The organism is Nocardia sp. NPDC003693 (genome assembly GCF_053981095.1).
Genome location: NZ_JBSFNO010000026.1, coordinates 57,309 through 112,535, shown reverse-complemented (window position 1 = coordinate 112,535; position 55,227 = coordinate 57,309). Strand labels below are relative to the sequence as shown.

Below are 55,227 nucleotides of genomic sequence, written 5' to 3'. Positions count from 1 at the left end.
GTCGCACCCCGGCGGGATCGCGAATTCGTCGGTGACCCAGCGCCGTTCGTCGCACCGTATCTGCCCGCGCAGTATCGCGACGACGCCGGGGACGTCCCGGTCGAGGCGATCGTGCACATCGAGGTGGAGTGGTCCGGTAAGGGGCCGCTGGCGCAGGCCGCCGAAACCCGCTGGGTGGCGAGCCTGCCGTTCGGGGTGGACACCCCGGTGCTGGGCGCCATCATCGGGGCGGGTGATCCGGCCGCGCCGGATTTCGCCGAGCTGCTCGACGCGCACCGATCCGCGTCCCCGCTGTTCCGCGGGATTCGCACCCGGGTGGAGTACCACCCGGATCCCGCCGTGCGCGCGCACAACAAAGCGCCCGGCAAGCTGACCGATCCCCGGTTCCTGGACGGTTTCGCGGCGCTGGCCGAACGCGGGCTGTCCTTCGAGGCGTGGGTGTACTCGGGGCAGCTGCCCGAGGTGACCGCGCTGGCCTCGCGCTATCCGGACGCCACCATCGTGCTGAACCACCTCGCCACGCCCGCCGGGATTTTCGGGCCGGTCGGCAAGCACACCGGCCGCAATCCCGGGCAGCGCCGGGAGTTGTTGCTGCGCTGGCGCGACGACATCGCCGAGCTGGCCACGCACGCCAACGTGGTGGCCAAGGTCAGCGGGCTCATGATGCCGATCCTCGGCCATCCGGTGCCACCGCGCGGGCAGGCCACCCCGGTACCGGTACTGCTGGAACGCATTTCGCCGATGCTGACGCACGCGCTCGACGTGTTCGGCGCGGATCGGCTGCTGTGGGGCTCGAATTTCCCGGTGGACAAGCCGATCACGAGCATCGGCAACGCCGCCGAGGCGGTGGCGACCGCGCTCGCCGGGCACGGGGCCGACGACAAGGCGCTGGAGCAGGTGTTCCGGCTCAATGCCCAACGGGTGTACGGGATCACCGACTTCTAGCCCGGTGTGCCGGTGTCGCTCCGCTGTTCTCGCGGCGCGGGCCCGCGAGGGTCGCGCACGAGCAGGGCGACACCGGCGCCGAGCACGACCGCGCCCACGATCAGCACGATGACGAAGGCGGCCGCGGTGCCGCCGGTCCAGTCCCACACGGCCGTCGACGCGCCGATGGCCAGCGCCAGCGCGCCGCCGATCACCAGCACCGAATGGCGGCGCAGGCCGTACAGGCCGAAGCACACGGCCGCGACCAGCACGGTGAGTCCGTAGGCCCAGGGCCGTCCGGCGTCGCCCGCGGTCTGCGCCCCGGCGAGGCCCGTGAGCACCGCGGCGGTGTATCCCGCCCAGGTCGGCTCGGCGTAGCCGAAAAAGCTGACGGCGAACCAGATTCCGGCCAGCACGAGCAGCGCGAGACCGAACACGACGTCGTGCGATCCATCGAACCGATCGAGCACCCCCGCCACCGCGGCGGGCGCGAACCCCGCGCAGGCGAACAGTCCCACGAACGACGGCAACGCCGCGTACCCGGCGACGGCCGCGATCAGTCCGGCCGCGACCGGCCACACCCAGTCCTCCCCCGACGAGCCGTCCAGCGCCATCCCCACGAAGATGGCCACGCACACCGCCGCCAGCGCGAACAGCGCCGACCCGAGCCGCGCACGCGCCGACCCCGGCGGAGCCACCGGGGTCCGCCCGCGGTCGATGGACCCGGCCCCGGAATCCGGTCCGGCCGGAACGGAATCCGGCACGCCAGGTCCGTGTTCCGCTGCCGCCGAACCCCCCGCCGCCCCCGCGCGCAGTGCCGGCGCACGTCCCCGGAACAGCGCGGCCCGCCCGCCGGCCACCGCGTACCCACCCGCCACCAGTCCCACGATCACCACGGCCATCACCCCCAGCTGCGCAACCTTGCCCAGGTCGTCCCACGCCGAGTCCAGCAGCAGCACCACCCCGCCCAGCACCAGCCCGGCCCCCGCGTAGGCGGCGACCTCGGCAAGCCACCGGCCACCCGACGCCCGGGCGGCCCGCTCCCGCGCCACCTCCGCCACGACCGCGTCCCGCTGCGCCCCGGTCAGAACGCCCTGTTCGACCAACCGCGCCAACGCGACCCCCACCGCACGATCACCGCTCATTCCCCCAGTATGCGCGCGCCTATCCTCCACCCCGAGCTCCCGCGACACGGCCACCGCGCGCCGGCGTAGGCGTGCTCATGCACGGCATCCCCGGCGACGTGCTGCTCTCCCGCCCCAATGTGTATCGCCTGGTTCTGCATCCGCGCGGGCTGACCGCCCGGCTGGCGAACGGCGCAGGTGCACGCGTTGTTCCTGGAACGGCTGACCCGGCAGGCCGCGGCCACCGGCGATCCGGAGCTGCGGGCGTTGTACGACGAAGTCACGCGCTATCCGGTTCCCGCCGAAGAGTATTCGGGCGCACACGCCGAGTCCGGGCCGTTCCAGGTGCCGGTGCGGATCCGCACCCCGGCCGGGGAACTCGCGATGTTCAGTGTCATGGCGACCTTCGGCGCGCCCGCCGATGTCACGCTCTCCGAACTCGCCATCGAACTCTTCTATCCCCTGGACGAATTCACCGCCGCGGTGCTGCGCGGGCTCGCCGGCTCAGGAGGGCAGGGCCAGGTATCGAACACCGAGCAGGTGGGCGGTGCCCGAGACGTGCTCGATGATGCGGGCGGTGTCGGCCTCGATGGCGCCGGTGCGCCAGGCGGTCAGTAGCTCCACGAAGCCGCCGATGCCCATCACGGTGCCCATGCGCAGGTCGGATTCGTCGCAGCCGGGCCGCAGGTACGGGCGGGCGGTGGCGATGAGCAGATCGGTGGCCTCGGTGAGCATGGCCTTGCGGCGCTCCTCGAGGACCCGGCTGCCCGCGTGGTCGCCGAAGAGAATGCGTGCGGGACTGTCGATCTGGAGGCCGACCGCGCGGGCGATGGCCAGGTCCAGGATGTCCAGCGGCGCGCGGCCGAGGTTTTCGGCGACCACGGCCGAGAGCTCGCCGAAGACCTCGGAGCACACCTCGTCCCACACCGTCGCGAGCAGTTCGTCGCGGTCGGTGAAGTGCTCGTAGAAATAGCGGTCGTTGAGCCCGGCCCGGGTGCAGACCCCGCGCATGGTGACTGCGGCCCAGCCACTTTCGAGCCAGATGTCCAGCGCCGCCGCCACGATCCGCCCGCGGCGTTCGGCACGGCGTTCGTCCCGGGTTCGGCCGCCCCAGGTCCCGGCCGGTGCGCGCACGTTCATGGTTGACATTTTGCCCCATCGCGCGCCTAATTGGTGGCAGGCGCGGCCAGTGGTGGCAGATGCCACCACTTGACTGCCCGGATCACACTCTCGGGGAGTTCCCATGCGACTCAATCCCTTCGGCGGCACCCACCGCACCCGGCAGGCGGACGCCGTGGTCACCGGCGCGGGCAGCGGCATCGGCCGCGCGTTCGCGATCGAGCTCGGACGCCGCGGCGGGCGCGTCATCTGCTCCGATATCGACGCGGATCGGGCGCGCGAGACCGCCGAAGCGGTCACCGCGACCGGTGGCAAGGCCTTCGACGCGGTCTGCGATGTCCGCGACCTGGACCGGGTCACCGCACTCGCCGACACCGCCGAACAGTGGTTCGGCAAACCCGCCGACGTGGTCGTCAACAACGCCGGAATCGGGCGCGGCGGCACGGTGGTCGGCGAAACTCCCCTGGACGACTGGCATCGGGTCCTGGACATCAACCTGTGGGGCGTCGTGCACGGCTGCCACGTCTTCGCACCGCGGCTGCGCGCCGCCGGGCACGGCGCCATCGTGAACGTGGCCTCGGCTGCCGCGTTCGGCGCCGCCCCGCGCATGGCCGCCTACAACGTGAGCAAGGCCGGGGTGCTGGCGCTCTCGGAGACCCTGGCCGCGGAACTGGCCGGCACCGGCGTCGTGGTCACCGCCCTGTGCCCGACCGCGGTGAGAACCCGCATCCTCGAGGGCGTTTCGATCGGCGACCCCACCGTGCAGCTGTGGGGCGACCGGCTGCTGCGCTGGACCGGCCGCCCGCCCGCCGCCATCGCCCGCACCACCCTCGACGCCGTGGACCGCGGCGAGCTGTACGTGGTCCCGCAGGTCGAGGCCAAAGTCATCTGGCAGTCCAAACGTCTGCTGCCCGAGTCGTACACCCGCGCCGCCGGATTACTGGAGCGGCTGGTGCGGTAGCACTTTTCGAACAGGAGCTGAACAATGGCGTTCACGTATTCCGACATGCTCACGGTGATCCAGGAGAAACAGTGGGCCCTGGCCGATATCGACTGGGACGCACCGGGAGCCGAGCTCATCACCGACGAGCAGCGCCCGCGACTGGCGGCGTTCATGGCGGATCTGGTGTGGATCGAGCACGTGGGCGCGCGCGGTTTCGCCGCGCTCACCCGGTGCGCGCCCGAGGGCCCGCTCAAGGAGATCTACCGCTACTTCCACGCCGAGGAGCAGAAGCACGCCAACGCCGAGCTGGCGCTCATGCGGCGCTGGGGCATGCTCGACGGCGACTCGATGCCCGTGCCCAACAAGAACATCCGGCTCGTCATCGAGTGGCTCGACCGGTACGGCGACGAGCTGTCACTGCCGGTGCTCGGCACGGTCATTCCCTCGCTGGAATGCGCCCTCGACGGCGCCCTGGTGAAGTTCCTGCTCGACGAGGTCCGGGATCCGCTGTGCCATAGCGTCTTCCGGCACATCAACAGCGACGAATCCCGGCACCTGGCGGTGGGTTTCCAGGTGCTCGAACAGCTCGGCGCCGGTCCCCTGCGCCGGATCGCGATCGAGACCGCCGGTTTCGCGCTGCGGCCCACCCTGCTGCTCGGCGCACTGCTCTACACCCCGCTGCTCTCGCGCATGTCCGCGAACATCATGGCGATGGGGCTGGACGAGGAGAAGCTCTGGAACGCGGTGCGGCGCTACGAGAAAGCGGGCGAGCGCAGTCCGAGCATCCAGCGGGTGCCGCTGTTCCACGTCGTCCGGCTGCACGGACGCGCGACGATCAACGGTCTCCAGCCGATCCAGGGCATCAATACCGCGCTGAACCGGGCCATCGATCACTTCCCGGTCCGCCTGCTCGGTAAGCCGCCGACCTGGTCGAAGAGCCTGACCTACGATCCGGTGGCGAAATGAGTTCCGTACCGCGGCCGCGTGATCCGCACGCCGGCTACGACGGACCCCGCGTGCGGTGCACCCGCTGGCGCGACGACCACGATCTCGACGGCCTGCACGTCGCGGTGATCGGCGGCGGTGCGGCCGTGGCCCGGGTGCTCCCCGCCGTCGCCGCGCGGGCGCGCCGGGTGACGGTGTTCCAGCACGATCCGGTCTGGGTGCTGCCCACCCCGCGGCTGCCCGGCGTCCGGCTGCTGCGCGGGCTGCCGGCGGATCTGCTCGGCGCGCTGCCCGCGCACACCTCCGCCCCGCTCACCGGGGAACCCGCCGGTCCCGGCCCGGCCTCGCCGGCACGCCGTATCGCCGGGGAAGCGCTGCGCCTGGCGGCCCTGGCGAATCTCCGGGTGCGGGTGCGTGATCCGTGGCAGCGGCGGCAACTGACGCCCGACACCACCGCCGGCGTCCGGCTGCACACCCGCTACTACGCGGCCCTGCAGGCCCCGAACACCACCCTCGTCACCTGGCCCATCGCCCGCCTCGCGCCCCTCGGTGTCCGCACCGTGGACGGCGTCGAGCATCGGGTGGACTGCATCATCTTCGTGGAGGACAACACATGACCAGTACCGTGGTCGATCACGAGATCATCATCGTCGGCGCCGGATTCGCGGGCATAGGTACCGCGATCGCCTTGCGCGAGGCCGGTTTCGAGGATTTCCTGCTGGTGGACGACGCGGACGGGGTCGGGGGCACCTGGCACTGGAACACCTATCCCGGTATCGGGGTGGACATTCCCTCGTTCAGCTATCAGTACTCGTTCGAGCAGCGGCGCGACTGGTCGCGGGTGTACGCGCCCGGGCGCGAACTCAAGGCGTATGCCGAGCACTGCGTGTCGAAATACGGCCTGCGCCCGCGCATTCGGTTCAACACCACCATCGCGAGCGCCGACTTCGACGACACCGTGCACCTGTGGCGGCTGCGCACCAGCGACGGCGAGGAGCTCACCGCTCGGTTCGTCGTCGGGGCGACCGGCGTGCTCACCCGGCCGAAACTGCCGGACATCCCCGGCGCGGACAGTTTCACCGGCACGGTCGTGCACACCGCCCGCTGGGATCACACGGTCGATCTGCGCGGAAAGAAGGTGGGGATCATCGGCACCGGGGCCTCCGCGGTGCAGATCATTCCCGAGATCGCGCCGCGGGTCGCGACTCTCACCGTCTTCCAGCGCACCCCGATCTGGTGCCTGCCGCGCCCGGACGCACCCGTGCCCGACGCGGTGCGCCGGCTCATGAGCCTGCCCGGCGGGCAGGCGCTCACCCGCTGGCTCAGCCAGGCGTTCGTGGAAGTCACCTTCCCGCTGGCCGCGCACTACTACCGGATCCTGCCGGTGGCCGCCCTCGGTGAGCGCACCGGGCGCGCCCATCTGCGGGACCAGGTGCGCAATCCGGTGACGCGTGCCAAACTCACCCCGGACTACGCGCTCGGCTGCAAGCGGCCGTCGTTCTCCAACGACTATCTGAAGACGTTCAATCGCGCGAACGTGACCCTGGAAACGGATCCGATCAGCGAGATCACCGCCACCGGGGTGCGTACCGCCGATGCGCATCACGACGTCGACGTGCTCATCATGGCCACCGGTTTCAAGGTCATGGAGTCCGGCAACATGCCGACCTTCGATCTGCGCGGCAGCGGCGGCGTCCGGCTCGAGGATTGGTGGGACACCCACCGACTGCAGGCCTACGAGGGCGTCAGTGTGCCCGGCTTCCCGAATTTCTTCACCATTATCGGACCCTACGGCTACAACGGATCCTCGTATTTCGCGCTCATCGAAACGCAGACCCGGCACATTCTGCGACTGCTGCGCCAGGCCCGGCGGCGCGCGGCCACCCGCGTGGAAGTCACCGAGCAGGCCAATGCCGAGTACTTCCGGGAAATGCTGTCCCGCCGCGATACCCAGGTGTTCTGGCAGGACAGTTGCGCGCTCTCGAACAGCTATTACTTCGACAAGAACGGCGATGTGCCGCTGCGCCCCATGAGCACACCCGAAGCATATTGGCGGGCGGGCCATTTCGACCTGAACCACTATCGCTTCGACACGCTCGCACCGCGTAGCGCACCGGCGGGCGTAGCGGGCCGCAGCCGCGCCCGCTGAGCGACCGGGTTCAGTCCTCGAGCACGCGGTAGATCGTCCGAAGTTGCCGCAAGCCGCTCTCGGCGACACGCTCGTCCTCGGCGGTCATCCGCAGCGCCTGGCGCAGCAGTATGGCGTCCAGGTCCTCCCAGGCGGCGCGGTGCGCCGGTTTCGGCAGCGCGGGCCAGGCGGCCGAATCACCGTAGAGATCAACGGGATCGGCCGGAACGGACTCGCGCTGCACCTGGCCGATGAGATCGTCCAGGCCCACCCCGCGCAGGGTGAGCAGGTCGTCGGGATGCTCGTCCAGGCGTTCGGCGATGACGTAGCAGACCGCGGCCACGTGCTTGCAGGGCCAGCCGGAATCCGGGCAGCTGCACGAGAAGTCGAGTTCGGACGCGGTGGTGGGCAGCAGCAGCGGCGCGAGCGCCTGCGGCAGCGTGCCCGCCGCGATCTCCCCCAGCATGCCGGGGGTGGCGCGAACCAGATCGGCGAGTTCGGCCAGCCGCTCGTCGCGCAGTTCGCGCAGGGTCAGCACCGAGATGAAGGGCCGGGGCTGACTGCCCTGCACCTCCGCGGTCACCGCGCCGGATTCGAGCCGGTAGCTGATGACCTGGCCGCTGCGGGCGTAGGAGCGGCCGCGGGTCAGGCGCCCGGCGTCGGCGACCTTCTCGACCGCGCCCAGAAACGCACGGCCCCACCAGGTCCGGGCGAACGCCGCACCCCCGCGGCTGCGGGCGGGCACCGCGCCCTTGACCGGCCGGCGCGGGCCGAATTCACCGAAGTCGGGGAAGCTCATTCGCCGACCGCCGCGTCGCCCAGGGCCAGCAGTGCCCGCAGTTCCGCGTCACCGAGTTCGGTGATCCACTTCTCGCCCGCGCCGACCGTCAGGTCCGCGAGCTGACTCTTGCCCCGCAGCATGTCGTCCACGCGCTCCTCGATGGTGTCGACGCACACGAGCTTGCGCACCTGCACATCCCGGCGCTGGCCGATGCGGAAGGCGCGGTCGGTGGCCTGGTTCTCGACCGCCGGATTCCACCAGCGATCCAGGTGCACAACGTGATTGGCGGCGGTGAGATTGAGCCCGGTGCCACCGGCCTTGAGCGAGAGCAGCATGATGGGCGGCCCGTCCCCGGACTGGAAACGGGTGACCATGTCGTCGCGGCGGGCCTTGCTCACCCCGCCGTGCAGGAACGGCGCCTCCGCGCCGAAACGCTCGGTCAGGAACGGCGCGACCAGCTCCCCGAATTCGGCGAACTGGGTGAAGAGCAGCGCGCGTTCGCCGTCGGCCAGCACCGATTCCAGGATGTCCTCCACCAGTGCGAGTTTGCCCGAGCGATGGTGGCCGCGGCGCAGCAGCGCCGACCCGTCGCGCAGGTAGTGGGCGGGGTGGTTGCAGACCTGTTTGAGCCGGGTCAGCGCGGCCAGCACCGCGCCCTTGCGCTCCATCCCCTTGGCGGACTTCAGTTTCGCGCTCATGTCGTCCAGCACCGCCTGGTACAGCGCGGCCTGTTCGACGGTCAGGTTGGCGCGCACCGTGATCTCGATCTTGTCCGGCAGATCGGAGATGACCGCGGGATCGGTCTTGACCCGGCGCAGCACGAACGGCGCGGTGATGGCCCGCAGCCGGGTGACCGCGTTGTGGTCCTGTTCGCGCTCGATCGGCACGGCGAAGCGCGCGTGGAATTCCGAGGCCTTGCCCAGCAGCGCCGGATTCGCGAAATCCATGATGGAGCGCAGTTCTTCGAGCCGGTTCTCCACCGGGGTACCGGTGAGGGCCAGCCGATGACGCGCGGGGACCTGGCGCGCCGCGCGGGCCTGGCGGGTCCCGGCGTTCTTGATGTGCTGCGCCTCGTCCACCACCACCCGCTGCCAGGGTTGGCGCTTCAGCTCCTCGACGTCGCGGGCCAGCAGCGCGTAGGTGGTGACCACCAGATCCGAATCGGCCACCGCGGCATCGAATTCCGCACCGGAGCGGCGTCCGGCGCCGTGATGCACCAGCACCCGCAGATCCGGCGCGAACCGCTCGGCCTCGCGCTGCCAGTTGCCGACGACCGACATCGGGCAGACCAGCAGCGTCGGCCCGACCGGTTCGTGATCTACTGCGGCGGCGGCGGTCTCGCGTTCGTGCACGAGCAGTGCCAGGACCTGCACGGTCTTACCCAGACCCATGTCGTCGGCCAGGATCGCACCGCACCCCAGCCGGCTCATGGTGGCCAGCCAGCTCAGCCCGCGCAGCTGATAGGGCCGCAGCTGCGCCTTCAGCCCGACCGGCTCGGCGACCGGGGCGGACTCGCGTTCGCTCTCCAGCAGCTCCGCGGCCCAGCCGGTCGCGGACACCTCCTCGATCGGCACGCCCGGCACCGGCTGCGCGGCCAGTTCCGCGAAGAGGCCCGCGATCGTGGAGGACACCGGCTCGGCCCGGCCCGCAACGTATTCCGCCGCCGCGGCGAGCATGCGGTGATCGGCCTGCACCCATTCCCCGCGCAGTTTCACCAGATCCGACTTCGAGCGAATCAGGCGCGCCATGTCGGCGGCCGAGAGCGTCTGGTCGCCCAGCGCCAGCTCCCAGCGGAACGACACCAAACCCTCGAGCCCGACGGCGGTTTCGGTGGCGGCCGGACTCTGCACCTGCAGGCGCAGCGCGGGCGCGGCGACCCGCCACGCGCGCGGCAGCAGCAATCGCACCCCGGCCGCCTGCAGCGCACCCGCGCCGTGCGCCACCAGATCCATCACCACTTCGCTCGGCAGGAACAGGTCCATACTGCGGTTGTCGCCGGGCAGATCCCGCAGGCGCGGATAGGCGAGCTTGGCCGCGGCCAGCTTCTCCCCCGCGATCCGCACCAGCTGCGGATCACCGGGCAGCAGGACCGGTTGCGGCGCTTCGCCTTCGGTGCGCAGGCAGACTTCGAGCCGCCACAGCGCGTCGCCGTCGTCCTCGGCCGCGGGCTCGAGCAGCCGCAGCAGCAGTTCCGGTTCGTCCGCGGTCAGGCTCGTGCGCCACTCGGTGAGCACCGCCGCCACCCGCGGCGAACCCTCTTCCAGCGGTTCGGCGTCCAGCAGCGCGGTCAGCAGCGGATGCGTCACCGGGCCCGCGGATTCGAGCGCGTCCGCCCGCGCGTCGAGCCGCGCGCGCACCATGGGATCGGTGAGCTCGTCGAGGAGATTGTCCAGGATCTCGGCCGGGCGGCCCGCCGCCTGCAGGGCGGCCGGCATGGCCACCGCGAGCTCGGCCAGCCACGCGCGCTGGCGCTGACCGCCCACCAGCCGCCAGCGCACCCACCAGTCGCCCTCGTCGCGGCGCACGTGCGGGACCATGCGACCCGCACGCACCCAGCGATCCACACCGTGCGCGACGTGCGACAGATACCGCAGATCGCCTGCGACGGCGGGCGCGGGCAGCTCGCTCAGCAGCACCCGCACGGCCTTCTCCGGGGCGAGCGCGTGGGCGCGCACCTGGAGCTCCCGAGGCCCGTCCGGGCCCGGGACCAGCACGTTCGCCCGGTGCCGGAACTTGGCGGCGGCCACGATCGAGGCCGTGGGCTCGGGCAGCCCGGCCGGATCGGGGACCGTCTCCGGGTCGTGCCACAGCACCAGCCCCGACCCCGGCGACCACAGTCCGTGCAGCATTGCCCCATCCAAGCAGCCCGCCCCGACAGTCCTGTCGGGCACTCTCTCCGTAATCCGGCGAATCACGACCCCTACCGGGTCTTTATTTCTGCCCGCCGACAGCACATACTGAGATAACCCCAGGTCACCGCGTATTGCGGTATCGGCTGTGCCTAGTGACAGCCTGGCGGGGCGCACCCTGATAATCCACCGCGACTCATGCCGGAGCCGTGGCAATTTCGATACCGAGGGAGGCCGTGAAGATGACGATTCTGCTCCAAGTGCTCGAGCAGAGCTTCACGCCGACAACGCCGTGGGAGCGACGAAAGTTCACCTTCGTGGACACGACGAAAATCGTGGGAATGCGTTTGGACGGGCAATCGGGCGTATGGCTCGATCTGTCCCGTCCGGGAGAATCCCAGCGTTTGGCCCGCGTCGCCGATCCACGTGACGCCATCAATTTCCTGCTTTCCACCTTCGCCAAAATCGCCGAGTGCGAAGAGCGGGGCGGCTCGTGGCTCATCGGCCACGACGGCGTGCACGCCGATTCCATCGCCGCCACCCGCTTCCCACCACAGCTGTCGGAAACCGCGGCAGACGATCTGCTCGCGCACGCCTGGTTGTAGTTCCGTTCCAGCCTGTTCCACCTGTTCAGCACGGTGTCGTGAATCCGCGGGGGTGCGAACTCGCGTGCCTACGCCATTGCTTCCCGGTTCGGGAGTAAGTGTGTAGCGGTGCGCGTACTGCTCGCGGTTCTCCTGGCGCTCACCGCATCCGGATGTGCCGCGGTGGGCGGACACGACACGCCCGCACCCGGCAGCCCCACCCGGGCCGTGCTCGAACAGTTGCTGTCCCAGGTGCGGACCGTGCACGCGCGCCCGCACCCGGGCGGCTACGAACGCGGCTGTAAAGCGGGGCAGGGCTGCGTGTTCGGGCCCGCGTGGAGTGACGACCACGACGGCCCGGGCGGGCACGACGGGTGCGACACCCGGAACAACGTGCTGGCCGCGCAGCTCGCCGAAGTGGCCTACCGGTCCGGGGCGGGCACCTGTGTCGTCGTGGGCGGCACGCTGATCGACCCGTACACCGGGCGGCGGCTGGTCTTCGCCAAGGCCGACGCGAAGGCGGTGCAGATCGATCACGTCTATCCGCTGGCCGCGGCGTGGGACATGGGCGCCGCGGGGTGGACGCCGGCGCGGCGCATGGTCTTCGCCAACGACACCGCGCTGAATCTGCTCGCGGTGGAGGGCCGGATCAACCAGGCCAAGAGCGATCGGACCCCGGCGTCGTGGCTACCGCCCGCCGGGGCCAATCACTGCTTCTACGCGGGCAAGTACCTGACGGTCGCGGTGCACTACGACCTGCCCGTCACCAAGGCGGACAGGTCCGCGCTGCAGCGCGTCGCGCGCGGCTGCCCAGCGAACTAGCCGGTCGCGACCGGGCGTTTGGGGTCGTGGGACCACTGCGACCACGAGCCCGGGTAGAGCGCGGCGTCGATACCGGCCACCGCCAGCGCCGCCACCTGGTGCGCGGCGGTGACGCCCGAACCGCAGTACACCGCGACCGGACCCGCGCCCAATTCGGTGAAGCGCGAGCGCAATTCGGCTGCGGACTTGAAATGCCCTTCGGGCGTGAGGTTTTCAGCGGTCGGGGCGCTGACCGCACCCGGAATGTGGCCCGCGCGCGGGTCGATGGGCTCCACCTCGCCGCGGTAGCGTTCGCCCGCCCGGGCGTCGAGCAGCAGGCCGCGCCAGCCGGCGGCGGCGTCGGCGTCGATCATGGGCATGGCGCCCGGGTTCAGGACCACGTCGCCGGGGGCCGGGTCGGGTTCCTCGCCGGAGGCCGCGGCGCCACCCGCACGCTCCCAGGCGGGCAGTCCGCCGTCGAGGATGAGCACCTCGGGCACGCCCGCCCAGCGCAGCAGCCACCAGGCCCGCGCCGCGGCCATGCCGCCGGTGGCGTCGTAGACGACGACGGTGTCGCCGGTGCGTACGCCCCAGCTGCGGGCGCACTTCTGCAGGTGCCCGATCTCCGGCATGGGGTGACGCCCGCGCGCCGGGGACGGCGGCGCGGCCAGTTCGGTCTCGAGGTCCACGAAGACCGCGCCCGGGATGTGCCCGTTCAGGTAGTGCTGCGGCCCGTCCGGATCCCCCAGCGCCCACCGCACATCCAGCAGCCGCACCCGAGAATCACCGCCGCCCAGTCGCTCCCGCAGCTCCTCGGCCGAGATCAGCACCGTGCTCAACGCAACTCCTCTTCGCAGGATCCGCACTCCGAATGGAACCCCCTCACCCTACTGAGCCGGGTATCGCCGCGCACTCGGGCGTGGCCGTGTCCCGGCGTGCCGGCGAACGTGTCAGGAGGTTGCTTCCGGTTGCGGGCGGGGGCGCAGGAGGCGGCGGACCAGGAGGCCGGCGCCCAGCGCCCAGAAGGCCGCGCCGACGCCGAGCAGGGCGATGCCGGAGGCGGCGACCATGAAGGTGAAGGCGGCGGCGAGGCGGTGGTCGGGCGGGGTCAGCGCGGAGGTCAGGGCGGCGGCGAGGGTGGCCATGAGGGCAAGGCCCGCAACGGTTTCCAGGACGCCGTCGGGGGCGGCGGCGACCAGGGCTACGAGCGCGCCCGAGGCCAGGGCCAGTAGGAGGTAGGTCGCGCCGGCCGTGGCGGCGGCGATCCAGCGGCGCTTGGGATCCGGGTGCGCGGTGGGGGCGGCGGACAGGGCGGCGCTGATCGCGGCGAGGTTGATGGCGTAGCCGCCCGCCGGTGCGCCCAGGACGGTGCCCAGGCCGGTCACCGTCATGGCGGCGCGCCAGGGCACGCGATAGCCGAACGAACTCATGACCGCGGTACCCGGGATGTTCTGCGCGGCCATGGTCACCACGTACAGCGGCACCGCGATCCCGATGAGAGCCTGCCAACTCCATTGCGGCACAGCGAATTCCAACCGGGGCGCCATGGCGGCGAGTTCGGGACCGCGCTGGTGCACAGCCATGTCGATGCCCGCGCCGACGGCCGCCACCCCGAACGCCGCGAGCACCGCCCACCGGGCCGCGTACTTCTGCAGGATCAGCCAGGTCGCGATGACCGGCACCACCACCGCCGGGGTCACCGCGAGGGCTTTCATCGGGGCCAGGCACAGCGGCAGCAGCACCCCGGCCAGCATGGCCTGCGCGATCTCCACCGGAATGGCCGCGATCAGCGCGCCGAGCCGCTGCCAGAACCCGGTCAGCACGATGAGCAGGCCCGTCACCACGAACGCGCCGACGGCCGCGGGCCACCCGCCCGCCACGACCCCGGTGCTCGCCAGCAGCGCCGCGCCGGGCGTGGACCAGGCCAGCGTGATCGGCATCCGGTACCGCAGACTCAGGATCAGGATCCCCGCGCCCATGGTCACCGACACCGCGAGCAGCCCCGAAGCCGCCTGTGCCGCTGTGGCTCCCACCGCGGTGAGCCCCGCCAGCACGACCGCGAACGAGCTCGTGAATCCCACCAGCGCGGTGACGATCCCCGCCCCGAGCGCCTGCCCGATCCCGGCGTCCGGCGACTCGCCATCGGACGCATCTCCGAACGCGGCTTCGTCCAGTTCGGCGCGGCCTCGCGCACCTACCGCACCATCCGGTCCGGCTGGGACGCCGGCCAACAGATCGGCGGGCGCCCCGGCCTCGGCGCCGAGTGCGGCGGGACCGGCTGCCGTCGCGCCGGGCTCGCCCACGGGTGCGGCGCCCGTCGCCGGAACCTCGCCGGGCGGCACCGTCGCGCGGCCGTGGCCGTTCGCGGGGCCATCGGCGGCGGGGGTGGCGGCGAGAGACGTCATCGGGCCATGGTCCCGGTCCACTCCGGGTGCGGTCAGTGGCCAATGCATCGAAACTGGACTGAAATCGGGGTGAGCCCAGCGCGGGTCAGTTCGAGTCGGGGTCGGGGGTGCCGTTGGTTCCGGCCAGGCGGTCCAGCAGGGGCGCGGTGCGTGGGCCCACCAGGGAGCGCATCAGCAGGGAGGTGTTCGTGCGTTCCACGCCGGGGATCTCGAGGACCCGGCCCGCCAGGCGGTAGAGGTCGTCGGCGTCGACCGCCACGACACGCACGATCAGATCGGTCGCGCCGGTCGTGCCGCAGACCTCGGTGACCTCGGGAATCTCGGCCAGCGCGGACACCACGGCGTCGAGGCGGTGCTGGTCGACCACCACGGACACCAGGGCTGCCAGGGGATAGCCCAGGGCGCGGGGTTCGACCCGGCGTTCGACGCTGGCGAGGACCCCGGCGGCCTCCCAGCGAGCCAGCCTGGCCTGCACGGTGTTGCGGGAGAGACCCAGTCTGGCCGCGAGTTCCACGCCGGTGGCGCGGGGGTTGTCCACCAGTTCCAGCAACAGCCGGGCGTCGGTGGCGTCGAGCGGGCCGGTGAAGGGTTCCCTGCTGCTCATGAAAGGCAGTATGACACGCCGACCGCGGGCTCAACCGCGCATTCTGCTCAGTTTTGACCTTGGTACTTGCGCAGATCGCACAGCGGAGGATGCTGTGTGGTACAGGCCACACACCGCCGTCGATACGGGACACAATCCCCCGGCGCCCACGGTGTACCCGGCGTTTCGAGGAGGCGATACCGATGCCGGAGCAGCGCATCTCTCCCCCGCAGGGCGATATCGAGAAGGTCCCCTACCCGGTACAGCTCCTCCAGCCCGACGGGCACCGCGTCCACGACCGGGCGCACGCCCCGCTCGTCGCCGACATCGGCGGTGACCGCCTCCGCGCGATGTACACCGACATGGTCGTGGCCCGCCGCATCGACACCGAGGCCACCGCCCTGCAACGCCAGGGCCAGCTGGGTCTGTGGCCCCCGCTGCTCGGCCAGGAAGCCGCCCAGGTCGGCTCCGCGCACGCCCTGCACCCGGACGATTACGCCTTCTGCAGCTACCGCGAAGCCGGCGTCGCCTACTGCCGCGGGGTGCCGCCCGAGCAGATGACCGCGCTGTGGCGCGGGGTGGCGCACTCCTGCTGGGACGCCGACGCGTTCAACATCACCAATCCGGCCATCGTGGTCGGCGCGCAGGGCCTGCACGCCACCGGTTACGCGTACGCCGCCCAGCTCGAGGGCGCGGAGATCGCCACCATCGCCTACTTCGGCGACGGCGCCACCAGCCAGGGCGACATCGCCGAGGCGCTGGGTTTCGCCGCCTCCTGGGACGCGCCGGTGGTGTTCTTCTGCCAGAACAATCACTGGGCCATCAGCGCGCCGGTGCGGGTGCAGAGCGCCACGCCGATCGCGCGCCGGGCCGCCGGCTACGGAATTCCCGCGGTGCAGGTCGACGGCAACGACGCCCTCGCGGTGCTGGCGGTGACCCGGCAGGCCCTGGTGCGCGCCCGCGCGGGCGGCGGCCCGTCGTTCATCGAGGCCATCACCTATCGCATGGGACCGCACACCACCGCCGACGATCCCACCCGCTATCGCGCGGCCGCGGAGATCGAACTGTGGCGGCGGCGCGACCCCATCGACCGCCTGCGCCGGCTGCTGGAGCGAGAAGGGCTGTGGGACAGCGATTTCGCACAGGAGGTCACCGTGACCGCCGACGCGGTGGCCGCGCGCCTGCGCGGCGCCACCCTCGGCATGGCCGACCCGGATCCGAGCGCGCTGTTCGAGCACGTGTACGCCACCCCGCACCGTCTCATAGAACGCGAAAGCGCCGAGTACGCCGCCTATCTGGAGGGAGCACGGTCATGAAGACCACCTTCGCGGGAGCGATCAACCTCGGACTGCGCCGGGCGCTCGAGGACGATCCCAAGGTCCTGCTCATGGGCGAGGACATCGGCAGGCTGGGCGGTGTCTTCCGGGTCACCGACACCCTGCAGAAGGACTTCGGGAACAACCGGGTCATCGATACGCCGCTGGCCGAATCCGGCATTATAGGAACGGCTTTCGGAATGGCGTTGCGCGGCCTGCGGCCGGTGTGCGAAATCCAGTTCGACGGATTCGTGTATCCCGCATTCGACCAGATCGTGTGCCAGGTGGCGAAAATTCACTATCGCACCGGCGGAAAAGTGACCGCCCCCATCACCATTCGTATTCCGTTCGGCGGCGGCATCGGATCGGTCGAACACCATTCCGAATCCCCGGAAGCGTATTTCGCGCACACCGCCGGGTTGCGGGTGGTGTCGCCGAGCAATCCGGCCGACGCGTATCTCATGATCCGCCAGGCGGTCGCGCTGGACGATCCGGTGGTGTTCTTCGAACCGAAGCGGCGGTACTGGGACAAGGCCGAGGTCGACTTCGCGCAGCTGGACCGGGACGGCGGATTGCCGCTGGACAGCGCCCGCGTCTGCGTGAGCGGGGACGACGCGACGATCGTCGCGTACGGCGGCGCCGTCGCCACCGCGCTCGGCGCCGCGGATATCGCGGCGGCGGAGGGGCATTCGCTGGAGGTGATCGATCTGCGCAGCCTGTCGCCGATCGATTTCGACACCATCGAGACCTCCGTCCGCAAAACCGGACGTTTGGTCATCGTCCATGAAGCGCCGGTATTCGGCGGTCTAGGCGCGGAAATCGCGGCGCGCGTGACCGAAAGCTGCTTCTATGAATTGGAAGCGCCGGTGCTGCGGGTCGGCGGCTTCGACATCCCCTATCCCCCCGCTAAGCTCGAACGGCACCACCTGCCCGACCCCGACCGCATTCTCGCCGCGGTCGATCGCACGCTCGCCGCCTAACGGTCATGCCTTCGGAGGAAGCTCGGTGGAAGAACAGCGTCAGGTCATGGAATTCCAATTGCCCGATCTCGGTGAGGGATTGGCCGATGCCGAATTGGTGTCGTGGGCGGTTCGGGTCGGCGACACGGTGGAACTGAATCAGGTCATCGCCGAGGTCGAGACGGCGAAAGCACAGGTGGCGCTACCGAGTCCGTATGCCGGGACGGTGCTGGAGCTGCTCGCGCAGCCCGGGGAGACCGTGCCGGTGGGCGCGGGACTCATCCGGATCGGGACCGCGGCGGACGCGGAATCCGTTGCGGGACCGGCATCCTCTGCTGTCGCGGACACGGCCGAGTCCGCCGCGCCGGAACGGCAGGCGGTGCTGGTGGGTTACGGGCCCGACAGCGAGCCCGTCTCGCGGCGCGCCCGGGCGGCGGCCACGGCCACCGGCACCACCGCGGACACGGGCTTGAATCGCGGACACGAGGGGCTCGCCCGCCGACGGCCGGCGGCCACCCCGGGCGCCCGGCGACTGGCCCGCGACACCGGCGTCGACCTGGGTTCGGTCGCCGGGTCCGGGCCCGACGGCGCGGTCACCGTGCGCGATCTGCGCGACGAGCGCCCCGGCACGGAACACATCCCGATTCACACCGCGCCGCCGGTCACCCCGGTCGGCTCCGCGCAAGCGGGCCGGACGCCCGGTGAACGCGAAACCCGCACCCCCATCACCGGCGTGCGCAAACGCACCGCGGCGGCCATGGTGGCGAGCGCGCAGCACATTCCCCAGGCCAGCGCCTTCGTGACCACCGATTTCACCGGTTCCATGGAACTGCTCGATCATCTGCGCGCGACCCCGACCTTCGCCGGGCTCACGCTCACCCCGCTCGCGCTGGTCGCCAAGGCGACGCTGGTGGCGCTGAGCGAGTTCCCGGAGCTGAATGCCTCCTGGGATGAAGCGAACCAGGAGATCGTCACCAAGCACTACGCCAACCTCGGCATCGCGGTGGCCACCACGCGCGGGTTGCTGGTGCCCAATCTCAAAGAGGCACAGGCGCTGAGCCTGCGGGACCTGTGCCAGGACATCGGCCGGGTCGCGGAGCTGGCGCGGTCCGGCACGGCCACCCCGGCCGATCTCACCGGCGGCACCTTCACCATCTCGAACGTGGGTGTCTTCGGCGTGGATGCCGGTGTGCCGCTGGTGAATCCGGGCGAGGCGGCGATCCTGTGCCTGGGCTCGATCCGCAAGCGCCCGTGGGTGCATCGCGACGAGATCGCCGTGCGCTGGGTGACCACCCTCGGCCTGAGCTTCGACCACCGGATGATCGACGGCGAACAGGGCTCACGGTTCCTGTCCGCCGTGGCCGCGCTCCTGGAGGATCCGCTGACCCTGCTCGGTCGCGTCTAGCCGTCAGGAGTAGGTGACGACCAGGGGCTCGGCGGCCTCGCGGATCACCGCGGGGATCGGCACCGGCTTGCGGGTCACCTCGTCGACGTAGACGTGCACGAAGGTGCCGGTCGCCGCCAGTTCGAGGGTGCCGCCCGCCTCGCGGAAGATGGCGAGGTCGTAGTTGATGCTCGAATTGCCCAGGCGCGCTATGCGAATGCCGACCCGGAGCTGGTCGGGGAAGCTGATCGACCCGACGAACTTGCACGAGGTCTGCGCCACCACGCCGATGGCGGGCAGATCCCGGATGTCGGTGCCGGTCGCGTGGATGAGCCACGCGTTCACCGCGGTATCGAAGTAGCTGTAGTAGGTCACGTTGTTCACGTGGCCGTAGTGGTCGTTGTCCGCCCAGCGGGTCGGCACCGGCCAGAGCACCGGGTATCGCTCATCCGTCACCCCACGGACGGTAGGGGATTTCCGCGCGGGACGATACGGCGGGGTTCAGGCTGCGGCGTGCCACTCACGGTGCGCCGAACCGCGTGCCGGGCCGCCTCTGGGCGAATCCCCGCCTCGATCCCGGCCGAAACCGCCGGGATCGGCGCTGCCCGATGCGCCGAATCACGTTTGTGCCCGAGCCCGGGCGTCGACTGTCCGCGGCACGCCTCGGCTCGACTCGCCGCGATACCGCGGCCGGTGGAGAGGCTGCCCGGCAATCAGGCGCTGCGCTCGTCCGAGGCGTTGCGGTGATCGCGCGGGCTGATGCCGTGGTGGCGTTTGAAGGCGGTGCTCAGGGCGAACGCGCTGCCGTAGCCGACGCGGCGGGCGATCGACTCCAGGGTCGCGTCGGACTCGTGCAGCAGGTCCGCGGCCAGGGCCAGGCGCCAATCGGTGAGGAAGGCCATCGGGGGCTCGCCGACCAGCTCGGTGAACCGCCGGGCCAGGGCCGCGCGCGAGACGCCGACCTCGGCGGCCAGCGACGCGACGGTCCAGCCGTGCGCGGGGTTGTGCTGCATGAGGCGCAGCGCCTTGCCCACCAGCGGATCGGCGTAGGCGTGATACCAGGCGGGGGCGTCGGCCCGGGAGAACCAGGCCCGCAGGGTCGCGATGAGCAGCAGGTCCAGCAGGCGGTCCAGCATCGCGCCCTGGGCGGGCAGATCCTTGGCGGCCTCCTCCACCAGCAGATCGAGCACCCGGGTGTCGACCTCGTCGCGGGCGAGCACCGCGATGGGCGGCAGTGCCCGCAGCAGCCGGCGGCTGGCGGCCGACTCCTGCTCGTAGGTGCCGGTGACCAGCACGTTCGCGGCGGTGGCGCTGGTTCCCCAGCTGCGCATGCCCAGGCTGAGCGTCTCGCAGAGCACCTCGCCGTCGGGGGTGGTGGTGATCTGACCCGGATGGATGATGACCTGCGGCTCGGTCTCGGGATCGTCGGCGACGGTGTAGTGGTCCGGGCCGCGGAAGATCGCGATATCGCCCTCGCGCAGCTGCCTGGGCGCGATCTGCTTGCCGCCCTTGGGATCCGGGACGATCCAGCCGCCGCCGCGCACCATCGCCACCAGCGTGAGCGGGGCTTCGTCCCGGATGCGCAGCGACCAGGGTGGGTCGAAGGACGATCGCATCACGAACGCGGCCCGCGCACGTGGTCCTTCGAGCAAGCTGGCCAACGCATCCATACCTAGACGATGGCAAATGTGCGGGCGCTTCTCAACCATGTTCAGTCTCAGGGCTTCTCGATGTACTGGTGGCATGACCGATAAAGACATCCCCAGCAGTGCGGATACCGTCCTGGTGCTGGGCGGGACCGGTAAGACCGGCAGGCGGGTGAGCGCCCGGCTGACCGCGCTCGGGATACCGGTGCGGCTCGGATCGCGCCGGGCGGATCCGCCCTTCGACTGGAACGACCGGACCACCTGGGCGGCGGCGCTGGACGGCGTCGCGGCGGTCTACCTCGCCTACGCGCCGGACCTGGCGATGCCCGGCGCGACCTCGGCCCTCAAGTCGTTCACCGCGCGGGCGGCGGCGGCCGGGGTGCGGCGGGTGGTCATGCTGTCCGGGCGCGCGGAGCCCGAGGCGCTGGAATGCGAGGAGATAGTTCGGAATTCGGGGCCGGAGTGGACGATCGCGCGCTGCGCGTTCTTCGCGCAGAACTTCGACGAGGGGCTCTTCGCGAGCGAACTGCGCACGGGCACACTGGCTCTGCCGGTCGGGGCGACGCCCGAACCGTTCGTGCACGCGGACGACATCGCCGATGTCGCGGTGGCGGCGCTGACCCGTGACGGGCACGCCGGGCAGGTGTACGAGCTGACCGGGCCGCGCGCGCTGTCCTTCGCCGCGGCGATCGCCGAACTCGGGGCGGCCTGCGGGCTGGAGCTGTCGTTCGAGTCCGTGTCGCGCACGGAATACATTGCGGCCCTGAGCGCGCGCGGCGTGCCGGGCGCGGAGATCAGCCTGCTCGACTATCTGTTCGGGGTCCTGCTGGACGGGCGCAACGCCGCGCCGGCCGACGGGGTGCGGCGGGCCCTGGGCCGCGCGCCCCGGGATTTCGCCGAGTATGCCCGCGACGTGGCGGTTTCCGGTGTCTTCTCGGTCACAGCGCGGGGTAAATCTGTCGGTGCCCGGGCCTACAATTGAGACGAAACAGGTTGTATTCCACCGGATTCGGAACTCCGATCCGGTACCGATTCGAAGCCCGGCCGGGAGTGTCGACGAAGCCGCGATCGCCGGGGTCACGGGGAGCTGCCGGTTCTGCCGGTAGCGTCGTACCAATGGTCGCTGCGACGCCCGCTCCCCCGATTCGACTCGCACGCGCCGCGCTGTTCGTGGTGTTCGGGCTGAACGGTCTGCTCTCGGCCATCTGGATCGTGCACATTCCGGCGGTCTCCGAGCGCACGGGCGTCTCCCACAGCCTGTTGGGCATGCTCATTCTGCTCATGGCCGCCAGCGCCATCGTGGGCATGCAGACCGCCGGACCGCTCGCCGACCGACTGGGCAGCCGCACCCTCACCGCGACCGCCGCCACCCTGCTGTCCCTGACCCTGCCCGGCCTGGCTTTCGCGACCTCGCCGCTCACCCTCGCACTCGCCCTGGTGGCATACGGTTTCGGCAACGGCATGCTCGACGTGTCGATGAACGCCCAGGCGGTCCACGTGGAACGGGCGTATGCCCGGCCGATCATGGCGGCGTTCCACGCGCTGTTCTCTCTCGGCGGCCTGGCGGGGTCGCTCGCCGGGGCCGCCACCCAGCGCGCGGACTGGAACATCCACGTCACCTTCCTCGTGGCGGCGGCCTTCGGTCTCACCATGGTGGCCGTCTGCGCGCCCCGCCTGCTGCCGAGCACCCACCATCGGGCGGCTGATTCCCATGCGGCACAGCAGGATAACGGGCAGACACGCCCCCTGACGCCCGACGAGGCCACCAGGGAGGCCGTACCGGGCTCCGCCGCGGCCGGGGTGTCCGCACCTGATTTCGCAGCAGCCCGAACCACCGACTCGACGCCGCCCACCACGGAACCGGCGAAGCCCGAGGCGGCCGGCGATCCGGACCTTCGAGTGACGGCGGGCCGCGCGGGCGTGACGCGAAAGGTGCTGGCGCTCGGCGGAATCGCGTTCGTCCTCCTCATGGCCGAGGGAGTCGCGGCCGACTGGAGCGCGCTACAGCTGCGCGACCGCCTCGAGGTCGACACGGGTACGGCGGGACTGGCCTTCGCCGCGTTCTCCGCGACCATGACCGCGGGCCGGTTCGGCGCCGACCGGGTGGCGGGCAGGCTCGGCCCGGTGGCCGTGCTGCGCTGGGGAACCCTCTTGGCCGCAGCGGGTTTCGCCCTGATCACCCTGTCCGGCTGGCTGCCCCTGACCATCCTGGGCTGGGCCCTGTGCGGTATCGGCCTGGCGGGCGGCGTACCCCAGGTCTTCACCGCCGCGGGCAATCTCGGCTCGGCCACCTCCGCCACCGACATGTCCCGGGTCTTCGGCCTCGGCTACGTGGGCCTGCTCGCCGGCCCCGCGATCATCGGCTGGCTCACCCAACTGGTCTCGCTCACCACCGCGATGGTCGTCCCGCTGCTGGCCCTGCTGCTGTGCGCGTGGGGCGCCCGCGCGGTCGCCGGATCGGGCCGCGCGACATAGCGGTACCCGGCCGAGATCGGCCGGAGCAGATCAGCGGGGGCGGGCGGTGAGATCGCCGACCTGGTCGGCGTGGTCCAGGAAGTCGTCGACCATCCGGTGGTTGAGGACGGCCAGGGCCTTCAGGTCCTCCGACGACCAGTCGGTGAGGGCCTCGCGCATCCAGCCGCGCAGCACCGAACGGATGGCTTCCACGGCCTCGCGGGCCTTGGGGGTGGGGCGCACGCGCTGGGCGCGGCGGTCGTCCGGATCGGGGACGCGCTCGACGTGGCCGGATTTCTCCAGGCGCTGGATCTGGCGGCTCACGTGGGGGGCCTCGACGTCGAGGCGGGTGGCGAGTTCGCCCAGGCGCATCGGCTCCTCGGCGTCGACCAGCACCCGCAGCAGGGGGACGCTGGCGCGGTCCATGGTGAGACCGCACTCGTGCATGGCGCGGTCGTGGCGGCGGACCCTGGTCAGCAGGTAGGCGACGCGGGCCAGCGCACGCTCGAGTTCCACGACGTGACCCTCGTCAACCTCGTGGGGGGAGATGGCTTCCGGCGGCGGCATGTGGTTATCTTACGAAACCCATTTACTTAATTTTGGTAAGTAATACAAAAGAGGAACAGCGCATGACTTCGACCGCAGTCGGTCAGGGCGGTGGGAGCATCCCCGCTGCCGGGACTACCCCCGCCCCGGACAACAAGCCGGCGCACCTCGGCCTGACCCTGCTCGCGCTGTGCGCGGCGGGCCTGGTCGTCTCGCTGCAGCAGACCGTGGTCATCCCACTGCTGCCGCGCATGATCGTGCAGCTGAACACCGACGTCGCCGGTGTCACGTGGCTGTTCACCGCCTCGCTGCTCACCGGCGCGGTCGCCACTCCCCTGCTCGCGCGCTTCGGCGACATGTACGGCAAGAAGCCCATGGTCATGATCACCATGGGTGTGCTCATCGCGGGGTCGGTGATCTGCGCCTTCGCCACCACGCTCGGCGTCTACATCGTCGGCCGGTCACTGCAGGGCATCTCGGCGGCCATGATCCCGCTGGCCATCGGCATCATTCGCGACACGTTCCCGCGGGAGCGACTGGTCGGCGCGATCGGCGTCGTGTCCGGCACCATGGGCGTCGGCGGCACCGTCGGCCTGCTCATCACCGGCGTCATCGCCGATCACACCACCGATCCGCACCCGGTGTTCTGGCTGACCGCCGCCCTCGGCGTGGTCGCCACCGTCCTGATCCAGGTGAGCGCCAAGAACAACGGCGTGCGCCACGGCGGCAAGCCCGACTACATCGGCGCGGCCCTGCTCGCCGGACTGCTCGTCTCGCTGCTGCTCGCGATCAGCGAGGGCCCGCGCTGGGGCTGGAGTTCGGGCTCGGTGCTGGCGCTGTTCGGCACGGCCATCGTGCTCGCGGTGATCTGGGTGTTCGTCGAGTTGAAGGTGGAGCAGCCGCTGGTGCGCCTGCAGCTGCTGGTCGGCCCGCAGTCGCTCTCGGCGAACCTGGCCTCGGCGCTGCTGGGCTTCTCGATGTTCGGATCCTTCACGCTCATCTCGAATTTCATCCAGACCCCCGCCGACAAGGTCGGCTACGGCCTGTCCGGTTCCGTGCTCGCGGTGGGCCTGTACGGCATCCCCAGCTCGGCGCTGATGACCTTCTTCTCCTTCCGTACCGGCCGCATCGCCGCCAAGATCGGCCCGGCGTACACCCTGGCCATCGGCTCGGCCTTCGCCGGACTCTCCATGGGCTGGCTGACCTTCTCGCACGATCACGGCTACGACATGATCATCGCGAATGTCCTGCAGGGCACCGGATTCGGCATCGGCTACGCGGCCCTGGGCACCCTCGCGGTGCAGCACGTGGCCATGAGCGAGAGCGGTATCGCCTCGGGCATCAACTCCCTGGTGCGCACCGCCGGCGGCAGCATCGCGGGCGCGGTCACCGCGTCCATCCTGTCCGCGCACGTCATGGCGGGCACCCACGCGCCCAGCGTGGGCGCCTACGTGGCGAGCTTCGCCGTGCTGTCCGTCGGCGCGTTCGCGGCCGCGGCGGTGGCGCTCGGACACGGGCTGCGGCACAAGGGGTTCTAGCGATACCCCGCTAGGTGAGCACCTCGGTGCGGTCCCCGTCCACCAGGACGACGTGGTCGTCGGTCAGCGCCCAGTGCGGTGTACCGGCGGCCAGGTACTCGCGAGCGAGCTTGCGCGACAGCCCTTCCGGGTCGGTCGGCGAATCCAGGTGCGGGACGATCGGCCGATCCACCAGGCCCAATCCGTCCCAGCGCGGCTCCACCCCGCAGGCCGTGCGCACCTCCTCCGGGTCGTCCATGGACTCGAGGCCGTGCAGATCCGGGGTCAGCACGCAGGCGCCCGCGCTGTAGCCGGCGTAGACCAGTGCGTCCCGCTCCAGCAGCCGGGTCAGCACGACATCGGCTCCGCTGCGGGCGAATTGGGCGCGCAGCACGAAGGTGTTGCCGCCGCGTACCCACACGAGCGGAAAACCGGTCAGCGTGCGCTCCAGGGCCGTGGTCCGGCCGACATAGTCCCGCAGGTCCACCACCTCGGGCACGAAACCCATGCGGCGCAACGGAACCAGATCACTGGTGACCGCGCTCTGCCAGGCCGAGGGCCAGGCGTCGCAGGCGTTGGCGATCACCGCGACGCGCCCGGGCGCACCGATCATGGCGAGCAGCCGATCGGCGTGCGCGCCGAAACGATAGCTGGACAGAAAGAGTCGCACCGGGGCTCAGCAGGCGCCGTCGAGGCCGTGGACCAGGGCATTACCGCCCGGGCGGACCTCGCCCACTGGCCGGGTGCGGGTGTCCCACTGGCCGGGCAAGGTGGCCGCGCGGGCGGCGTGGTCGGGCACCGTGTCGGTCATGTGCTGGTTTCCCTTTCCTCCGCGGTCAGCCGCTCCAGCCCCGCCCGGATGGCCGCGGCGGTGGATTCCCGATCGTGCGGGCGGCGCATGACGAACCCCTTCGCGAAGGTCAGGATGTCGCCCGTGCGCCGCGGTATGACGTGCAGGTGCACGTGGTGCACGGTCTGGAAGGCCGACTTGCCGTCGTTGAGCACCAGATTCGCCCCGTCGGCGCCGAGATCGCCGCGGCGCACCGCTTTCGCGAGCCGGTGCCCGGCGGTGAACAGCCGCGCGCCCAGCGCCGGGTCCAGCGCGTTCAGGTCGGACGCGTGTTCCTTGGGGATCACCAGCATGTGCCCCCGCGTGATGGGCCGGATATCGAGGAACGCCACCAGGGCGTCGTCTTCGAATACCTTGGTCGCGGGCGCCGAGCCCGCCACGATCTCGCAGAAGATACAGCCGCTCACCCGGCAGACATTACGGCGTACGAGTGAGCCGCGACACCCCCTTCGCAGACACCGTTCGCCCCAACAGGAAACACACCTACCAGTAAGTAGCGCACACCGTCGTGCGTACTTGTGGCCGGTAGCGGGCTTGCGGACGATTGCCGGGTGAGCGTTTCTAGCAACACCATGTGATCGCTATCTCCGCTACGCTCACGCCGGACCAGGTACAGTTGCGAGAATTCTCACGAACTTACTTGTCAGTAAGTTCGGCCTCACCGTTTGGACCGGTGACCCGGCCCATCACGTGCAACACGGTGGCTCCGGTTCATCATCGAGAAGGAAGTTTTGACAGTGGACACAACGCAGAGCGCACAGACGGCTGCGCCCCGCGGTGCACGCGTCGGCGTAGTTCGCGAGACGAACTCGGACGAACGACGCGTCGCATTGGTGCCGAAGATCATTCCCTCCCTGCTGAAGCAGGGCGTGGAAGTGATCGTCGAGGCCGGGGCCGGACTGGGCGCGCTCATCCCGGATGAAGCATACGTCGAAGCGGGCGCCACCGTGGGCGATCCGTGGTCGGCCGATGTGGTCGTCAAGGTCGCGCCGCCGAACGACGCCGAGATCGCCAAGCTCTCCAGCGGGCAGACGCTCATCGGCTTCCTCGCGCCCCGCAACGCCGACACCAAGATCGGCGCGCTCAAGGCCGCGGGCGTCCAGGCGTTCGCCGTCGAGGCGATTCCGCGTATCTCCCGGGCCCAGGTGATGGACGCGCTGTCCTCGCAGGCCAACGTCGCCGGCTACAAGGCCGTGCTGCTGGCCGCGTCGGAATCGACGCGCTTCTTCCCGATGCTCACCACCGCCGCGGGCACCGTGAAGCCCGCGACCGTGCTGGTCCTCGGCGTCGGCGTGGCCGGACTGCAGTCCCTGGCCACCGCCAAGCGTCTCGGTGGCCGGACCACCGGCTACGACGTCCGCCCCGAGGTCGCCGATCAGGTGCGCTCGGTCGGCGCGCAGTGGCTGGACCTCGGCATCGACGCCGCCGGTGAGGGCGGGTACGCCCGCGAACTCACCGAGGACGAGAAGGCCCAGCAGCAGGCCGCGCTCGAGAACGCCATCAAGGGGTTCGACGTCGTGGTCACCACCGCGCTGGTTCCGGGTCGTCCCGCGCCGCGCCTGGTCACCGCCGCCGCGGTCGAGGGCATGAAGCCCGGCAGCGTCATCATCGACATGGCGGGCGAGACCGGCGGCAACTGCGAGCTCACCGAGCCGGGCAAAACCGTTGTGCGCCACGGCGTCACGATCTGCTCGCCGCTGAACCTGCCGGCGACCATGCCCGAGCACGCCTCGGAGCTGTACTCCAAGAACATTTCGGCCCTGCTGGAACTGATGCTGAAGGACGGCGCCCTGGCCCCCGATTTCAGCGATCAGGTGCTGGCCGACTCCTGCGTCACGCGTGAGGTGGAAGCCTGATGTACACCGAACTTCTCGCGAACATCGCGATCCTGGTGCTATCCGGGTTCGTCGGCTTCGCGGTCATCTCCAAGGTGCCCAACACCCTGCACACGCCGCTCATGTCCGGCACCAACGCCATTCACGGCATCGTGGTGCTCGGCGCGCTCGTGGTGTTCGGCAAGGTCGAGGACCCCTCGATCCTCATGCAGATCATTCTGTTCGTCGCGGTCGTCTTCGGCACGCTGAACGTGGTCGGCGGCTTCGTGGTCACCGACCGCATGCTCGGCATGTTCAAGGCCAAGAAGCCCGCCGCGACCGAGAAGGCCGGTAAGTAGCCATGGACAATCTCGTCAACATTCTCTACATCGTCTCCTTCGCGCTCTTCATCTACGGCCTCATGGGCCTGACGGGCCCGAAGACGGCGGTGCGCGGCAACTGGATCGCCGCCATCGGCATGGTGATCGCGGTCATCGCGACCTTCATCTCGATTCGCGACACCAGCAACTGGATCATCATCGTGGCCGGTCTGGTGGTCGGCATCGGCCTGGGCGTGCCCCCGGCCCGCTTCACCAAGATGACCGCCATGCCGCAGCTCGTCGCCGCGTTCAACGGCGTCGGCGGTGGCACCGTGGCCCTCATCGCGTGGGCCGAATTCATCGACACCACCGGCTTTTCCGCGTTCAAGCACGGCGAAGAGCCCACCGTCCACATCGTGATCGGCTCGCTGTTCGCGGCCATCATCGGCTCGGTGTCCTTCTGGGGCTCGATCATCGCGTTCCTCAAGCTGCAGGAGACGCTGCCGGGCCGCCCGATCGGCATCGGCAAGCTGCAGCAGCCGCTGAACCTGCTGCTGCTGCTCGGCTCCATCGCGGCCGCGGTGGTCATCGGCATCGGCGCCACCAATGACGGTGTGCCGCAGTACTGGATGATCCTGGTGCTCGTGCTCGCGGGCATCCTGGGCCTGATGGTCGTGCTGCCCATCGGCGGCGCGGACATGCCGGTCGTCATCTCGCTGCTCAACGCGCTCACCGGTCTGTCGGCCGCGGCCGCGGGTCTGGCGCTGAACAACACCGCCATGATCGTGGCGGGCATGATCGTCGGCGCGTCCGGCACCATCCTGACCAACCTCATGGCCAAGGCCATGAACCGCTCGATCCCGGCCATCGTGGCCGGTGGCTTCGGCGGCGGCGGCACCGCGCCCAGCGGCGCCGGCGGCGAGCAGAAGCAGGCCAAGGCCACCTCCGCGGCCGACGCGGCGATCCAGATGGCGTACGCCAACCAGGTCATCGTGGTGCCCGGCTACGGCATGGCCGTCGCCCAGGCGCAGCACGCGGTCAAGGAGATGGCGGCGCTGCTCGAGGCCAAGGGCGTCGAGGTCAAGTACGCGATTCACCCCGTCGCCGGTCGTATGCCCGGCCACATGAACGTGTTGCTGGCCGAGGCCGAGGTCTCCTACGACGCGATGAAGGAGATGGACGACATCAACGGCGAGTTCAGCCGCACCGATGTCGCCCTGGTCATCGGCGCGAACGACGTCACCAACCCGGCCGCCCGCGAGGACTCCTCGTCCCCGATCTACGGCATGCCGGTGCTCGACGTGGACAAGGCCAAGTCGGTCATCGTCCTGAAGCGCTCGATGAACTCCGGCTTCGCCGGCATCGACAACCCGCTGTTCTACGCGGACACCACCTCCATGCTGTTCGGTGACGCGAAGAAGTCGGTCAGCTCGGTGACCGAGGAGCTGAAGCAGCTGTAGGGGATTCCCTGCCACCGCAAGGCAATCGATGGCCCGCACCCGATGAGGGGTGCGGGCCATCGTCGTCATCCCCCGTCCGCGCCGGCGAGGCGCAGCACGCTTTCGCGCAGGGCCGCTTCGGCTTCCGGGCGGGTCATGCGGCCGGACTTCACCGCCTGCTTGGCGGCGGCGCCCACGGACACTATGGCGGTCGCGAGCCATTCCGGGGTTGTGCCGCAGGTGAATTCGCCGGAGGCCAGGCCGCGGCGCAGGAGCGGGAGCAGGTGGTCGGTGACCGGGATGTGGCGGGCGTAGCCGTCTTTGGGGGCGACGGGGCCGAGGTTCCGCATGACGGGGGTGTTGGCTTCGAAAGTGCGCCAGCTGATGTCGAGCACGCGGAGCAGGGCGGCGGTGGGCGAGCCCGCGGTGAGATCGGCGTCGGACATCGCGGCGGCCGTCGCGGCGGCGAGGCGGTCGGCGACGGCGACGCGCAGGTCGTCGCGAGAAGGGAAGTGCGCGTAGATGGTTTGCCTGCTCACCCCGGCGGCCGCGGCGATCGCCGACATGCCCGCGCCGGGCTGATCCGGCAGCAGGGCGAGGGCGGCGTCGAGGATGGCGGCGCGACTGCGCTCGGCGTCGGCGCGGCGACGGGGCTCGGATTCTGCGGACAAACTCTTACACCCTTGTCAAACTTGTCGATGGCGACTTAACCTTTACAGCGTTGTCAGAATTATACGACAGCGGCGGCACGCGCTCCGCTTCGTCAGCGCCCCAGGAGATTTCGTGTCGCATCGGTTCGTATTCACCGCCGCACTGCTGTCCACCGGGCTGCTCGCCGGGGCCTTCGGCTACGGCGCGGTGAATCTCGCGCCCACGTTCCGACGGGTGCCGTTACAGATGCGGCTGGAGTTCCACACCGAGCTCATGAAGATGAACAGCATCAGCATGCAGGCCACCATGGCCGTCGCGGCGCTGAGCTGTCTCACGCTCGCGTGGCTCGGGCGCGGGCGGGTGCGACGGGTCGCGGCGGGCGCGGCGGCGCTGGTGGCGGCGTCGTTCGCGATCACGCGGCTGGGCAACGTGCCGATCAATCACCGGATCAACGAGTGGGCGCTGACGGGTGCGCCCGCCGACTACGCCGAGATCCTCGCGCGCTGGGATGTTTTCCACGTGCTGCGCACGCTGACCGGACTCGGGGCGTTCGCGCTGCTGATCGCGCTCGCGGTGTGGGGGCCGCGCGGGAGCGCGGAATCCGGGCGGGAGCTCGACGACGCTCGCCGTGCGCTCGTTACCGCGTGAGCTCCGGTGTCCGAGCTCATCCGCATCGCGCCGGCGGCAGGCTCGCCGCACAGGCGGGTGCGAATCAGCGACACTCGGAACGCGACATCAGCCCGTATCGGGTGCCCGATTCTGGCGATACACGTAGTTTTTGAGGGTGGAACCGAACAGCTCTGGCGTCGACCTCGATTCGCTGCGCTCCCTGCTGCCCGACGGGATGGTCGTGACCGACCCCGACGTGCTGGCGGGCTACCGGCAGGACCGGGCGTTCGACCCGAACGCCGGAATCGGGCTGGCGCTGGTGCGGCCGCTGACCACCGAACAGGTTGCGGCCGTGGTGCGGTGGGCGCAGGAACGGGGCGTGCCGATCGTGCCGCGCGGGGCGGGGACCGGGCTGTCCGGCGGGGCCACCGCGCAGGACGGGGCGATCGTGCTGAGCACCGAGAAGATGCGCGACATCACGGTCGACACGATCACGCGGACCGCGGTCGTGCAGCCGGGACTGTTGAACGCCGAGGTCAAGCGGGCCGTCGCCGAGCACGGGCTGTGGTACCCGCCGGACCCGTCCTCGTTCGAGATCTGTTCCATCGGCGGCAACGCCGCCACCAACGCGGGCGGGCTGTGCTGCGTGAAGTACGGCGTGACCACCGATTACGTGCTCGGCATGGAAGTGGTGCTCGCGGACGGGACGGCGGTGCGATTGGGCGGGCCGCGGCTGAAGGACTCCGCGGGGCTCTCGCTCACCAAACTCTTCGTCGGCAGCGAGGGCACGCTCGGCATCATCACCGAACTCACGCTGCGGCTCCTGCCGGCGCAGCCGCCGCAGTCCACGGTGGTCGCGACCTTCCCCACCCTCACCGCCGCCACCGACGCCATCCTCGCCATCACCGGGACGCTGCGGCCGTCCATGCTCGAGTTCATGGACGCGGTCGCGGTCAACGCGGTCGAGGACGAGCTGCGGATGGGGCTGGATCGGGACGCGGCGGGGTTGCTGGTGGCCCGTTCCGACGCACCCGGCGAGCACGCCGGACACGAAGCGGACATCATGCTCGCCGCCTGCGAGAAGGCCGGGGCCACCGAAGCCTTCCGCACCGACGATCCGGACGAGGGCGAAGCGTTCTGCGCCGCGCGGCGATTCGCCATCCCGGCCGTGGAACGCAAGGGACCGCTACTGCTCGAGGACGTCGGGGTGCCGCTGCCCCGGCTCGGCGAACTGATCAACGGCGTCGCCGACATCGCGCGGGAGCGGGACGTGCTCATCTCGGTCATCGCGCACGCGGGCGACGGCAACACCCACCCGCTCATCGTGCACGACCCGAACGACCCGGACGAGGCCGCGCGGGCTCATCGGGCGTTCGGGGAGATCATGGACCTGGCCATCGCCCTGGGTGGCACCATCACCGGCGAGCACGGCGTCGGGCGGCTGAAGAAGGATTGGCTCCCCGACCAGGTCGGGCCCGATGTGATGGCACTCACCCGGCGCATCAAACAGGCCCTGGATCCGCACGGGATACTCAATCCGGGAGCCGTGCTCTGAACCGCCGGCCGGAACAATCCGCACGACAAGGGAGTTCACACCGACCATGAGTACCAGGCTGGAACACAACGCCGACGCCACGCGCTACGAGATCTATCTCGACGACACGCTCGCGGGCTACGCCGACTACGCCGAGAGCACCCGGGGCGATCGCAAGGTCCGCGACATCCAGCACACACTCACCTTCCCCGAGTTCCGGGGCCGCGGCGTGGCCGCGCAGGTCGTCGAATTCGCGCTGAACGACGCACGCGCGGAAGGCTTCTCGGTCGTCCCCACCTGCTGGTACGTCGAGAAGTACATCGCCGAGCACCCCGAATACGCCGATCTGGTCGGCTAGTTCGCGCGGTAACCCCCGCCCGAGGACTCCGACCGCCGCCACACGAGCAGCTGGCGGTCGGCCACACTCATCATGGCTTCTATCACCTTCTCGTTGTCGAAGCCCGGTAGCGCCTGTAGTCGCGCCAGGAACCCGGTGTCGGCCGCCGAATGCGGCACGACACACCCCTTACCCGTGGCGCCGATCAGCACGAAGAACACGTCCTCGGCGAACGGTCCGTCCGCCGTGGTGATGATGCGCACCTCGGCCAGCTCGGTCCACGCGACCTCTTCCACTCGTCCGTTGGCCAGCGTGCGCCGGACGAAGGTGTCGTTGATTTCGACTCCGGCCATGGATCCATAGTGCACCCGTCGCTCGCGGGCCGACAGTCCCGAAAGCCATGGTTTACCTGAGGAAACCGTATCGAGAACTCCCCGTTCACCCGGCTACCGGGGATGTTGCGGATCGAGCAATCATTCAGCTATCTAAGGGTTTTCGCGGCGACACGCGGAGGCGCTGCGGGACTGCGGGATTCCGGACCCGCAGAATCCGAGCGAACGGCGATCATCGGCGACCGCAGCTCAGAAGAACTCGTCGAGTAGGCGGTAGTAGTCGAGGCGCCAGGGGTCCGCGCCGGTGCGCTCGGCGACCCGCGCGGCGAGTTCGGGACCGTAGGCGGGGTTGAGGTCGGGGTCGGCGACCGATCGGGTGAGCAGCGCCAGATCCAGGTGGCGGTCGGCGACGCCCAGGCGGCCGACGTCGAGAATGCCTGTCACCGTCAGGGTTTCGGGATCGAGCAGCACGTTCGGCAGGCAGAAGTCGCCGTGGCAGACGACGAGATCGGCGGCTTCCGAGGCGGCGGCGCGTGGGCGGTCCGATTCGAGTTCGGCCAGCAGCTGTGCCGCGGTGTGGCCTTCTCGCTCACCGTCGAAGTCGTCCTCGTCCACCAGTCCGGCCGCCACGTTCGCGGCCGCCGCCGGGATGGTCACCGCCAGTGTGCGATCGAACGGGCAGCTGTCGACTGGCAACGCGTGCAGCGACTTCAGGTAGTCCGCCAGGGCGTCGACGGCCGTCGTGGCCAGGGTGGATGACAGCTCGCTCGCGGGGGTCCCCGGCAGGGTCGAGGTGACGAGCGTGAACTCGCCCCCGTTTTCAATCCAATCCAGGACGCGCGGCGCACCCAATCCTGCGCGGGCGAGCCACAGCAGCCGGTCCCGTTCGTCCAGCAGCTCGGCTCGCGCGGCGGGGCTGGTCGCCGTCTTGTCGAATCGCGTGCCGTCCACACTGCGACGCACCACGGCGTCGCTGCACCCTACGGTCACCACTTCCCACTCGGCCATGCCGGCGAGTCTGCCAGGAGACAGGTTCGGATCGCCTCCGCATTTCGTGGCACGGCGCGAGTGCGGGTCCGAAGGAGGTGTCGTTGACACGTGGCAGCGGCCGAAAAGCGCTGCGCCCGGCGGGCGATGGCTTCACATCGGTTGCCGCGCAGGAGAATTGCCCGCCCCGCCGACTGCGGTGCTGCCGCGCGCCGGATCCACCAGGATCGCGACTGCCCGGCCGAGCTCGTGGCGGTGCGCGTCGGGACGGTTCGCCGCCGCCTCGGCGACACTGCCGTAGACCAGGGTCAGTACCTGGCCGAGAAGTTGCTCGGCGGGGACCGTCGCGGTGACCCGGCCGGTGGATTGCGCGTGTTCCACGGCGGAGATCCGGTGTTCGGTGGCGGCACGCAGGGCGGGCGCGGACTTCGCGAGGCCGGGGCGTTCGAGCGACTGCCAGGCCAGCAGACGGGCGAGGTGGGGAGCGGCGCTGTAGAAGTCGAATACCCGCTGGGAGTAGCGGGGGAGGTCCTCGGCGTCGAAGGGGATCGCGGTGTGGACGGCCGTCGCGTGGTGGGTCAGCACCGCGTCGAACAGGGCGCTCTTGCTGCCGTAGTAGGCGTAGAGCATGCGGGGATTGGAGCGGGCGGACTCGGCGATTCGGGCCGTGCGGGCGCCGGCCAGGCCGAAGGCCGAGAACTCGGCGGTGGCGGCATCGAGGATTCGGCGGCGCGTCGCGGCGGCATCGCGCGGCAGGGGTGGTTTCGTCATCTGTGTCTGCGCTCCCCAGATATGTAATCGGTTAATCACCGGATGACCCGGACGCAGAGTAGACGCCGTTTACGCAGGTCAGGTGGATTGCGTTCGGGGCCGCCCGAAGGACGGCGTGTCGTGCGCGCCGCCCCGGCCGGTCGGGGGAGCGCATGGCGGTCGCGCCAGCGGGTAGTCGCCGAGTGTGGTTCCCAGTGGCTTTGACGCAGGGCAGGAGCGGACTATGAGCGCGATCGGACTCACCGGTGAGATCGGACATCCCTTCACCGTCGAACCCAGTCCGGAGGAAGTGACCATCGCCCCGGGCGGCGGTACGGCACGGGTGGGCGTCCGCGTGACGCCGAACGACGAGGGCGGGGTGGGCGAGGTCCGGATAGTGGTCGGCGTCGTCCCCGATTCGGGCCTGACCTTCACCCGGCACGAGTTGACGGGCGGGGACGGGACCAGCTACCAACCCGGCGCCGATTCCCGCGCGGACGTGCTGAGCTTCGACGGGATCACCCTCGATACGTCGGCGAATCCCGAACTGTCCGTGGAGATCACGGCCGACGCGGACGCGTCGGAGGAGCCGACCACGGTGACGTTCGTGGTGGGGGCCGTGACGTGCGCGGTGCCGGTGCGAGTCGCGGGGCCGGATACCGAGTAGTCGCTGCGCCAGGAAGGTCTGCTCGGTTCCCGGTGCAGCACGGTCCGCCTCGGCGCGCAGGAACTCACGCGAAATTGGCAAACGCCGGCGGATGTCTGGCGTCTACACAGCCCCTACGGTCACGGCGCGTCAGCATGCCGGGACTCCGGAAAAGTGATTTCGTCATGTGTGTCCGTGCTGATCGGACAAGTAGTCGGTTAATTACACGACCGGCAGGGTGGTGTTGCCACACCCCGGATAGCCGCGCACTGGTTGGCCGTCTCCCCCGGCGGCAGGCTCGATCGCATGAACTCCTACGTCGCTCACCTCAACGGCCGGCCCGCCACCACCCCCGACCTGACGCCGCTGGCGTTCACCGGGTACGCGCACTTCACCGCGATGCAGGTGCGCGACAACGGGATTCGCGGCCTCGACCTGCACCTGGAACGCCTCCGCAACGCGTCGCTGCGGATGTTCGGGCGGGCCCTGCCGGACGAGGTGATTCGCGAGCACCTGCGCGCGGCCCTCGCGAACGGCCCCGCCGACCTGTCACTCACGGCCACCGTGTTCTCCCCGGCGGGGGAGTTCACCGTCGCCGGGCCCGATGTAGAGCTCGAGGTCCTGGTCCGCACCGCGCCGCCATCGACCGGGCCGACCGGGCCGCTGGCACTCGCGGCGGTCGAGCACGAGCGCACGTTGCCGGAGGTGAAGCACGTCGGCGAGGTCGCCAAGACCCTCTACCTGCGCGAGGCCGTCGCCCAGGGCTACGACGACGCCGCGTTCCTCGACCGCCACGGGCGGTTCAGTGAGGCGTCGATCTGGAATCTGGCGTTCTGGGACGGGGCCGCGGTGGTGTGGCCGCGGGCGGAGATGTTGCGCGGTACGACGATGGGGATTGTCCAGCGGCACCTAGAGAAGCTCGGGGTGTCCCAGCGCGAGCAGGAAGTCACTCCCGCTGATCTGGCCGGGCTCTCCGGTGCGGTGGTCATGAACTCCTGGACCCCGGGGATCCCGGTTCGTCGCATCGCCACGACCGACCTCCCCGAGGCTGGTGAGTTCCTCGAACTCCTCCACCGCGCCTACGAAGCCGAACCTCGTGTCGCGCCGTGACGAATACGGCTGCGGGGCTGCATCTCTCGGCGTGGCCGACTACGAGGGGCCGCTATTCGGGATGCAACCGCCTGACGTATCCGGCGTCGACCAAGCGCGAGAACGCCTTTCGCACGGCGTCCGGCACCGGCTGCTCGATCGCCCACCCCAGCGCCGGGTAGACCCACAGCCGCTGGGTGTCGCCGACCAGGGTGTTGATCACCCGGTCGGCGTCGCCGATCGCGGCGACGTAGTCGTCGAGCGGCAGCGTGCGCGATACGCACGTCACCTCGACTTCCGGCCATCTTTTACGGCAGATGGCATAGCTCCTGCGCTGCTGGTAGGGCCGGGAAATCAGTGTGACCGAACGGATTTCGTGACTCATCCCGAGCTTCCGGATGAGGTCCCGGGTGAAGTCGATGTTCTCGCCGGTGTTGGTGGCGTGCGGCTCGACCAGAATGGCGTCCGCCGGCACACCGAGCTCGATCGCGCGCTCGCGGAAATGAACGGCCTCCCCGCGGGGAAAGAGGTCGAACGTCCCGGGCGCGTTGCCTCCGGTGAAAAGGATCCGCGGAAAGAGCCCCCGGTGGTAAAGCTCGGCCGCGAAGACCGGCACGTCGAGGTCGTGGCTCCCGAGCCCGATCCCCAGGTCGACGGCCTGCGGCTCATCCCCCATCCGCGCGTGCTCCCACAACGTTTCGACGTCGCCGCGCAGTTCGGCGGGAATGGTCGTCGACGGCACAGTTCTCCTCGGGTCGGGGTCTATGCCGCCAGTATGTACAGCGTCAGCGACTGCCCGTCCGCCGAGATGTCCGCAATGCCCCCGCCCACGCCACGAATGACGATGAACCGATATCCGAGAGTCTCACGCCCGCAATGCCGCTCGGTCCAGACGAAAGAGCTGTCGACCTGCTCGACGACCCCGGCCCCGCCTTCCATCTCGTAGTCCGCGCCCAGCGGCTCTCCCGACCCGAGAAAGAAACTGCCGAGCTCGCCGATCCGCATCGACTCACCGTTGCGCACCACAGGCTCCGGCGCAGGCAGCTGCCCGAATGCCCGAACCTCGCTGGGACACACCAGTTCGGGTTCCCTGATCACGACCCCTGCCCCACCGGCTGCCAACAGCACGGCAAGAACCACGGTCGCGAACCAGCGCCTCCGAAACGCGCGACGCCACCTGCTCACCAGCACCCCCGCTGATCGTCGACAGCGCGCATCTCGCCGTCGTCTCTCCATTCCACCATGGCTCATGAAGGGGATGGGGTTGTCCGGCGCACGGGAGCAACGATGGTGAACTGTCATGGATGGCCCGTTGATCGCGACGGAAGTGCGGCAGCTGAGCATGTACTGGCACTGTTCGAGGGCGACCATTTCGGACCGGCCGACGGCTGAGCTTGGTTGACGGCTAGTGCGGTAGGGAGAGAAAGACCGAGGGCGGTACCGAACCCGGTACCGCCCTCAGGAAACTAGCTGCAGCCGAAGGGAATCAGCGCAGGATCTGGCGGGACATCACCACGCGCTGGATCTGGTTGGTGCCCTCGTAGATCTGGGTGATCTTGGCATCGCGCATCATCCGCTCCACGGGGAAGTCGGTGGTGTAGCCGGCGCCGCCGAACAGCTGGACCGCGTTCGTCGTCACCTCCATCGCCACATCGGAGGCGAAGCACTTCGCCGCGGCGGAGATGAAGCCGAGGTTCTTCTCGCCGCGCTCGGCGCGGGCCGCGGAGGTGTAGACCATCAGGCGGGCGGCCTCGATCTTCATCGCCATGTCGGCGAGCATGAACTCGGTGTTCTGGAACGAGGCGATCGTCTTGCCGAACTGCTTGCGGTCCTTGGTGTAGGCGATCGCGGCGTCCAGGGCGCCCTGGGCGATGCCGACGGCCTGCGCGCCGATCGTCGGGCGGGTGTGGTCCAGGGTCTGCAGGGCGGTCTTGAAGCCGGTGCCGGGGGCGCCGATGATGCGGTCGCCGGGAACCTTGCAGTTCTCGAAGTACAGCTCGGCGGTCGGGGAACCCTTGATGCCCAGCTTGTGCTCCAGCGGGCCGACCACGAAGCCCTCGTCGTCCTTGTGGACCATGAACGCCGAGATGCCGTTCGCGCCCTTATCGGCGTCGGTCACGGCCATCACGGTGTACCAGTCGGACTTGCCGCCGTTGGTGATCCAGCACTTGGAGCCGTTGATGATCCAGCTGTCGCCGTCCTGCTTCGCGCGGGTGCGCATCGAGGCGGCGTCGGAGCCGGCCTCACGCTCGGACAGCGCGTAGGACGCCATCCCGCCGTTGACGATGGTCGGCAGCACCTGCTGCTTGAGCTCGTCCGAGCCGTTCAGGATCAGGCCCATGGTGCCCAGCTTGTTCACAGCCGGGATCAGCGAGGACGAACCACAGACGCGGGCGACCTCCTCGATCACGATGCAGGTCGCGACCGAATCCGCGCCCTGGCCGCCGAAGGCGTCCGGCACGTGCACCGCGTTGAAGCCGGCGGCGTTGAGTGCGGTCAGCGCCTCCTCCGGGAAACGCGACTTGCCGTCGACGTCCTTGGCATAGGGCGCGATCTCCTTCTCGGACAGACCGCGAATGGCCTCGCGCAGCTCATTGTGGAAATCCTCGAGCTGGAACAGATTGAAATCGGGGTTGCCCGCCATGGGAGTTCGTCTCCTGGTCGTCGGATCGGATCGCCGCTGGTTACCCAGCATCCTCGGCACTGAGTGCCATTCACGAGATAGTGTACGCCGCAATAGTGCGACCACATGCGCTTACTCCCCATTCAGGGAGTGGCACGCAGTGTCATTTAGAACACTGTTTACCGGCTACAGCCTATCGAGGCGACTGGCCAGCAAGTCCGCGACCTGCCGGGGCGGCATATCTCTCGGAAACACCGCGACCACCATCTGATCATCGGCCGCGCGCTCGCCGGCGCCCCCGGCACCGACCGCCGCGGGCCCCGCAGCAAACGGCCCGCGCGCACCGCGCGGAATCGTCGCCAGGGCCGCGCGCAGATCCGCCGACCCGGCCGCCGACTGCCCGCGCACCATGCGCCGCAGCAGATAGTTGTGCGTCGCCGTCACCGCCGCCGTGAACTGCACCAGCGCCAAATCCGAACTCCCCGCGAGCTTTTCACGCAGATAGTCGGTGAACAACCGCTCGTACCGGAACACCGTCACGATCTCGCGCTCACGCAACGTCGGCACCTGCCGCACCACCCCGTACCGGCGCACCGCCAGCTCCCGCCACTGCGTGAACCGCTCGAACACCTCGATCACGGCCTCGCACACCGCATCCCACGGATCACCCTGCGCGGCGTCGAGGAACTCCCGCGCCTGCGCCAGCTGCGACTCGTGGTCGGCGAAGACCACATCCTCCTTCGACCGGAACTGCCGGAAGAACGTCCGCCGCGAGATCCCCGCCGCCTCGGCGATCTCGTCGACAGTCGTTGCCTCGTAACCCTTGTCGGCGAAGAGCCGCAGAGCCTGATCGACGACGCGCAGCCGCCGCGCGGTCGCGTCCGCCCCGGAGCGGGCAGCGGGAGAAGGGTCAACGGTCACCGCTCAACCGTAACCATAGGAACCCGCTCCCCCGGCATGCAGCCGCTGCGGCGCGAATCCTCGGCGGTTCGCAACGGGATTGCGGACCCGCAATCCCCGTCCCGGGCGGCCTGCCCGAATCGAACTCAGCCCAGCAGGCTCGAGCGGAGCTTCTCGTCCTTGTCCAGGACCATCTTCTCCAGCTCCGCCTGGAACTGCTCCATCTTCGTGCGCAGGGACTCGTCCGCGGCCGCCAGGATGCGCACGGCCAGCAGGCCCGCGTTCCGGGCGCCGCCGATCGACACCGTCGCCACCGGCACGCCGGCGGGCATCTGGACGATCGACAGCAGCGAATCCATGCCGTCGAGGTGCTTCAGCGGAACCGGGACGCCGATCACCGGGAGGGGGGTCGCCGAGGCCACCATGCCGGGCAGGTGCGCCGCGCCGCCCGCGCCGGCGATGATCACGCGCACGCCGCGGCCCGCGGCCTCACGGGCGTAATCGAGCATCCGCTGGGGAGTGCGGTGGGCCGAGACCACGCCGACCTCGAAGCGAATCCCGAACTCGGCCAGCGCTTCCGCGGCCGCGACCATCGTCGGCCAATCGGAGTCGCTGCCCATGATCAGGCCAACCTGTGCGGACTCAGTCATGATGCGGATCCCATCCATCGGTCCAAATCGCGTGCGACATCCAATGCGCCGCGCGCTCGGCCTTCTCGCGGGTGGCCTCGACCTCGTCGCCGAGCACGTTGATGTGGCCGATCTTGCGATCGGGCCGCTCACCCTTGCCGTACAGGTGCACCTTCGCCTCGGGCAGGCGCGCGGCCAGGTGATGCAGCCGCTCGTCCATCGACATCTCCGGAGCCTCGGGAGCGCCCAGAATGTTCGCCATCACCGTCACCGGCGCCAGCGGGCGCGTGCTGCCCAGCGGGTAGTCCAGCACCGCGCGCAGATGCTGCTCGAACTGCCCGGTGCAGGCGCCGTCCATCCCCCAGTGCCCGGAATTGTGCGGGCGCATCGCCAGCTCGTTCACCAGCAGCTCGCCCGAGCGCGTCTCGAAGAACTCCACCGCCATCGCACCGGTCACCCCGAGCTCGGCCGCCAGCCGCAACGCCAGCTCCTCCGCCTCGGAACCGCGCTGTTCGGGCAGATCCGGCGCGGGCGCGATGACCACCGCGCACTGACCGTTGCGCTGCACGGTCTCCACCACCGGCCAGGTCGCCGCCTGACCGAACGGCGACCGCGCCACCATCGCCGACAACTCGCGCGCCAGATCGACCTTCGTCTCGGCCATCAGCGAAACACCGTGCGTCAGTTGATCGGCCACGATCGTCTCGGCCTCGGCCGCGTCCGCGGGCATCCACACGCCGCGGCCGTCGTAGCCGCCGCGCACCGCCTTGAGCACGAACGGCCAGCCGTGCGCGTCACCGAACGCGACCGCGTCGGTGATCGAATTCACCTCCGCGAACTCCGGGATCGGCACACCCAGCTCGGCGAGTTTGCGGCGCATGCGCAGCTTGTCCTGGGCGAAGATCAGCGCGCTCGGCGGCGGCTGCACGTTCACCCCCTCGGCGATGAGCTCCTCGAGCAGCTCGGTGGGCACGCCCTCGTGATCGAAGGTCACCGCGTGCGAACCGACCGCGGCCTTGCGCAGCGCGGTCAGATCACCGTGGCTGCCGAACACCACATCGGGCGTCACCTGGGCGGCCGGGTCGTCCGGCCGCTCCGCCAGCACCCGCAGCCGCTGGCCCAGGGCGATGGCCGCCTGGTGCGTCATGCGCGCGAGCTGGCCGCCACCGATCATCGTCACGGTGGGCATCGCGGAGGAGTCGAAGGAACGTGCGTTCACGTTCATAAATGTTGTCATGTGGCCAACCCCCCAGTTGCCGCGGGTTGCTCATGGCCTCGCGAGGCGACGTAGACTCGCGAGGTGTCATTCGTCGACGACGTGGTAAACGTCCTGCCCAAGCCACTGCGGGACCTCGCAGACCGCCATTACGAACTGCTGAAGTTCGCGATTGTCGGTGCGACCACGTTCGTCATCGACATCGGCATCTTCTATGTCCTGAAGTGGACGATCCTGGACGAGAAGCCGACCATCGCACGCGTGCTCTCGGGCATCGTCGCGGTCATCGTGTCCTACATCCTCAATCGGGAATGGACCTTCGACAAACGCGGCGGCAGAGAGAAACATCACGAAGCCCTGCTGTTCTTCGCCGTGAGCGGCATCGGCGTGGTGCTGGCGAGCATCCCGCTGTGGCTCTCGAACAACGTGCTCGACCTGCGCCAGCCGCACGTGAGCTTCACCGTCGAGAACATCACCGACTTCATCAGCGCGTTCATCATCGGCAACCTGCTGCAGATGGCGTTCCGGTTCTGGGCCATGCGGCGCTGGGTCTTCCCGGACGAGATGGCGGAGATGGAGAGCGAGCTCGAGGACCTCATCAACGAGGAGCAGCTCGGACACAGCTGAGAGTCGAGACTTCGAACGGCCCGCGACGTAGGTCGCGGGCCGTTCGGCGTATCGGGGGCCGGGTAGGCCGCACGGGCATCCAGATCGTGCGTAGGCGGCCTATCGCCGGGCGGGCGCAGTCGGGGGCGAACGAGGAGGTCAGGGGCGGCGCAGGGACAGGGTGAGGGTCAGGCGGGCGCCGCCGAGCGGGCTCTCGGTGAGGGTGGCGGCGCCGCCGTGGAGGCGGGCCTGCTGGGCTATCAGGGCCAGGCCCAGGCCGCTGCCGGGGGCGGTGCCCGCGCGCTGGAAGCGTTCGAAGACGCGCTCGCGGTCGGGCTCGGGGATGCCGGCGCCGTTGTCGTCGACGGTGAGGACCACCGTGTCACCCGCGGCGCGGGCGGCGAGCTCGACCCGGGTGGCGGGGCCGTGGCGCACCGCGTTGGTCAGGGCGTTCTCCAGGACGGATCGCAGGCCCGCGGCCAGACCGTGCAGGCGGATCGACTCCACCTCGTCCGTGGTGATCACCACTGCGGGATGCGCGCGCCGGGCATCCTCCACCACCTGATCCACCAGCTGCCCCAGATCCACGTCTTCCCAATCGGATTCGGTGGTCAGATCGCCGACGGCCAAGCGCTCCAGGGCATACAGCGTCGACTCGATGGCGCGCTGGCCGGCCAGCACCTCGTCCAGGATCTGCGCGCGTTCGGCCGCGGGCAGCTCGACCGACCGCAGCACCTGCAGATCCGTGCGCATCGCGGTCAGCGGCGTGCGCAGTTCGTGCGCGGCGGTGGCGGCGAAATCCCTTGCGGTGACCAGGGCTTCGCTCGTGTGCTGCCGTTCGTCGGCGATGCGGGCCAGCATGGAGTTCATGGCCTCGGCCAGTTCGGTGGTCTCGCTCGCCACGGGCTGTCGCGGGGCGTCCAGGGTCAGGCGGTCGCCGAGACCGGCTGTGGCGGCGGTCAATCGGCGCAGGGGCGCCACCGCGCGCGAGGCGAAATACCAGCCGAGCAGGGCCGCCAGGGCGGTCGCGGCCAGACCGATACCGATGACGCGGGTGCGCTGCTTGGTGGCCGAATCATCGGCGACCGCGGTGGGTACCTCGAGAAAGACCGTTCGGCCGTCCACCGGCAGGGTGCGCGCGAATTCTATTCCGGGCATGAGTGATTCGGTGCGCACGCGGCCCGGCGTCAGCGGGACGCGGGTCGTGTCCGCGTCCGTGGGGAATCGCGGCTCCGCGCCCTCGGGCTGGGCGGGCTCGAGTGGCGCCACCGGTTCCACCGGGGTCGCCGGGACGGCATCACCGGGAACCGCCGGGACCGTCCCCTCGGCCCGCGTGATCGCCAGGGCGTTCACGACCGTCCCGACCTGGGTGCGCGCGTCACTGCCCGCCACCGCGAGCAGCACCGTGCTCATGATCGCCACCACCACGGCCGCCGTCAGGGCGCTGGCCAGGGCGACGCGCGTGCGCAGCGAGAACCGCCGCGGGGAAACAGCTTTGCGAACGCGCGCGAGGACGGGGCGACCACCGGAGGCAGCCCCGTCGCCCGCCGATCCGTCCCGCGCGGACGGCTCGCCCTCCCCCGCGCTCACGCGTCCCCCCGCAGCACGAACCCCACCCCGCGCACCGTGTGCACCAGGCGCGGCGCGCCCGCCGCCTCGATCTTGCGGCGCAGATAGGAGACGAACACGTCGACCACCTTCGTTTGTGTCTCGAAGTCGTACCCCCACACCCGATCCAGCAGTTGCGCGCGGGTGAAGACCTGCCCCGGCGCCGACGCCAGCGCCGCCAGCAGATCGAACTCGCGCTTGGTCAGATCCAGCAGCACGTCGTTGGCGTAGACCCGGCGCGCACTGGGATGAATCACCAACGGGCCCACCGTGATCCGATCGGAACCGTGCGCGGGCGCGGGCGCGCGCCGCAGCATGGCGCGCAACCGCGCCACCAGTTCGCCCAGATCGAAGGGCTTGGTCAGATAGTCGTCGGCCCCGGCCTCCAGCGCCCCGATCCGATCGGTGACCTCCGACCGCGCGCTCAGCACGCAGATCGGAATGTCGTTGCCGAACGAGCGCAGCGCCGTCACCACCTGCACGCCGTCCAGCAGCGGCATGTTCAGATCCAGCACCATGGCCTGCGGCGCCCCGGTGGCGATGCGCTGCAGCGCGGCGGCCCCGTCCGTCGCGGTCTCGACCTCGAAACCGGACACACGCAGCCCCCGCGCCACCGACGCCAGCACCCGGGCGTCATCGTCCACGACCAATATCAGCGGACTCGTCACCGCACCGACGATACTGACGCGCACGCGCTATTCCGCGGACCCGAACCGATCAGCCCGCGCTCCCGGTGGACGGCGCGGGCACCACCGGGCGGGCGGGCACCCAGTCGCCCGGCACGCGATCGCCCGGGAACACCCGGGTGGTGGCGTGATCGCCGTCCGGGGTCACCAGGATGGTGCCCTCCTCGCTCGGGAACGTGGGCAGCGCGGGCATCGCGCCCGGCGGCAGCTGCGACAGATCGCCGCGGTGCACGGTGACATTGCCGTCGCGGTCCTTGGTGATCAGCACGTTCTCCCCCGGTTCCGCGGGGAAGCGCTCGCCCGGACGGGCCACCTCGGCGGCCTCGGACGTCGCCTCGGTGACCGCGGCCGGATCGGGTTCGGACGCGTTCGCCACGGCCGGGGCGAGCAGCGCCGCGACCAGCGCGACCCCCGCGACACCGCCGACAATCGCGCTTCGGCGCACAGTGGACTTCCGCATGAACACTCCTTCAACTCGTCGACGATGGTTCGTCGTTGCACTGGACGAGTCCGAAGGTATGGAGCGATTTCTCAGCGCTGGACAACAAATGGTTAGAGAAACGATAGAACCGGCGGCGCGCATATCCGGACTCCGCGCCTACGGGTTTCGGGGCCGGTGGGATGAGTGATATCGCCATGCTGTCGCCCGTCATCCGCGGATGCGGACGGGAATCCCCGCGCGGCAGACGCCGATTCCCGCGCGGAATTCCGCCCTGTCGTACGCGATCCGCGAGGGCGCTGCGCACGACCGCTCAGCGCGGCTCGGTCACCGTGCAACCCGCGACGCGGTCCACCGGGCCCCGGATCCGGCGCGGCACCCGATGTGTCGAGACGCCGCGCGCGACACTCAGCGCGGCTCGGTCACCGTGCCGCCCATCTGGCGGCCCAGGCCCGCGTTCGAACCGAGGAAGACCGCGAACAGCGCGGGGCGGCGGCGCTGGAGTTCCATTCGGCCGCCGTCGGCCTCGACCAGTGCCCGCGCCAGCGCCAATCCCACACCGGTCGACCCGCCCGCGGAGAACCCGCGATCGAAGATGTGCGGCGCGAGCTCGTCGCGCACGCCGTCGCCCTCGTCGGCCACCTCCACGCACACCAGCGGATCGCGGTCGTCCCGCCCGCCGGTCACCGTGCGCACCGACACCGTGCAGGTCCCGCCGCCGTGCATGAGCGCGTTGTCGATCAACACCGTGATCGCCTCCTTCAGCCGCGAACTCGTGATCGGCGCCCGCAGCGTCGGATCGCCGAGCAGCACGAGCTTGCGGCCCGCCTCGGCGAACGGATGCCGCCATTCGGCCACCACGCCGCGCAGTTCCGCCACCACCGGCACCGGGTCACGCTCGGCGGCGCCCTCGTCGCGCGAGGCGCGCACCAGTTCGTCGATGGCGTCGGTCAGCCGATCCACCTGCGCCATGGCCTCTTCCGCCTCGTGCACCACGTCGGAATCGGGATGCGTGGACAGCTCGTCCAGCCGCAGCCGCACCGCGGTCAACCGGCTCCGGAGCTGATGCGAGACATCGGCCACCAGGGCGTGCTCGCGCTGCAGCCGCCCGGCGATCTCCACCGTGGCCGAGTCCAGCACATCCGAGACGCGGTCCAGCTCGGTGATCCCGTGCCTGCGCGGATCGGCGCGGAAATCGCCCTTCGCGAGCCGGGCCGCGCGTGCGGCCACGTCCCGCAGCGGATCCGCCACCCGCCGCGCGGTCACCACCGCCACCGCGATGCCGGCGCCCAGCGAGATCATCACCAGCGCGAACACCGCGCCCAGCGCCTGCCGCTGCATCGAATGCATCGGCGCCGCAGGGGTTTCCAGCCGCAGCGACCCCGAGATGCCCATCGCCAGCGATTCCGCCAGCGGGTCGGTCACCACCTCCGGGCCGATGTCCAGGCGCGACGCGTTGTCCTGCGGTGTCGGATACACGATGGTCAGGCGGCCGCCCGGCGGAATCAGCGGGCGCACCGAACGCAGATCCAGCGCCCCGTGCACCAGCCCGTCGGCGCGTTCCTGCGCCACCACCTCCACTGCGATGCGATCGAGCCGGTTGCGCAACTCCTGCCGCGCGACGTCCTCGACCCATTTCCACGCCGTGAAAGCCAGCGGCACACCGAGAACCAGCGTGGTCAGGGTGAGCGCGGCCACCATGGACAGCAGGATCCTGCGTCTCATCGTCGATATGCCTCGCTTCGTTCGCACAGCGGACGGGGGATGCCACAGCAGGGCGGCCAGTGACACGAACACGGTGGGCAACACGGGCGATCGGACGGCGTGGTCGGTCAGTCGGTATTGAATCGGAAGCCTACGCCGCGCACCGTCACGATCCGCCGTTCGGCCACCGGGCCCTCGTCGCCGATCTTGCGGCGCAACCAGGACATATGCATGTCCAGGGTCTTGGAGCCGCGCAGATCGGCATCGCCCCACACCTCGCGCAGGATGGTCTCGCGCGAAACCACCTGCCCGGCACGGTCGATGAGCACCTTGAGCAGTTCGTACTCCTTGTTGGCGAGGTTCACTTCCAGGCCGTTCACCAGCACGCGGCGCGCGGCCGGCTCCAGCCGGATACCGCCCACCTCCACCGTCTCGTCACCGATTCCACTGCGCCGCAACAGCGCTCGCACCCGCGCCAGCAGTTCGGCGAGCCGGAAGGGCTTGCCGACGTAGTCGTCGGCGCCCGCGTCCAGCCCGACCACGAAATCCACCTCGTCGGTGCGCGCGGTCAGCATGAGCACGGCCAGATCCGCCCCGCGCGCCCGGACCTGGCGGCAGACCTCGAGACCGTCCATACCGGGTAGGCCGAGATCCAGAATGAGCAGATCATGGCCGCCTTCGAGCGCCCGTTCCAGCACGGCGGGACCGTAGCTCTCCACGGTCACCGAATAGCCCTCACGCCCCAGCGCTCGCGACAGCGGCGCCGCAATGGCCTCGTCGTCTTCGGCCAGCAGTACAGCGGTCACGGACCAAGACTACGGGTAAGCGCCCCGGGATCCGTGGTACCCGCCGCCACCCGGATCATTTTGCGCGATATCGAAGACCTGGTGATACAACAGCGCGTGTACCTGCTGCACACGCGGAATGTCGTCGTACTCCAGCGGATCCTCCGACGCCGACCCGATCACCAGGGTGCCGGTGCCCAGCATCCGATCGAAGAGTCCGTGCCGGAACTGCACATTGGAGATCCGGTTGAGCGGAATGTCGATACCGGTGTGCGTGAGTACACCCTGCCGAATCAATACCCGGCGGTCGGTGATGATGAAATGCGTCGATTTCCAACGGATCAGCGGCGCGATGGCGCGCCACAGCACGATCACCAGCCACAGCACCGGAATACCGATCATCAGCACCGAACGCAGCGTGCCCTCGGTGTTGCGCGCGGACACTCCGAGAGCGAATCCGGCCAATGCGGTGATCAGGATGAAAGTCGCAGCGGGCCAGAACAACATCTTCCAATGCGGGTGACGATGCAGCAGCAGTCGTTCCTCCGGCGCCAGCGCCTCCTCCGGATAACCCATGTGTGCACCGTACCGCGCGGAGATGTCAGAATGCCTCACGCCGAACGGCGCACTGGAGCACAATCGTTCGGCATCCGCGTAGCATCGGCGACCACGTTCTGCCTTGATCTGCCCGCTTCATCTCCGAATCTCCGAATCGTCGAGCTGTCCCGCGCAACAAAACTCCGGCTAGTGACCGGCGCATGACACAGGAGGCGTGTGTGACCCGAGAGTTGACCCAGCTGGAAATCCTGCGAGAACTCGAACCCGTGGCGGAGCAGAACCTCAACCGCCACCTGTCCATGGCCAAGGACTGGTACCCGCACGACTACGTGCCGTGGGACCAGGGCAGCAATTTCGCCGCCATGGGCGGCCAGGACTGGGACCCGAGCCAGTCCGCCCTCAGCGAGGTCGCCAAGATCGCCATGGTCACCAACCTGCTGACCGAGGACAACCTGCCCTCCTACCACCGCGAGATCGCCGAGAACTTCTCCCAGGACGGCGCCTGGGGCACCTGGGTGGGCCGCTGGACCGCCGAGGAGAACCGGCACGGCATCGTCATGCGCGACTACCTCATCGTCACCCGGGCGGTCGACCCGGTGGCCCTGGAAGAGGCGCGCATGATCCACATGACCAACGGCGCGCAGTCCCCCGACGACTGGGGCGGGTTCCTGGAGAACGTCGCCTACGTGACCTTCCAGGAGCTGGCCACCCGCATCTCCCATCGCAACACCGGCCGGGTCTGCGACGACGCCATCGCCGACCGCATGCTGCAGCGCATCGCCGCCGACGAGAACCTGCACATGATCTTCTACCGCACGCTCTGCGGCGCGGGCCTGGACCTGGTGCCCGATCAGGCCATCGAGGCGATCACCAAGGTGCTCACCAACTTCGTCATGCCCGGCGCGGGCATGCCCAACTTCCGGCGCAACGGCGTGCTCATGGCCAAGCACGGCATCTACGACCTGCGCCAGCACCTGGAAGAGGTCGTGAACCCGGTGCTCAAGAACTGGAACATCTTCGACCGCACCGACTTCGGGCCGCGCGGGGAGAAGGCGCGCGACGTCCTCGCCGACTACGTCGAGAAGCTGCAGGCCGACACCCTCAAGTTCGAGGAGCAGCGCGACCGGCTGCTCGCCCGCGAGGCGGCCCGCGGCATCCTGCAGCCGGTCTGAGCGGGAGCGGCGTGCAGCGCGAGCGGGGATCCGGAAGGCGATCCGGCATCCCCGCTCACATCACGACGACTCGGCCCGTGGGCGAAACGGGCGAATAACCCTCGGCGCCTTCAGTATTCGGCGCGCAGATGGGTGACATCGCCCGCCGAAACGGCCTGATCGCCGATCAGCAGCCGCCCGTGCCCGTCCACGCCGGTGGCCACACCGGTCAGCACCTCGTCACCCGGCAACTCGGCGCGCACCGTCGCGCCGATGGTCGAGCACCGATCGCGGTAATCCGCGGACAACTCCGCGATATCCCAGCCCGCGGCCTCCCAGGCGACGAACCGGCGGGCGAACTCGCGCAGGATCGCCGCCGCCACGGCGGTGCGATCCACCGGCTCGGGCGCACCGGCCAGCGCCAGCGAAGTCGCGTGCGGCACCGGCAGTTCCGCCTCGGTGAGGCTCACGTTGAGACCGATGCCGACCACCACCGCCGGATCCGGGCCCACCGCCGCGATCTCGGCCAGAATGCCGGACAACTTGCGGCCCTCGACAAGAACGTCGTTCGGCCACTTCAACACCGCCTTGACGGCGGTCGCGGACCGCACCGCGTCCACCACCGCGACACCGGTCAGCAGCGGCAGCCAGCCCAGCAGCTCCGGGGCGATCCCCCGCACCCGCACCAGCACCGACATCGCCAGCTGCGCCCGCGGCGGCCCCACCCACTGCCGATCGTGCCTGCCCCGCCCGCGCTCCTGCGCCTCGGCGAGCAACACCAGCCGGTCCGCGCTCGAATCCGCCGCGCGCGCAACCAGATCCGCGTTGGTCGAACCGGTCGATTCCACCACGTCGATCTCGTGGAAGAAGCGCGTCGCCGGTGTCTCGAGCAGCTCGCGCCGCAGCCTGGTCGCATCCAGGGGTGCCCTGTTCATCAGGGCAGGCTACCCCGTGCCCGCCCGCGCGCTGCCGGCCGCCGCCGGGGTCCGCACCGGCGTGTTCGCGCGGATGGCCCGCCCACCGTCACCAGCGGATGCGCCATGGTCGCTGGCGATGATGCCCATGCTCGTCATGTCCGCCGCGCACGCCCTCATCGTCCCGGTCTCGGCCGTGCGATCCGTTGCCGGACGCTGCCGCGCTCCACCCGAATATGGTGAGACGCGAGGGGAACCCGGTACCGACCGCGTCCGCCCGCACGTCAGCCGGCCGCCGCCCGCACCCGCACCGGCGTGTTTGCGCGGATGGCGCACCCGCCGTCACCTGCGGGTGCGCCATCGTCACTGTCGCGGTTGCCGGGTCGCGGCCCCGTGGGCGCCGGGCGCCGTGCCGCACCGGCCGGACGCGGCCGGGCCCCACCCGAATGCGGTACGGCGCGACGGGAACCCGGTGCGGCGCCCCGCCACACCGCGTCACCGCGGCCGATGGGCCCGAGGCCCGTTCGCGGGTCACACGGCTGCTCCCCGCGACCCGCGACGTCGCGCACCGGCATATCGCCCGGCTGCTCCGCGTCACCCGCGGGCTCGATCGCCGGCATGTCACTCGGCTGCTCCGGGCCCGGCGGCCGCGGACCGGCGGGCCGCGGGCTCAGGGTCGAGCCCGCGCTCCGGTAGTCCGGGTCGGTGACGGTCGGCTCGGGTGGCGTTGTCCGCCACGGCGTCCAGGCCGCCGCGGTCGCTCTGATCGATTGATGTTCGTCCCAGCTCCACATGTGCCCCACCCCTTTCTCCGTTGTTCGGAGGCATATCCAGGGTCCCCCGGACACGGGGGCGAGCACGAGCGAATATCGGCCCAGCAGAGCCGTTCACGCTGGTGAAGGCGAGGAAATTGGGCCGCCGGATTGTCCGGACCGGACGGCGGGGGCGCTCTGGGTCAGCGCGCGGGCGCGTCCCACGCGACGTCGACCGGGTCGAGTCCGAGCGCGCCCGCGACGAAACGGCGCACCGACTCCAGGCCGTCCGCGAGCGCGTCCTCGTACCCGGTCCGCGCCCAGCCACCGACCGCGGCGGTTCCGTCCGAGCCCGGCGTCACGCCGATCTCGGCCACCAGCTCCGCCGTCGTCGGCACGCACACCGCCCACGAGAAATGCTTCTCCGCATCCCATTCCGCGGCGCGCCGGGCCACGTACTCCGGATCGGTGATCCCGCCGTCGGCCAGCGCGGGCCGATCGTCGATCCGCTCGTCGGCGCGCATGGCCCGCAGATACCAGCCGCCCGCGTTGATCTCGATCGGTTCCATCAGCCCCTGTTCCTTCGTTCCCGATTGCGTCGCTTACGTTCTCGCTTGCTCTGCCCGAACAGCACGCCCGCCAGCGGAATCAGCAGCAGCACCCACCACTGATGCGTCACCAGGAACAGGATCAGCGCCAGAATCGGCAACGCCGGTCCGATCCGCTCGGGCCAGTACGTCCCGAACCTCGGCTCCCGCTGCGCCGGAACGGCCTTCGCCGTCTCCACCGGCTCGGGCAGATCAGCGAACATCGGCACCAGATCCCCGCGCGTCACCGCCGCCGCGACCTGCCCACTGCGCTCGTCGAATTCGGCGACGCTCAACCGCCCCGCCGCGAAATGATCGGACAGGCGACGCAGCGCGTCCTCCCGCTCCGCGGTCCCGATACGGATATCCGGCAGTTCGCCCATATCTCGACCTTAGCGCGGCGCGAACGACGCCACGTCCGCCGCGAGACGTACTCGGACATACGACGGGGGCCGCACACCCCAGGTGCGCGACCCCCGCCGGAAAGCCTTCGGCTGCCTAGTTCACAGCCGACTCAGCTTACTTGATCTCGGCCAGCACTGTGCCCTGGGTGATGGCGGCGCCCGCCTCCACCGACAGACCCGTGATGACACCGGCCTTGTGCGCGGTCACCGGGTTCTCCATCTTCATGGCCTCGAGCACCACGACCAGGTCGCCGACCTCGACGGTCTGGCCCTCTTCGACCGCGACCTTGACGACGGTGCCCTGCATGGGCGCGGTGACCGAATCACCCGACGCGCCCGCGCCGCCCGCGCCACCGCGCTTGCGGGGCTTGGGCTTCTTGCGAACGACGCCCGCGCCGTTGGAAGCGGGAGCCGCGCCCACCGAGAACTGACCCGGCAGCGAGACCTCGAGGCGACGGCCGCCGACCTCGACGACCACCTTCTGGCGGGGCGCCTCGTCCTCGTCCTCGATCGGCACACCACCGGTGTACGGCTCGATCGGGTTCTCCCAATCGGTCTCGATCCACTTGGTGTAGACGTCGAACTTGGTGCCGTCACCGATGAACGCGGGGTTCTCGACGATGTGGCGGTGGAAGGGCAGCACGGTGGCCAGGCCCTCGATCTGGTACTCGGCCAGCGCGCGCGCCGAACGCTGCAGCGCCTGCTCGCGGGTCTCACCGGTCACGATGAGCTTGGCCAGCATGGAGTCGAACTGACCGCCGATGACCGAACCCTCGACCACGCCGGAGTCCACGCGCACACCCGGGCCCGCCGGCTCGCGGTAGACCACGACCGGGCCGGGCGCGGGCATGAAGTTGCGGCCCGCGTCCTCACCGTTGATGCGGAACTCGAAGGAGTGGCCGCGCGGGGTCGGGTCTTCCTTGAGCTCGAGCTCGTGGCCCTCGGCGATGCGGAACTGCTGACGCACCAGGTCGATACCGGCGGTCTCCTCGGTGACCGGGTGCTCGACCTGCAGGCGGGTGTTCACCTCGAGGAAGGAGACGGTCTCGCCCTGCACCAGGTACTCGACCGTGCCGGCGCCGTAGTACTCGGCTTCCTTGCAGATGCGCTTGGCGGACTCGTGGATCTTGCCGCGAACCTCGTCCGAGAGGAACGGCGCGGGGGCCTCCTCGACCAGCTTCTGGAAGCGGCGCTGCAGCGAGCAGTCGCGGGTGCCGACGACGATGACGTTGCCGTGCTTGTCGGCCAGGACCTGGGCCTCGACGTGGCGGGCCTTGTCCAGGTACTGCTCCACGAAGCACTCGCCGCGACCGAAGGCGGCGATGGCCTCACGGGTGGCGGACTCGAACAGCTCCGGGATCTCCTCGACGGTCTGCGCGACCTTCATGCCGCGACCGCCGCCACCGAAGGCGGCCTTGATCGCGACCGGGACACCGAATTCCTTGGCGAAGGCGACGACCTCGTCGGCGCCCTTGACCGGATCCTTGGTGCCCGCCGCCATCGGCGCCTTGGCGCGCTCGGCGATGTGGCGCGCGGTGACCTTGTCGCCCAGGTCGCGGATGGACTGCGGCGAGGGGCCGATCCAGATCAGACCGGCGTCGATCACGGCCTGCGCGAAATCGGCGTTCTCGGAGAGGAAGCCGTAACCCGGGTGGATCGCGTCGGCGCCGGCCTTGGCGGCGGCGTCCAGGATCTTGTCGAACACCAGGTACGACTCGGCGGAAGTCTGACCACCGAGCGCGAAGGCTTCATCAGCGAGCTTCACGAAGGGCGCGTCGGCATCGGGTTCCGCGTAGACCGCGACACTGGCGATTCCGGCGTCCTTGGCGGCCCGGATCACGCGCACGGCGATCTCGCCTCGATTGGCTACGAGGACCTTTGTGATCTGCGCGTTGGCATGGCTGGGCACTGAGCCTCCTGTGCTGTGAAAACTTCGTCTTGGGCGAGTGTAGGCAGTGTGCCAACAACTGCCGAACCCGGCCAGGGCTACCCATGGGTAGGCCCTGAGAGTGACAGGTGCGACACTCTACAACTCTCTCGCGAGCGTCGCCCCTACATCGGAGCGTCTCGGTCGAGCGTTAGGCCGGGCCGGCGTGAGTCAGACAACCGTGCCCGGGTCTTCACCGGTGACGATTGGCGCGCCCACGGCGTTGGCCCATTCGGTCCAGGAGCCGTCGTAATTGCGGACGCCTTCAACACCGACGAGGTAGGTGAGGACGAACCAGGTTAGGGCGGACCAGCGGCCGATACGGGAGTACACCATGGGGGCGGTGCCCGCGGACACCCCACCGTAGATGACATCGAGCTCCGCGCGGGAGCGGAATCGAGAATCCGGTGCGATCGAGGCGCTCCACGGGATGCTCACCGCGGTCGGGATGTGGCCGACCCGCAGCGCCTGCTCCTCGGGCCGATCCAGGACGACGAGCTCGCCGGTGTACTCCTCGGCCACGCGGGCGTCGATGAGCGGGCCGCCGAGATGGGCGAGGACATCGGCCCGGAAGGCGCGGGCGCGCTTGTCGTCCCGGTCCACCACCGGGTATTCGCCGTACAGCGGGTAGGGCACGTCGAAGGTGACGTCGCGGGACTCGGAGATCCAGGCGTCGCGGCCGCCGTCCAGCAGGCGCACATCCTCGTGCCCGAAGAGGGTGAACACCCACAGGGCGGCCGCCGCGGTGCCGTTGGCCCGGTCGCCGTAGATGACGACGGTGTCGTCGCGGCCGATGCCCTTGGCGCGCATGAGCGCGGCGAATGTTTCACCGTCGACCACGTCGCGGGTGCGGCCGTCGATGAGCTCGTTTCGCCAATCGAGCTTGATGGCGCCCGGGACATGGCCGATGTCGTATAGCAATATGTCCTCGTTGGACTCCACGATCTTGATCCCCGGCGCGCCGATGTTTGCCGACAGCCATTCTGTGGTTACTAGTCGGTGAGGATGTGCGTAGGAGCCGAACGATGGATGCGGATCCGAAGCGACGGGCACGATGTGTTCCTTCACGCGTGGTGGATTGGGTATCGACGGGTGGAATCTCAACACCGATCGTAGGCATGTACCGGTAACGAAACTCGTTTCAGATCACGAATCGGGTGATTGGGCGAATTAAGCGCAGCTTCATCCGATAAAGTCTCCCGAGAGGAGGGGTGAGCTATGTCCGATTCTTGGCCGCGACGACGACTGCTCGCGATCCTACGTGGCGCCAGCGAGCCTCTCGACGCGCAGGAACTCGCGCGAGTCACCGGCCAACATGTGACTACGGTTCGTTTCCATTTGGATGTCCTCACGCGTGAATCGCTGGTTCGCC

At 69.9% G+C, this 55,227-nt stretch carries 58 protein-coding genes (1 of these 58 cut by a window edge); 24 read left to right on the top strand and 34 right to left on the bottom strand.

The window, feature by feature from the left end; translation table 11 throughout:
* Window positions 1-945, top strand: partial view of an amidohydrolase family protein gene (locus ACWDOP_RS26050; RefSeq protein ID WP_456347144.1) — the 3' portion only. The gene continues 117 nt to the left of window position 1, outside the view; only the last 945 of its 1,062 coding nucleotides appear in the window; the start codon falls outside the window, past its left edge; its stop codon occupies window positions 943-945.
* Here ACWDOP_RS26050 and ACWDOP_RS26045 read toward each other — a convergent pair.
* Window positions 942-2,069 (bottom strand): DUF2157 domain-containing protein, encoded by a 1,128-nt coding sequence (locus ACWDOP_RS26045; protein ID WP_456347143.1) that lies wholly within the window; start codon window positions 2,067-2,069, stop codon window positions 942-944. The genes ACWDOP_RS26050 and ACWDOP_RS26045 overlap by 4 nt on opposite strands.
* A 186-nt stretch (window positions 2,070-2,255) precedes the next feature.
* On the opposite strand from ACWDOP_RS26045, the gene ACWDOP_RS26040 reads away from it, so the two are divergent.
* Window positions 2,256-2,666, top strand: coding sequence for an MmyB family transcriptional regulator (locus tag ACWDOP_RS26040; RefSeq protein ID WP_456347142.1), 411 nt, complete (start codon window positions 2,256-2,258; stop codon window positions 2,664-2,666).
* Here ACWDOP_RS26040 and ACWDOP_RS26035 read toward each other — a convergent pair.
* Window positions 2,553-3,182, bottom strand: coding sequence for a TetR/AcrR family transcriptional regulator (locus ACWDOP_RS26035; RefSeq protein WP_456347154.1), 630 nt, complete (start codon window positions 3,180-3,182; stop codon window positions 2,553-2,555). The genes ACWDOP_RS26040 and ACWDOP_RS26035 overlap by 114 nt on opposite strands.
* A 109-nt stretch (window positions 3,183-3,291) precedes the next feature.
* Here ACWDOP_RS26035 and ACWDOP_RS26030 point away from each other — a divergent pair, with 109 nt between their 5' ends.
* The 4 genes from ACWDOP_RS26030 to ACWDOP_RS26015 are packed head-to-tail and all read left to right on the top strand — an operon-like array spanning window position 3,292 to window position 7,204.
* A complete protein-coding gene (locus tag ACWDOP_RS26030; RefSeq protein ID WP_456347141.1) occupies window positions 3,292-4,128 on the top strand; it encodes an SDR family NAD(P)-dependent oxidoreductase in 837 nt (278 codons plus the stop codon).
* Between the two features lie 24 nt (window positions 4,129-4,152).
* Complete coding sequence (locus ACWDOP_RS26025; protein ID WP_456347140.1) at window positions 4,153-5,076, top strand: ferritin-like domain-containing protein; 924 nt, start codon at window positions 4,153-4,155, stop codon at window positions 5,074-5,076.
* Entirely contained in the window at window positions 5,073-5,672 is a 600-nt protein-coding gene (locus tag ACWDOP_RS26020; RefSeq protein WP_456347139.1) for a hypothetical protein, read from the top strand. Before ACWDOP_RS26025 ends, ACWDOP_RS26020 begins: the two co-directional genes overlap by 4 nt.
* The gene (locus ACWDOP_RS26015) at window positions 5,669-7,204 is read left to right on the top strand and encodes a flavin-containing monooxygenase (RefSeq protein WP_456347138.1); all 1,536 of its coding nucleotides are present in this window, start codon (window positions 5,669-5,671) and stop codon (window positions 7,202-7,204) included. The genes ACWDOP_RS26020 and ACWDOP_RS26015 overlap by 4 nt, the downstream gene beginning before the upstream one ends.
* 10 nt (window positions 7,205-7,214) lie before the next feature.
* On the opposite strand, the gene ACWDOP_RS26010 is transcribed toward ACWDOP_RS26015, so the two are convergent.
* Both ACWDOP_RS26010 and ACWDOP_RS26005 read right to left on the bottom strand, forming a co-directional pair.
* Complete coding sequence (locus tag ACWDOP_RS26010; RefSeq protein WP_456347137.1) at window positions 7,215-7,982, bottom strand: SWIM zinc finger family protein; 768 nt, start codon at window positions 7,980-7,982, stop codon at window positions 7,215-7,217.
* Window positions 7,979-10,813: a DEAD/DEAH box helicase gene (locus ACWDOP_RS26005; protein ID WP_456347136.1), complete on the bottom strand. Its 2,835-nt coding sequence runs from the start codon at window positions 10,811-10,813 to the stop codon at window positions 7,979-7,981. Before ACWDOP_RS26005 ends, ACWDOP_RS26010 begins: the two co-directional genes overlap by 4 nt.
* Before the next feature lie 242 nt (window positions 10,814-11,055).
* On the opposite strand from ACWDOP_RS26005, the gene ACWDOP_RS26000 reads away from it, so the two are divergent.
* Together ACWDOP_RS26000 and ACWDOP_RS25995 are read left to right on the top strand one after the other, a co-directional pair.
* Complete coding sequence (locus tag ACWDOP_RS26000) at window positions 11,056-11,418, top strand: hypothetical protein (protein WP_454202530.1); 363 nt, start codon at window positions 11,056-11,058, stop codon at window positions 11,416-11,418.
* 108 nt (window positions 11,419-11,526) lie between these two features.
* Window positions 11,527-12,219 carry an HNH endonuclease family protein gene (locus ACWDOP_RS25995; RefSeq protein WP_456347135.1) on the top strand — a complete coding sequence of 231 codons (693 nt, stop codon included), beginning with the start codon at window positions 11,527-11,529 and terminating at the stop codon, window positions 12,217-12,219.
* Here ACWDOP_RS25995 and ACWDOP_RS25990 read toward each other — a convergent pair.
* The 3 genes from ACWDOP_RS25990 to ACWDOP_RS25980 all read right to left on the bottom strand — a co-directional run bounded on the left by ACWDOP_RS25990 (window position 12,216) and on the right by ACWDOP_RS25980 (window position 15,207).
* Window positions 12,216-13,025: a sulfurtransferase gene (locus ACWDOP_RS25990; RefSeq protein WP_456347153.1), complete on the bottom strand. Its 810-nt coding sequence runs from the start codon at window positions 13,023-13,025 to the stop codon at window positions 12,216-12,218. The two genes, ACWDOP_RS25995 and ACWDOP_RS25990, sit on opposite strands and share 4 nt — an antisense overlap.
* Before the next feature lie 123 nt (window positions 13,026-13,148).
* Entirely contained in the window at window positions 13,149-14,603 is a 1,455-nt protein-coding gene (locus ACWDOP_RS25985; protein ID WP_456347134.1) for a benzoate/H(+) symporter BenE family transporter, read from the bottom strand.
* 85 nt (window positions 14,604-14,688) lie between these two features.
* Window positions 14,689-15,207 (bottom strand): Lrp/AsnC family transcriptional regulator, encoded by a 519-nt coding sequence (locus ACWDOP_RS25980; RefSeq protein ID WP_454202528.1) that lies wholly within the window; start codon window positions 15,205-15,207, stop codon window positions 14,689-14,691.
* Window positions 15,208-15,389: 182 nt separating this feature from the next.
* Here ACWDOP_RS25980 and pdhA point away from each other — a divergent pair, with 182 nt between their 5' ends.
* The 3 genes from pdhA to ACWDOP_RS25965 are packed head-to-tail and all read left to right on the top strand — an operon-like array spanning window position 15,390 to window position 18,866.
* Window positions 15,390-16,502, top strand: coding sequence for a pyruvate dehydrogenase (acetyl-transferring) E1 component subunit alpha (pdhA, locus tag ACWDOP_RS25975; RefSeq protein ID WP_456347133.1), 1,113 nt, complete (start codon window positions 15,390-15,392; stop codon window positions 16,500-16,502).
* Window positions 16,499-17,482, top strand: coding sequence for an alpha-ketoacid dehydrogenase subunit beta (locus ACWDOP_RS25970; RefSeq protein ID WP_456347132.1), 984 nt, complete (start codon window positions 16,499-16,501; stop codon window positions 17,480-17,482). The genes pdhA and ACWDOP_RS25970 overlap by 4 nt, the downstream gene beginning before the upstream one ends.
* 46 nt (window positions 17,483-17,528) lie before the next feature.
* On the top strand, window positions 17,529-18,866 hold the full coding sequence (locus ACWDOP_RS25965) for a dihydrolipoamide acetyltransferase family protein (protein WP_456347152.1): 1,338 nt from the start codon (window positions 17,529-17,531) through the stop codon (window positions 18,864-18,866).
* A 3-nt stretch (window positions 18,867-18,869) separates the two neighbouring features.
* On the opposite strand, the gene ACWDOP_RS25960 is transcribed toward ACWDOP_RS25965, so the two are convergent.
* Together ACWDOP_RS25960 and ACWDOP_RS25955 are read right to left on the bottom strand one after the other, a co-directional pair.
* A complete protein-coding gene (locus tag ACWDOP_RS25960) occupies window positions 18,870-19,301 on the bottom strand; it encodes an acyl-CoA thioesterase (RefSeq protein ID WP_354986794.1) in 432 nt (143 codons plus the stop codon).
* Window positions 19,302-19,558: 257 nt separating this feature from the next.
* Window positions 19,559-20,515, bottom strand: coding sequence for a cupin domain-containing protein (locus tag ACWDOP_RS25955; RefSeq protein WP_454202525.1), 957 nt, complete (start codon window positions 20,513-20,515; stop codon window positions 19,559-19,561).
* 73 nt (window positions 20,516-20,588) lie between these two features.
* Between ACWDOP_RS25955 and ACWDOP_RS25950 the strand changes: the two genes are divergently transcribed.
* Window positions 20,589-21,473 (top strand): NAD(P)H-binding protein, encoded by an 885-nt coding sequence (locus ACWDOP_RS25950; protein ID WP_456347131.1) that lies wholly within the window; start codon window positions 20,589-20,591, stop codon window positions 21,471-21,473.
* Between the two features lie 134 nt (window positions 21,474-21,607).
* Window positions 21,608-22,966 (top strand): MFS transporter, encoded by a 1,359-nt coding sequence (locus ACWDOP_RS25945; protein WP_456347130.1) that lies wholly within the window; start codon window positions 21,608-21,610, stop codon window positions 22,964-22,966.
* Window positions 22,967-22,996: 30 nt separating this feature from the next.
* Here the strand turns inward: ACWDOP_RS25945 and ACWDOP_RS25940 are convergent, their stop codons facing one another.
* Complete coding sequence (locus ACWDOP_RS25940; protein WP_456347129.1) at window positions 22,997-23,512, bottom strand: MarR family winged helix-turn-helix transcriptional regulator; 516 nt, start codon at window positions 23,510-23,512, stop codon at window positions 22,997-22,999.
* Between the two features lie 62 nt (window positions 23,513-23,574).
* On the opposite strand from ACWDOP_RS25940, the gene ACWDOP_RS25935 reads away from it, so the two are divergent.
* Window positions 23,575-25,029 (top strand): MFS transporter, encoded by a 1,455-nt coding sequence (locus tag ACWDOP_RS25935; RefSeq protein WP_456347128.1) that lies wholly within the window; start codon window positions 23,575-23,577, stop codon window positions 25,027-25,029.
* 10 nt (window positions 25,030-25,039) lie between these two features.
* On the opposite strand, the gene ACWDOP_RS25930 is transcribed toward ACWDOP_RS25935, so the two are convergent.
* Genes ACWDOP_RS25930 through ACWDOP_RS25920 form a run of 3 tightly spaced genes read right to left on the bottom strand, consistent with a single transcriptional unit; the run spans window position 25,040 to window position 26,265 of the window.
* Window positions 25,040-25,678: a Type 1 glutamine amidotransferase-like domain-containing protein gene (locus ACWDOP_RS25930; RefSeq protein WP_456347127.1), complete on the bottom strand. Its 639-nt coding sequence runs from the start codon at window positions 25,676-25,678 to the stop codon at window positions 25,040-25,042.
* A gap of 6 nt (window positions 25,679-25,684) precedes the next feature.
* Complete coding sequence (locus tag ACWDOP_RS25925; RefSeq protein WP_456347126.1) at window positions 25,685-25,819, bottom strand: hypothetical protein; 135 nt, start codon at window positions 25,817-25,819, stop codon at window positions 25,685-25,687.
* Window positions 25,816-26,265: an HIT family protein gene (locus ACWDOP_RS25920; RefSeq protein ID WP_456347125.1), complete on the bottom strand. Its 450-nt coding sequence runs from the start codon at window positions 26,263-26,265 to the stop codon at window positions 25,816-25,818. Before ACWDOP_RS25920 ends, ACWDOP_RS25925 begins: the two co-directional genes overlap by 4 nt.
* 330 nt (window positions 26,266-26,595) lie before the next feature.
* Here ACWDOP_RS25920 and ACWDOP_RS25915 point away from each other — a divergent pair, with 330 nt between their 5' ends.
* From ACWDOP_RS25915 to ACWDOP_RS25905, 3 genes are read left to right on the top strand one after another with little or no spacing between them, the layout of a single operon-like run.
* Window positions 26,596-27,714 (top strand): Re/Si-specific NAD(P)(+) transhydrogenase subunit alpha, encoded by a 1,119-nt coding sequence (locus ACWDOP_RS25915; protein WP_454202517.1) that lies wholly within the window; start codon window positions 26,596-26,598, stop codon window positions 27,712-27,714.
* Window positions 27,714-28,031 carry an NAD(P) transhydrogenase subunit alpha gene (locus tag ACWDOP_RS25910; protein ID WP_354986783.1) on the top strand — a complete coding sequence of 106 codons (318 nt, stop codon included), beginning with the start codon at window positions 27,714-27,716 and terminating at the stop codon, window positions 28,029-28,031. The genes ACWDOP_RS25915 and ACWDOP_RS25910 overlap by 1 nt, the downstream gene beginning before the upstream one ends.
* Window positions 28,032-28,033: 2 nt before the next feature.
* The gene (locus ACWDOP_RS25905; RefSeq protein ID WP_454202516.1) at window positions 28,034-29,452 is read left to right on the top strand and encodes an NAD(P)(+) transhydrogenase (Re/Si-specific) subunit beta; all 1,419 of its coding nucleotides are present in this window, start codon (window positions 28,034-28,036) and stop codon (window positions 29,450-29,452) included.
* A gap of 65 nt (window positions 29,453-29,517) precedes the next feature.
* Here the strand turns inward: ACWDOP_RS25905 and ACWDOP_RS25900 are convergent, their stop codons facing one another.
* Window positions 29,518-30,102 (bottom strand): TetR/AcrR family transcriptional regulator, encoded by a 585-nt coding sequence (locus tag ACWDOP_RS25900; protein ID WP_456347124.1) that lies wholly within the window; start codon window positions 30,100-30,102, stop codon window positions 29,518-29,520.
* 112 nt (window positions 30,103-30,214) lie between these two features.
* On the opposite strand from ACWDOP_RS25900, the gene ACWDOP_RS25895 reads away from it, so the two are divergent.
* The 3 genes from ACWDOP_RS25895 to ACWDOP_RS25885 all read left to right on the top strand — a co-directional run bounded on the left by ACWDOP_RS25895 (window position 30,215) and on the right by ACWDOP_RS25885 (window position 32,583).
* Complete coding sequence (locus ACWDOP_RS25895) at window positions 30,215-30,730, top strand: anthrone oxygenase family protein (RefSeq protein WP_456347123.1); 516 nt, start codon at window positions 30,215-30,217, stop codon at window positions 30,728-30,730.
* A gap of 196 nt (window positions 30,731-30,926) precedes the next feature.
* Window positions 30,927-32,246, top strand: coding sequence for an FAD-binding oxidoreductase (locus ACWDOP_RS25890; RefSeq protein ID WP_456347151.1), 1,320 nt, complete (start codon window positions 30,927-30,929; stop codon window positions 32,244-32,246).
* A gap of 46 nt (window positions 32,247-32,292) precedes the next feature.
* The gene (locus ACWDOP_RS25885; protein WP_454202512.1) at window positions 32,293-32,583 is read left to right on the top strand and encodes a GNAT family N-acetyltransferase; all 291 of its coding nucleotides are present in this window, start codon (window positions 32,293-32,295) and stop codon (window positions 32,581-32,583) included.
* Here the strand turns inward: ACWDOP_RS25885 and ACWDOP_RS25880 are convergent.
* The 3 genes from ACWDOP_RS25880 to ACWDOP_RS25870 all read right to left on the bottom strand — a co-directional run bounded on the left by ACWDOP_RS25880 (window position 32,580) and on the right by ACWDOP_RS25870 (window position 34,652).
* Entirely contained in the window at window positions 32,580-32,915 is a 336-nt protein-coding gene (locus ACWDOP_RS25880; RefSeq protein ID WP_454202511.1) for a hypothetical protein, read from the bottom strand. The two genes, ACWDOP_RS25885 and ACWDOP_RS25880, sit on opposite strands and share 4 nt — an antisense overlap.
* Window positions 32,916-33,143: 228 nt before the next feature.
* Window positions 33,144-33,902 (bottom strand): APH(3') family aminoglycoside O-phosphotransferase, encoded by a 759-nt coding sequence (locus tag ACWDOP_RS25875; RefSeq protein WP_456347122.1) that lies wholly within the window; start codon window positions 33,900-33,902, stop codon window positions 33,144-33,146.
* 132 nt (window positions 33,903-34,034) lie between these two features.
* On the bottom strand, window positions 34,035-34,652 hold the full coding sequence (locus ACWDOP_RS25870; RefSeq protein WP_456347121.1) for a TetR/AcrR family transcriptional regulator: 618 nt from the start codon (window positions 34,650-34,652) through the stop codon (window positions 34,035-34,037).
* Between the two features lie 223 nt (window positions 34,653-34,875).
* Between ACWDOP_RS25870 and ACWDOP_RS25865 the strand changes: the two genes are divergently transcribed.
* Entirely contained in the window at window positions 34,876-35,298 is a 423-nt protein-coding gene (locus ACWDOP_RS25865) for a hypothetical protein (RefSeq protein WP_456347120.1), read from the top strand.
* 285 nt (window positions 35,299-35,583) lie between these two features.
* Window positions 35,584-36,387: an aminotransferase class IV family protein gene (locus ACWDOP_RS25860; RefSeq protein ID WP_456347119.1), complete on the top strand. Its 804-nt coding sequence runs from the start codon at window positions 35,584-35,586 to the stop codon at window positions 36,385-36,387.
* 52 nt (window positions 36,388-36,439) lie between these two features.
* Here ACWDOP_RS25860 and ACWDOP_RS25855 read toward each other — a convergent pair whose 3' ends face one another.
* The 6 genes from ACWDOP_RS25855 to ACWDOP_RS25830 all read right to left on the bottom strand — a co-directional run bounded on the left by ACWDOP_RS25855 (window position 36,440) and on the right by ACWDOP_RS25830 (window position 41,737).
* Window positions 36,440-37,108 carry a YdcF family protein gene (locus tag ACWDOP_RS25855; RefSeq protein ID WP_456347118.1) on the bottom strand — a complete coding sequence of 223 codons (669 nt, stop codon included), beginning with the start codon at window positions 37,106-37,108 and terminating at the stop codon, window positions 36,440-36,442.
* A gap of 20 nt (window positions 37,109-37,128) precedes the next feature.
* Window positions 37,129-37,506 (bottom strand): hypothetical protein, encoded by a 378-nt coding sequence (locus ACWDOP_RS25850; protein ID WP_456347117.1) that lies wholly within the window; start codon window positions 37,504-37,506, stop codon window positions 37,129-37,131.
* 346 nt (window positions 37,507-37,852) lie between these two features.
* On the bottom strand, window positions 37,853-39,010 hold the full coding sequence (locus ACWDOP_RS25845) for an acyl-CoA dehydrogenase family protein (RefSeq protein WP_454202499.1): 1,158 nt from the start codon (window positions 39,008-39,010) through the stop codon (window positions 37,853-37,855).
* A gap of 165 nt (window positions 39,011-39,175) precedes the next feature.
* Window positions 39,176-39,910, bottom strand: a complete 735-nt coding sequence (locus ACWDOP_RS25840; protein ID WP_456347116.1) for a TetR family transcriptional regulator — start codon at window positions 39,908-39,910, stop codon at window positions 39,176-39,178.
* A 125-nt stretch (window positions 39,911-40,035) separates the two neighbouring features.
* Window positions 40,036-40,539: a 5-(carboxyamino)imidazole ribonucleotide mutase gene (gene purE, locus ACWDOP_RS25835; protein WP_454202497.1), complete on the bottom strand. Its 504-nt coding sequence runs from the start codon at window positions 40,537-40,539 to the stop codon at window positions 40,036-40,038.
* A complete protein-coding gene (locus tag ACWDOP_RS25830; RefSeq protein WP_456347115.1) occupies window positions 40,532-41,737 on the bottom strand; it encodes a 5-(carboxyamino)imidazole ribonucleotide synthase in 1,206 nt (401 codons plus the stop codon). The genes purE and ACWDOP_RS25830 overlap by 8 nt, the downstream gene beginning before the upstream one ends.
* Window positions 41,738-41,818: 81 nt before the next feature.
* On the opposite strand from ACWDOP_RS25830, the gene ACWDOP_RS25825 reads away from it, so the two are divergent.
* Complete coding sequence (locus ACWDOP_RS25825; protein WP_454202495.1) at window positions 41,819-42,361, top strand: GtrA family protein; 543 nt, start codon at window positions 41,819-41,821, stop codon at window positions 42,359-42,361.
* A gap of 138 nt (window positions 42,362-42,499) precedes the next feature.
* On the opposite strand, the gene ACWDOP_RS25820 is transcribed toward ACWDOP_RS25825, so the two are convergent.
* From ACWDOP_RS25820 to ACWDOP_RS25795, 6 genes are all read right to left on the bottom strand, one after another.
* Window positions 42,500-43,930, bottom strand: a complete 1,431-nt coding sequence (locus tag ACWDOP_RS25820; protein WP_456347114.1) for a sensor histidine kinase — start codon at window positions 43,928-43,930, stop codon at window positions 42,500-42,502.
* The gene (locus ACWDOP_RS25815) at window positions 43,927-44,628 is read right to left on the bottom strand and encodes a response regulator transcription factor (protein WP_456347150.1); all 702 of its coding nucleotides are present in this window, start codon (window positions 44,626-44,628) and stop codon (window positions 43,927-43,929) included. The genes ACWDOP_RS25820 and ACWDOP_RS25815 overlap by 4 nt, the downstream gene beginning before the upstream one ends.
* 37 nt (window positions 44,629-44,665) lie before the next feature.
* Window positions 44,666-45,094 carry a hypothetical protein gene (locus tag ACWDOP_RS25810; RefSeq protein ID WP_456347113.1) on the bottom strand — a complete coding sequence of 143 codons (429 nt, stop codon included), beginning with the start codon at window positions 45,092-45,094 and terminating at the stop codon, window positions 44,666-44,668.
* Window positions 45,095-45,481: 387 nt separating this feature from the next.
* A complete protein-coding gene (locus tag ACWDOP_RS25805; protein ID WP_456347112.1) occupies window positions 45,482-46,798 on the bottom strand; it encodes a sensor histidine kinase in 1,317 nt (438 codons plus the stop codon).
* 107 nt (window positions 46,799-46,905) lie between these two features.
* A complete protein-coding gene (locus tag ACWDOP_RS25800) occupies window positions 46,906-47,583 on the bottom strand; it encodes a response regulator transcription factor (RefSeq protein ID WP_297614539.1) in 678 nt (225 codons plus the stop codon).
* Window positions 47,584-47,592: 9 nt separating this feature from the next.
* Window positions 47,593-48,138 carry a PH domain-containing protein gene (locus ACWDOP_RS25795; RefSeq protein ID WP_456347111.1) on the bottom strand — a complete coding sequence of 182 codons (546 nt, stop codon included), beginning with the start codon at window positions 48,136-48,138 and terminating at the stop codon, window positions 47,593-47,595.
* A 200-nt stretch (window positions 48,139-48,338) separates the two neighbouring features.
* Here ACWDOP_RS25795 and ACWDOP_RS25790 point away from each other — a divergent pair, with 200 nt between their 5' ends.
* Window positions 48,339-49,292: an acyl-ACP desaturase gene (locus ACWDOP_RS25790; RefSeq protein WP_456347110.1), complete on the top strand. Its 954-nt coding sequence runs from the start codon at window positions 48,339-48,341 to the stop codon at window positions 49,290-49,292.
* A gap of 110 nt (window positions 49,293-49,402) precedes the next feature.
* Here the strand turns inward: ACWDOP_RS25790 and ACWDOP_RS25785 are convergent, their stop codons facing one another.
* From ACWDOP_RS25785 to ACWDOP_RS25765, 5 genes are all read right to left on the bottom strand, one after another.
* The gene (locus ACWDOP_RS25785) at window positions 49,403-50,206 is read right to left on the bottom strand and encodes a biotin--[acetyl-CoA-carboxylase] ligase (RefSeq protein WP_456347109.1); all 804 of its coding nucleotides are present in this window, start codon (window positions 50,204-50,206) and stop codon (window positions 49,403-49,405) included.
* A 934-nt stretch (window positions 50,207-51,140) separates the two neighbouring features.
* Entirely contained in the window at window positions 51,141-51,506 is a 366-nt protein-coding gene (locus tag ACWDOP_RS25780; protein WP_456347108.1) for a hypothetical protein, read from the bottom strand.
* Window positions 51,506-51,907, bottom strand: coding sequence for a DUF1707 SHOCT-like domain-containing protein (locus tag ACWDOP_RS25775; RefSeq protein ID WP_454202486.1), 402 nt, complete (start codon window positions 51,905-51,907; stop codon window positions 51,506-51,508). Before ACWDOP_RS25775 ends, ACWDOP_RS25780 begins: the two co-directional genes overlap by 1 nt.
* A gap of 136 nt (window positions 51,908-52,043) precedes the next feature.
* Window positions 52,044-53,837, bottom strand: coding sequence for an ATP-binding protein (locus tag ACWDOP_RS25770; protein WP_454202485.1), 1,794 nt, complete (start codon window positions 53,835-53,837; stop codon window positions 52,044-52,046).
* A 189-nt stretch (window positions 53,838-54,026) separates the two neighbouring features.
* Window positions 54,027-54,908 (bottom strand): sulfurtransferase, encoded by an 882-nt coding sequence (locus tag ACWDOP_RS25765; RefSeq protein WP_456347149.1) that lies wholly within the window; start codon window positions 54,906-54,908, stop codon window positions 54,027-54,029.
* Between the last annotated feature and the right edge of the window lie 319 nt (window positions 54,909-55,227).

Excerpts from the sequence above, each read along its gene's own strand:
- ACWDOP_RS26045 (WP_456347143.1), bottom strand. The coding sequence starts at position 2,069 with ATGAGCGGTGATCGTGCGGTGGGGGTCGCGTTGGCGCGGTTGGTCGAA.
- ACWDOP_RS26030 (WP_456347141.1), top strand. The coding sequence starts at position 3,292 with ATGCGACTCAATCCCTTCGGCGGCACCCACCGCACCCGGCAGGCGGAC.
- ACWDOP_RS26025 (WP_456347140.1), top strand. The coding sequence starts at position 4,153 with ATGGCGTTCACGTATTCCGACATGCTCACGGTGATCCAGGAGAAACAG.
- ACWDOP_RS26020 (WP_456347139.1), top strand. The coding sequence starts at position 5,073 with ATGAGTTCCGTACCGCGGCCGCGTGATCCGCACGCCGGCTACGACGGA.
- ACWDOP_RS26015 (WP_456347138.1), top strand. The coding sequence starts at position 5,669 with ATGACCAGTACCGTGGTCGATCACGAGATCATCATCGTCGGCGCCGGA.
- ACWDOP_RS26010 (WP_456347137.1), bottom strand. The coding sequence starts at position 7,982 with ATGAGCTTCCCCGACTTCGGTGAATTCGGCCCGCGCCGGCCGGTCAAG.
- ACWDOP_RS26005 (WP_456347136.1), bottom strand. The coding sequence starts at position 10,813 with ATGCTGCACGGACTGTGGTCGCCGGGGTCGGGGCTGGTGCTGTGGCAC.
- ACWDOP_RS26000 (WP_454202530.1), top strand. The coding sequence starts at position 11,056 with ATGACGATTCTGCTCCAAGTGCTCGAGCAGAGCTTCACGCCGACAACG.
- ACWDOP_RS25985 (WP_456347134.1), bottom strand. The coding sequence starts at position 14,603 with ATGACGTCTCTCGCCGCCACCCCCGCCGCCGATGGCCCCGCGAACGGC.
- ACWDOP_RS25980 (WP_454202528.1), bottom strand. The coding sequence starts at position 15,207 with ATGAGCAGCAGGGAACCCTTCACCGGCCCGCTCGACGCCACCGACGCC.
- pdhA (WP_456347133.1), top strand. The coding sequence starts at position 15,390 with ATGCCGGAGCAGCGCATCTCTCCCCCGCAGGGCGATATCGAGAAGGTC.
- ACWDOP_RS25970 (WP_456347132.1), top strand. The coding sequence starts at position 16,499 with ATGAAGACCACCTTCGCGGGAGCGATCAACCTCGGACTGCGCCGGGCG.
- ACWDOP_RS25965 (WP_456347152.1), top strand. The coding sequence starts at position 17,529 with ATGGAATTCCAATTGCCCGATCTCGGTGAGGGATTGGCCGATGCCGAA.
- ACWDOP_RS25955 (WP_454202525.1), bottom strand. The coding sequence starts at position 20,515 with ATGGATGCGTTGGCCAGCTTGCTCGAAGGACCACGTGCGCGGGCCGCG.
- ACWDOP_RS25950 (WP_456347131.1), top strand. The coding sequence starts at position 20,589 with ATGACCGATAAAGACATCCCCAGCAGTGCGGATACCGTCCTGGTGCTG.
- ACWDOP_RS25945 (WP_456347130.1), top strand. The coding sequence starts at position 21,608 with ATGGTCGCTGCGACGCCCGCTCCCCCGATTCGACTCGCACGCGCCGCG.
- ACWDOP_RS25940 (WP_456347129.1), bottom strand. The coding sequence starts at position 23,512 with ATGCCGCCGCCGGAAGCCATCTCCCCCCACGAGGTTGACGAGGGTCAC.
- ACWDOP_RS25935 (WP_456347128.1), top strand. The coding sequence starts at position 23,575 with ATGACTTCGACCGCAGTCGGTCAGGGCGGTGGGAGCATCCCCGCTGCC.
- ACWDOP_RS25925 (WP_456347126.1), bottom strand. The coding sequence starts at position 25,819 with ATGACCGACACGGTGCCCGACCACGCCGCCCGCGCGGCCACCTTGCCC.
- ACWDOP_RS25910 (WP_354986783.1), top strand. The coding sequence starts at position 27,714 with ATGTACACCGAACTTCTCGCGAACATCGCGATCCTGGTGCTATCCGGG.
- ACWDOP_RS25905 (WP_454202516.1), top strand. The coding sequence starts at position 28,034 with ATGGACAATCTCGTCAACATTCTCTACATCGTCTCCTTCGCGCTCTTC.
- ACWDOP_RS25890 (WP_456347151.1), top strand. The coding sequence starts at position 30,927 with ATGGTCGTGACCGACCCCGACGTGCTGGCGGGCTACCGGCAGGACCGG.
- ACWDOP_RS25885 (WP_454202512.1), top strand. The coding sequence starts at position 32,293 with ATGAGTACCAGGCTGGAACACAACGCCGACGCCACGCGCTACGAGATC.
- ACWDOP_RS25880 (WP_454202511.1), bottom strand. The coding sequence starts at position 32,915 with ATGGCCGGAGTCGAAATCAACGACACCTTCGTCCGGCGCACGCTGGCC.
- ACWDOP_RS25875 (WP_456347122.1), bottom strand. The coding sequence starts at position 33,902 with ATGGCCGAGTGGGAAGTGGTGACCGTAGGGTGCAGCGACGCCGTGGTG.
- ACWDOP_RS25870 (WP_456347121.1), bottom strand. The coding sequence starts at position 34,652 with ATGACGAAACCACCCCTGCCGCGCGATGCCGCCGCGACGCGCCGCCGA.
- ACWDOP_RS25865 (WP_456347120.1), top strand. The coding sequence starts at position 34,876 with ATGAGCGCGATCGGACTCACCGGTGAGATCGGACATCCCTTCACCGTC.
- ACWDOP_RS25860 (WP_456347119.1), top strand. The coding sequence starts at position 35,584 with ATGAACTCCTACGTCGCTCACCTCAACGGCCGGCCCGCCACCACCCCC.
- ACWDOP_RS25845 (WP_454202499.1), bottom strand. The coding sequence starts at position 39,010 with ATGGCGGGCAACCCCGATTTCAATCTGTTCCAGCTCGAGGATTTCCAC.
- purE (WP_454202497.1), bottom strand. The coding sequence starts at position 40,539 with ATGACTGAGTCCGCACAGGTTGGCCTGATCATGGGCAGCGACTCCGAT.
- ACWDOP_RS25810 (WP_456347113.1), bottom strand. The coding sequence starts at position 45,094 with ATGCGGAAGTCCACTGTGCGCCGAAGCGCGATTGTCGGCGGTGTCGCG.
- ACWDOP_RS25805 (WP_456347112.1), bottom strand. The coding sequence starts at position 46,798 with ATGAGACGCAGGATCCTGCTGTCCATGGTGGCCGCGCTCACCCTGACC.
- ACWDOP_RS25795 (WP_456347111.1), bottom strand. The coding sequence starts at position 48,138 with ATGGGTTATCCGGAGGAGGCGCTGGCGCCGGAGGAACGACTGCTGCTG.
- ACWDOP_RS25785 (WP_456347109.1), bottom strand. The coding sequence starts at position 50,206 with ATGAACAGGGCACCCCTGGATGCGACCAGGCTGCGGCGCGAGCTGCTC.
- ACWDOP_RS25780 (WP_456347108.1), bottom strand. The coding sequence starts at position 51,506 with ATGGAACCGATCGAGATCAACGCGGGCGGCTGGTATCTGCGGGCCATG.
- ACWDOP_RS25775 (WP_454202486.1), bottom strand. The coding sequence starts at position 51,907 with ATGGGCGAACTGCCGGATATCCGTATCGGGACCGCGGAGCGGGAGGAC.